The following is a 56,891-nucleotide window of genomic DNA, read 5'->3' as shown; positions in this document are numbered from 1 at the left end:
CCGAGGCCGGCGAAGGGGAACACAACCCGATCATCCCGCTCTGGCAGGAGATCGTGGTCGGCAGCATCGCGTTCGCGATCCTGTGCTTCGTGCTGATGAAGTTCGTCTTCCCGATGATGGAGAAGACCTTCGCGGCGCGGGTGGACGCGATCGAGGGCGGCATCAAGCGTGCCGAGGCCGCCCAGGCCGAGGCCAACCAGCTCCTCGAGCAGTACAAGGCTCAGCTCGCCGAGGCTCGCACGGAAGCCGCGCGCATCCGTGACGAGGCTCGCGCCGACGCCGAGGGTATCCGTCAGGACATCCTGGCCAAGGCTCGCGAGGAGTCGGACCGCATCATCGGCGCCGGCCAGGAGCAGCTCAACGCGCAGCGCGAAAGCATCGTGCGCGACCTGCGCTCCGAGATCGGCACGCTCGCGGTCGACCTGGCCAGCAAGATCGTCGGCGAGGCTCTCGCCGACGAGGCGCGCCGCCAGGGCACGGTCGAGCGCTTCATCGACGAGCTCGGCGCGGCCGGCTCGGCGGGCGGGCGGCGCTGATGGCGTCGAGCGTCAGCCGGCAGGCCTACGCGGCGGCGGAGGAGAAGTTCGCCTCCGCCACGACCACGGCTACGTCCGCGCAGGTCGCGACGGCCGCCGACGAGCTCCTGTCGGTGGCGGGCCTGCTGCGGACCCAGCCCCGGCTGCGCCGGGCGCTGACCGACCCGGCGCGCTCCGGCGCCGACCGGGCCGGGCTGGTTCGCACGCTGCTGGGCGGCAAGGTCTCCGAGGTCACCGTCGAGACGCTGGCGACCCTCGCGAACGGCCGGTTCTCCCGGCCGGCCGAGATCCTCGACGCCGTCGAGCGCCTCGGCGCCGACGCGCTGCTGGAATCGGCCGACAAGGACGGCAAGCTGGCCGAGATCGAGGACGAGCTGTTCCGCTTCGGGCAGATCGTCTCCGGCAACGCCGAGCTGGCCGTCACGCTGAGCGATCCAGGTGCGCCGATCGAGCGCCGGGCTAAGCTGGTGGAGGGCTTGCTCAAGGGCAAGGCCCAGCCGGCCACTGTTCGGCTCGTCGAGGTGGCGCTCGAGGGGTTCGGCGGCCGCAGTTTCGAGGGCTCGTTGACCCGGCTGGTCGAGCTGACCGCCGCGAAGCGTGACCGTCAGGTCGCGTACGTGACGGTGGCCACGCCGCTCACCGACGCCGACGAACAGGCGCTGGCTGCGAAGTTGTCCGACATCTACGGCCGGCAGGTCTCGTTGAAGGTCGACGTCGATCCCGCGATCATCGGTGGCGTCAGCGTGCAGGTCGGCTCCGACCTCTACGACGGCACTGTCCTGCGCCGGCTCAACGCCGCGAAGCAGGCATTCGCTAAATAGCAATTCTTCCCTCGGCTTGCGGCGACGCCGGCCGAGCAGCCCCCTCGGTGGCGGGAACGTCCCGAGCTAGACAGAGAAGGCAGAGGATGGCCGAGCTGACCATCTCCTCGGACGAGATCCGGGGGGCGCTAGAGCGCTACGTCTCGTCCTACACGCCCGAGGTCTCCCGCGAGGAGGTCGGCATCGTGTCCGACGCGGGCGACGGTATCGCGCACGTCGAGGGCCTGCCCTCGACGATGGCGAGCGAACTGCTCGAATTCGAGGACGGCACGCTGGGCCTCGCCCTGAACCTCGACGTCCGCGACATCGGCGTCGTCGTCCTGGGCGACTTCTCCGGCATCGAGGAGGGCCAGCAGGTCAAGCGGACCGGCCGCGTCCTCTCGGTTCCGGTTGGCGACGCCTTCCTCGGTCGCGTGGTCGACCCGCTGGGCAACCCGATCGACGACCGCGGCGAGATCGTGAGCGAGGGCTTCCGCGAGCTCGAGCTGCAGGCGCCGAACGTGATGAACCGCCAGCCGGTGAAGCAGCCGCTGCAGACGGGCATCAAGGCGATCGACGCCATGACGCCGATCGGCCGCGGCCAGCGCCAGCTGATCATCGGCGACCGCAAGACCGGTAAGACCACGGTCGCGATCGACACGATCATCAACCAGCGCGCGAACTGGGAGTCCGGCGACCCGGAGAAGCAGGTTCGCTGCATCTACGTCGCGATCGGCCAGAAGGCGACCACCATCGCCTCGATCCGCGGCACGCTGGAGGAGCAGGGCGCGCTCGAGTACACGACGATCGTCGCGGCTCCCGCGTCCGACCCGGCCGGCTTCAAGTACCTCGCGCCGTACACCGGCTCGGCCATCGGCCAGCACTGGATGTACAACGGCAAGCACGTCCTGATCGTCTTCGACGACCTGACCAAGCAGGCCGAGGCCTACCGCGCCGTGTCGCTGCTGCTGCGCCGTCCGCCGGGCCGCGAGGCCTACCCGGGCGACGTCTTCTACCTGCACTCCCGCCTGCTCGAGCGCTGCGCCAAGCTCTCGAACGAGCTGGGTGGCGGCTCGATGACCGGTCTGCCGATCATCGAGACGAAGGCCAACGACATCTCGGCCTACATCCCGACCAACGTCATCTCGATCACCGACGGCCAGATCTTCCTGGAGACCGACCTGTTCGCCTCGGGTGTCCGCCCGGCGATCAACGTCGGCACCTCGGTGTCCCGGGTGGGTGGCTCGGCGCAGGTCAAGGCGATGCGCTCGGTCTCCGGCCGTCTGCGTCTCGACCTGGCCCAGTTCCGTGAGCTGGAGGCGTTCTCCGCCTTCGCGTCCGACCTCGACCGGGCGTCCCGCGCCCAGCTCGAGAAGGGCGTACGCCTGGTCGAACTGCTCAAGCAGCCGCAGTACTCGCCGTACTCGGTGGTCGAAGAGGTCATCGTGATCTGGGCCGGCACCACCGGCCAGCTCGACGACATCGCGGTCGGCGACGTGCGCCGCTTCGAGCAGGACTTCCTGCAGTGGATGAAGCGGCACCGCAGCGACACCGTGACGGCGATCTCGACGACCGGTCTGCTGACCGACGCCGACGTCGAGAACCTCCAGAGCGGCGTGAACGAGTTCAAGGAGCTCTTCAAGCGCGGCGAGTCCGGTTCCTCGGTCAACGAGAACCCGGCCGAGCCCCTCGAAGAGGGCCGCCAGACGCGTGAGACGGTGACCCGCGAGGTTCCCCGTCCGGCCGAAGGCCAGTAGTCATGGCCGGTCAGGTACAGGCCCTCCGGCGGCGCATCCGCACCGTCCGGTCGACCAAGAAGATCGCGAAGGCGCAGGAGCTGGTCGCCACCAGCCGCATCGCCAAGGCCCAGGAGCGGGTTGCCGCCTCGAAGCCCTACGCGGAGGCGATCACCCAGGTCCTGACCGCCCTTGCGTCCAACGCGACGATCGACAACCCCCTGCTGGTCCCGCGCGAGCGGGTCCGGCGGGCGGGTGTCCTGCTCATCACGAGCGACCGCGGCCTGGCCGGCGCCTACAACGCCAACGCCATCCGCACCGCCGAGCAGCTGATCGAGCGTCTCAAGGCCGACGGCAAGGAGCCGGTGCTCTACGTCGTCGGCCGCAAGGGCATCGGCTACTACCGGTTCCGCAACCGTCCGATCGAGGCGAGCTGGTCGGGCTTCTCCGAGCGGCCGTCGTTCTCCGACGCCAAGACCATCGGTGACGCCCTGCTGGAAGCCTTCATCGCCGGCGCGGACGACACCGACGCGACCTACGGCCCCGACGGCATCCAGGGCGTCGACGAGCTGCACATCGTCAGCACGCAGTTCAAGTCGCTGATGACGCAGAGCTCCGAGGCGCACTTCCTGGCGCCGATGCAGGTCGAGACGCGCGAGGTCGAGCCCGGGTTGCGTCCCGCGTACGAGTTCGAGCCGGACGCCGACGAGCTGCTCGACGCGCTCCTGCCGAAGTACCTCAACACGCGGATCTACGCGGCGTTGCTGGACTCGGCGGCGAGCGAGTCGGCGTCGCGGCGGCGGGCGATGAAGAGCGCGTCTGACAACGCGGACGACCTGCTCAAGCGGTACACGCGCGAGATGAACTCCGCGCGGCAGGCCGCGATCACCCAGGAAATCAGTGAGATCGTCGGCGGCGTCGAGGCGCTGTCCTCGGCAGGAAGTGATATGTGATGACTGCTGTAGCTGAGCCCACCAAGGCGCAGACCGGTGTCGGCCGAGTCGTCCGGGTCATCGGCCCGGTCGTCGACGCCGAGTTCCCTCGCGACGCCATGCCCGACATCTTCAACGCGCTGCACGTCGACGTGACCCTCTCCGAGGGCACCAAGACGCTGACGCTTGAGGTCGCCCAGCACCTCGGCGACAACATCGTCCGCGCCATCTCGATGCAGCCGACCGACGGTCTGATCCGGGGCGCCGAGGTCACCGACACCGGCTCGCCGATCTCGGTGCCCGTCGGCGACGTGACCAAGGGCCACGTGTTCAACGCCCTCGGCCAGGTGCTCAACGCCGACCCGGCGACCCTGGACATCCAGGAGCGCTGGTCGATCCACCGCAAGCCGCCGGCGTTCGCCGACCTCGAGCCGAAGACCGAGATGCTGGAGACCGGCATCAAGGTGCTCGACCTGCTCGCGCCGTACGTGCGCGGTGGCAAGATCGGCCTGTTCGGTGGCGCGGGCGTGGGCAAGACGGTGCTCATCCAGGAGATGATCATCCGCGTTGCCCGTAACTTCGGTGGTACGTCGGTGTTCGCCGGCGTGGGTGAGCGCACCCGCGAGGGCAACGACCTCATCCTGGAGATGGAGGAGGGTGGCGTTCTCGACAAGACCGCCCTCGTCTTCGGCCAGATGGACGAGCCGCCGGGCACCCGCCTGCGCGTCGCGCTGTCCGCGCTGACGATGGCGGAGTACTTCCGGGACGTCCAGAACCAGGAGGTGCTGCTCTTCATCGACAACATCTTCCGGTTCACCCAGGCCGGTTCCGAGGTCTCGACGCTGCTCGGCCGCATGCCGTCGGCCGTGGGTTACCAGCCCACGCTGGCCGACGAGATGGGCGAGCTGCAGGAGCGGATCACCTCGGTCCGGGGCAAGGCGATCACCTCGCTGCAGGCGATCTACGTGCCCGCCGACGACTACACCGACCCGGCGCCGGCCACCACCTTCGCCCACCTGGACGCGACCACGAACCTCGAGCGGTCGATCTCCGACAAGGGCATCTACCCCGCCGTGGACCCGCTGGCCTCCAGCTCGCGGATCCTGGCGCCCGAGTTCGTCGGCGCCGAGCACTACGCGGTCGCCCGTGAGGTGCAGCGAATCCTGCAGAAGTACAAGGACCTGCAGGACATCATCGCCATCCTCGGTATGGACGAGCTCTCCGAGGAGGACAAGGTCACGGTGCAGCGGGCTCGCCGCATCGAGCGTTTCCTCTCGCAGAACACGTACGCCGCCGAGCAGTTCACCGGCGTCCCCGGCTCGACGGTCCCGCTGAAGGAGACCATCGAGGCGTTCAAGAAGATCAGCGAGGGGGAGTTCGACAACTACCCCGAGCAGGCCTTCTTCATGTGCGGTGGCCTCGAGGACCTCGAGAAGAACGCGCACGAGCTGATGAAGGGCTGATTTCGCCCTCCGGCGACTCAGTGTGAGTGAAGCCGCGCCGACCGTACGGTTGGCGCGGCTTTACCATGTCCCGCGAAAACCTGCGTCCGTTTTGTGACGTTTTACTCCAGCGGGAGTGGGCGGATCTGGCTAATGTTGTCGGACGTCGCACCGGATCGAGGAATGGGGAGCACGTGGCGAAGGCTTCGAGAAGGCGTACGCCGCTGTGGGCCCGTCTCTGTGCGATCTTCGGGTGCGTTCTCATGGTGGTCAGCGGCGGTGCCCTCGTGACCCAACAGGTGCTGGTGGCCCGTTACGCCGGCGCCGTCGAGACCAAGAACCTGTTCGGTGACACCCCGGCCGTGGCCAACCAGGAGAAGAAGTCGGACATCAAGGGTCCGCTCAACATCCTGCTCGTCGGCATCGACCCGCGCAGCGACGAGCAGACCCCGCTCTCCGACTCGATCATCGTGGCCCACATCCCGGCCGACATGAAGCAGGCCTACCTCTTCTCGATCCCGCGCGACCTGATCGTCGACATCCCGCCCTTCGCCAAGACCGGCTTCAAGGGCGGCCGCTCAAAGATCAACGCCGCGATGGGGTACGGCAGTGCGGTCGGCAACGGCAAGCACGACGTGGTGCAGGGCTTCGACCTGCTCGCCAAGACCGTCGGCCAGCTGACCGGCATCCGCAAGTTCGACGCCGGCGCGATCATCAACTTCAACGGCTTCAAGGCGATCGTCGAAGCGATGGGCGGCGTCACCATGACGATCGACCAGAACGTCAAGTCGGAACACCTGCAACCGAACGGCAAGCCCCGCCCGCGCCTGTCCCGCTGCGCCGACAACTCGTGTGCCCACCCCTATTACGGCCCCCAGGCCGAATACAAGAAGGGCACCCAACACCTGCAGGCCTGGCAGGCCCTCGACTACGTGCGCCAGCGCTACGGCCTGCCCAAGGGCGACTACGACCGTCAGCGTCACCAGCAGCAATTCGTCAAGGCGATGGCCAAGCAGGCGCTCAGCAAGGACGTGGTCACCAACCCGGCCAAGCTCGACAAGGTGCTCAAGGCGGCGGGCAAGGCGCTGATCTTCGACGGCGGCGGCCACGACGTGGTCGACTGGGCGTTCTCGATGAAGAACGTCCGTTCCGACGACATGACCCTGATCAAGCTGCCCGGTGACTCGGTCTTCGTCGGCGGCGACTACCGCGGCGAGGGTCTCGCCCCCAGCGCCAAAGACTTCTTCACCGCCGTCCGCCAGGACCAGGTGCAGAACTTCATCTTCCGCAACCCGGAATACATCAACACCAACTCGTGACTGTCTGTGGTGCTGACCACCCGCCACCGCGGCGCGTGGGCAGGCCGTCTAGACTGCACCCAATCGGCTGTGCCGAGTGAACATCCGATGCAAGGCCTGAACAGGGAGACAGCGTGGCCAACCAGCTTGCCGTCAAGGTCGTTGCCGTCGAGGAGCGCGTGTGGTCCGGCGAGGCCGAAATGCTCGTCGCGCGCACCACCGAGGGTGAGATCGGTGTGCTGCCGGGTCACTCCCCGCTTCTCGGTCTGCTCAAGGAGCCGTCGCAGGTGCGGGTCAAGCTCGCCGGCGGCGAGCAGCTCACCTACGACGTGACCGGCGGTTTCCTCTCGATCGACGCCGACGGCGTGACCGTCCTCGCCGAGAGCGCCACCCCGGCCGCTCCCGAGTCTCACTGACTCCGGCGATGCAGATTCTTGAAATCTTCGGAATCTGTATCGTCGCGCTGCTCGCGCTCCTGATCGCGATTTTTGTCCGCCGCCGCCTGCTGATGGGCGGCGGCGGTTCTATTCGGCTGCAGATCCGCGTCACCACGATGGTGCCGGGCCGCGGCTGGTCGACCGCGATCGGCCGCTTCGCGGGCAGCGAGCTGCGCATCCACCGCCTGTTCAGCTTCGCCTTCCGCCCCAAGCGGGTGCTCGACCGCGGCGCGACCGTGGTCAAGGACCAGCGCCGCCCCGAGGGTCCCGAGCGGCTCACCATGCCGGGCCACTGGGTGATCCTGCGCCTGGCCACCACGCTCGACGAGTTCGAGATCGCGATGGCCGAGTCCACCGTGACCGGCTTCCTCTCCTGGCTCGAGGCGGCCCCGCCCGGCCAGCCCGGCAGCGTCGCGCCCCGCCCGGCCATCCGCCCCCGCACGATCGAGCACTGACCGGCCGCCGGGCGCGGCCCCTGTTCGCGCTGTCACGCGCGGCCCCCGTTTGGCGCTGTCACGCGCGGCCCCCGTTTGGCGCTGTCACGCCTTGGCCCGTTCGTGGGCGGCTGCCATCAGGTCATCGTGAGTCCTTCCAGCAGCCGGTCGCGCAGAGCGTTGGCCCGCTGCTTCGGCAGGGCCTGGTGGAGGTCGCGCAGCACGACGCGGATCAGCACGTTCACTTCGTCGTCGCGCATCCGCAGCCGCTCGCGGGAGGCCGCGGGCAGGGCAGCGGCGGGAGTCGTCGACACGATGGACACCTCTTCGACCAGGTGGGCGTCCGGGCCGAGCAGCTCACGCACCCGGTCGCCGAGATCCTCGGCGGTCACGCCGGCCGGTAGCGCCACCGACAGGTCCCGCCGGGCGGCCGGTTGCGCCGACACCGGGCGATAGGGCGTCAGGTCGGTCATCTGCCGTACGACTCGCGGGTCGTCCGAGCGCAGCAGCCGGATGTCGTCGATGCCCTTGCGCAACATCAACAACCGGTCGAGCCCGAGCCCGACGGCCAGCCCGCTGCGTTCCTGCCCGATGCCGGGCCGGTGGGCCGGTCTGCTGCGTTCCGGCCCGGCGTCGAGCCCGGGAACCGGCCCGCCGCGCGCCGGCCCGACTACGTGGGCGGCCGCCAGCCCGCATTCGCCGATCTCCACCCACTCCTCGCCCGACCATGCCTCGAGCTCCAGCCCGTCGGTCGTGTAGGGGTGCGTCGCCGGGCGGGTGCGCCACGGCGTCCCGGGCAGAGCGGCGGTGATGGCTACCGCGACCAGCTCGATCAGGTCGGCCGGCGAGGCCCGTCCACGGGTGATCCGCCACAGGTCGAGCTGGTGCGGGGTGCCGGTGTGCAGACGGTCGATCGAGTCGCGGCGATAGACGATGCCCGGGCAGGCGATCAAGGCCTCCGTGGCGTGCAGCTCCCGCAGGGCTCCCGGGATCAGCGCGGAGGTCTGTGATCGCAGCATTCGGCGATCGACATACCGGGTGTAACGCGCGTCCCGGGCCGCAGCCGCGGCCGAGTAGCCCAGCCGGTCGTAGTTCTCGGCCACGTCGACGATCCGGTCGCCGCGATGCACGACAAGTTCGGCACCGGGCCGGAGTGCGGTGGCCGCGCCGAGCACGGCGTCGACGATGGCTTGAATCGCGTGGTGGCCCTCGGCCGGGTCGGTGAGGTCGCGGGCGGCGAGGTCCCGGGCGGTGCGGTCGCGGACGGCGAGGTCCCGGGCGGCGAGGTCCCGGGCGGTGTGGTCGGGGGTGGCGAGGTCGGTGGACATGGGCTTCTCCTCGAGAACAGCCCCCGGGACGCCGATCGGCCGCCCCGTGGGACGGCCGATGTGTCAGAACGCGCGGGTCAGCCGGCCGCCGGAGGCGACCGGAAAGAGACGGCGAGGCGCGTTGTCATGTCCTGAGGATGACGGCGATCGGCGAACCTGTCACCCGGGTTTCGGTCAGCCGGGCGGGCCGGACTGCAGCTCGACCTCGAAACCCCACGCGTCCTCCAGATAGGCGGCGTACGAGTCGGGCCCGCCCGCGCGGGGGTGGCGCTCCGGAAACAGCAGCGCCCAGCCGTGCGCGGCCGACTCCGCGGTCAGCCGGTCGACCTCGGCCCGGCTGCCGGCGTTGAAGGCCAGGTGGTTCAGCCCGGGTGCGCGCCGGTCGTGCACGTCGCCGGTGAGCGCCGGCGACTGTTCCAGCACCAGGTAGACCGGGCCGCACCGCCACGAACGGCCGCCCAGGAACTCCTGGTAGGGCGTCCAGCCGAGCGAACCCAACAGCCAGCCCCACGGGCCGGTGGCGCCTTCGAGGTCGGGCACCCACAGCTCGACGTGGTGGAGCATCAGCGGGCGCCGCCCGGGACCCACTTCACGTCGTTTCCCGCGTTGGCTGTGCGGGAGAGGATGAAGAGCAGGTCGGAGAGTCGGTTCAGGTATTTCGCGGGCAGGTCGCTCGTACGGTCCGGGTCGGCCTTCAGCAGCGTCCAGGTCGAGCGTTCGGCCCGCCGGGCCACCGTGCGGGCCACGTGCAGCAGGGCCGCGCCGGGGGTGCCACCGGGCAGCACGAAGCTGTCGAGGGCCGGCAGCGGCTCCAGGAAGCCGTCGCACCAGCCCTCCAGGCGTGTCACGTAGTCGTCGGTGACCCGCAGCGGGGGGTACGGCGGGTTCTCGGTCTCGGGGTTGCACAGGTCGGCGCCGACGTCGAACAGGTCGTTCTGGATGGTGGTGAGCACTTCGCGCACCTCGGCGGGCAGGTCGCCGAGGGCCAGCGCCACCCCGATCGCGGCGTTGCACTCGTCGGTGTCGGCGTACGCCACGATGCGCGGATCGGTCTTGTCGGCGACCTCGTTGTTGCCGAGTCGGGTCTGCCCCGCGTCGCCGGTGCGGGTGTAGATGCGAGTGAGGTGAACGGCCATACGGGAGACCCTACGGCGGTGACGCTGGGCGCAGGACCATACGATGGCCCGCGTGGATGTCATCAGGGTGAAGGGCGGCACCTCACTGACCGGTGAGGTCACTGTGGGTGGCGCGAAGAACTCGGCGCTCAAGCTGATGGCGGTGGCGTTGCTCGCCCCGGGCCGCAGCGTCGTCGAGAACGTTCCGCGGATCACCGACATCGCCATCATGGCCGAGGTGCTGCGCCGGCTGGGCTGCGAGGTCGCCCTCGAGGGTGGTCAGGCGACCATCGACGTGCCCGCCGATCCGGGCAGCGAGGCCGATTACGACCTGGTCCGCCGCCTGCGCGCGTCGATCTGCGTGCTCGGCCCGCTCCTCGCCCGTACGGGCTATGTGCGTGTCGCCCTGCCCGGCGGCGACATGATCGGGTCGCGGGGCCTGGACATGCACGTCTCCGGCCTGGCCCGCATGGGCGCTCAGATCTCCGGCGAGCACGGCTTCGTCATCGCGTCCGCGCCCGGCGGCCTGCGCGGCAGCAAGATCTGGCTCGACTTCCCTAGCGTCGGCGCCACCGAGAACCTGCTCATGGCGGCCGTGCTGGCCAAGGGCGTGACCGAGATCGACAACGCGGCCCGCGAGCCCGAGATCGTCGACATCTGCGAGATGCTCACCGGCATGGGCGCCCAGATCGACGGCGCCGGCACGTCCACGCTGACCATCGAGGGCGTCGACGAGCTGCACCCCGTGCGGCACACCACCATCGGCGACCGCATCGTCGGCGGCACCTGGGCGTTCGCCTCGGCGATGACCCGGGGCGACGTGACGGTTCAGGGCGTGCGGCCCGAGTTCCTCGACATCGCGCTCGACAAGCTGGTCGTGGCGGGCGCGACGGTCGAGCCGGGCGACAACCAGTTCCGCGTGCGCATGGCCGACCGCCCCAAAGCCGTCGACATCGTCACCCTCCCGTTCCCGGGCTTCGCGACCGACCTGCTGCCGATGGCGCTGGGGCTGGCCGCGGTGGCCGAGGGTTCGTCGCTGGTCACCGAGAACATCTTCGACGGCCGGTTCATGTTCGTGAACGAGATGGTGCGCCTCGGCGCCGACATCCGCACGGACGGCCACCACGCCGTCGTGAACGGGCGGGAACGGCTCTCGGGGGCGCCGGTGCGGGCGACCGACATCCGGGCCGGTGCCGGGCTGGTCATCGCGGGGCTGTGTGCCGAGGGCGTGACCGAGGTGGGCGAGGTGCACCACATCGACCGCGGCTACCCCGACTTCGTCAACGACCTGGCCAAGCTGGGCGTCGAGGTCGAGCGGGCCGACGTGCCCGAGCCGACGTTCGACTTCTAGACAGGCTAGAGCGCCGGGGAGTCGCCGACCAGCCGTCGGGCCTCGTCGAGCTCCTCGGCGAACACCAGCACGATCGTGCGGCCTTCGCGGTCGTACGTCTGGGTGGTTCTGATGCCGGCCTCGCGCAGCAGGCGGCGGATCTCGTCGGCGGCGTCGTCCTCGGTGGTGACGGCCGCCGGTCGCAGCAGGCCGTAGTCCTCCGGTTCGGGGCCGAAGATCGACAGACCGGCGGCTTCGGATTCGCGGGCCGCGGTCCACTCCAGGCCCATACGGCGGAAGATCGCGCCCAGGAAGCCGACCAGGCCGACGGCGATCAGCGGCCCGACGAGGTACCAGCCGTTGCCTGAGGCCATGCGCACAGTCTGGCACCGCGACCAACCCTTTTCCCCGGAATTGCCCCGATCGTGGTGCCCCCCTGCGCTTAGTGTCCGTTCAGTAACCCCGCTAATGTGAGCCTGTTGTTGACGGGGTCAGGCGAAGGAGAAGCAGAACATGGCGGGTCGACTGGCGGTCATCGGCTCCGGGCTGATGGGATCCGGCATCGCGCAGGTCTCGGCGCAGGCCGGGTGGCAGGTCACCATGCGCGACGTGGACGACGCGGCGACGAGCCGCGGCATGGCGGCGATCCGTGACTCGCTGAGCCGGTTCGCGGCCAAGGGCAAGATCACCGAGGAGGAGGCCGAGGCGACGATCGCGCGGATCACGCCCACCACCGACCTCGACGCGGCGGCCGACGCCGACGTGGTGGTCGAGGCCATCTACGAGAAGGTCGAGGCCAAGCACGAGGTCTTCCGGGCCCTCGACAAGATCTGCAAGGCCGACGCGGTCCTCGGCACCAACACCTCGGCCATCCCGATCACTCAGATCGCCACCGTCACCGCGCGCCCCGAGTCGGTCGTCGGCATCCACTTCTTCTCGCCGGTGCCGATGATGAAGCTGGTCGAGCTCGTGCGCGGCTACCAGACCTCCGACGAGACCCTGGCCAGTGCCCGGGCGTACGCCGAAGAGGTCGGCAAGACGTGCGTCGAGGTCAAGCGCGACGTCGCCGGGTTCGTCTCCAACCGGCTCTTCTCGGCGATCCTGGTCGAGGCGATCCAGCTGGTCGAGTCGGGCGTGGTCAGCGCGGCCGACCTCGACACCGTCATGAAGCTGGGCTTCGGGCACGCGATGGGCCCGCTGGCCACCGTCGACCTGACCGGGCTCGACGTCATGCTCAACGCGGCGAGCAACATCTATCGCGACACCGCCGACGAGAAGTTCTTCCCGCCGGAGCTGCTGCAGCGCATGGTGCAGGCCGGCGACCTCGGGCGGAAGAGCGGCAAGGGCTTCTACTCGTACTGAGCTGCTTTACCATGCCTGATGTGAGCAAAACGGGCATGACGGCGCCGGAGGCTACGCAGTGGGCGCTCGCCGAGGCGAGCAAGGAAGCCCTGGTCGTGGCTCCGGGCTGGTTCCGCACGTGGGCGACGACCGAGGACAAGTGGTCGGCCGTCAACCTGCGGGCGGCGACCCAGGTCATCGTCAACCACAGTCGTGAGGACGGCCGGCACCCCAACAGCTGGACGGTGCGAGCCGTCTACGGCACCCACGCGGTCGAGCTGCGCGTGGGGCCGTACGACTCGAAGGAGGACGCGATCCTGGTCGCGCACGCCGTCCTGTCCGTGGCCTACAACGGGCTCGGCTAGGAGGGCTGCTCCTCGCGGTCACGAGGCGCGACCCTCAGGCGTACGCGGGTGATGGCTCGGCCGGTGACCTCGACGACCTCGGCGGTGTGCCCGTCGACCAGCACGACCTCGCCCGGCTCGGTGGGGATGTGCCCGAGATGGGCCAGCACCAGGCCGGCCACCGTGGTGTAGTCGCCCTCGTCCAGGCGCTCGACGTCGACGCCGATGTCGGGCAGGTCGTGGATCGGGAAGGTGCCGGGCAGCAGCATCGAGCCGTCGGGTTCGCGCACCACCGACTGCACGTCACGGTCGGTCTCGTCGTAGATCTCGCCGACGACCTCCTCGACCAGGTCTTCCATCGTGATGATGCCGTCGATCGCGCCGCGCTCGTCGACGACCAGGGCGAGCTGCTGGCGCTGTACGCGCATCTGGCGCATCGCGTCGGACACCTTGAGCGTCTCGGGCAGGAACAACGGCGCGAACATGTGCTCGCGTACGGGGCCCTCGGCGTCGACGAGGTCGCGCAGGTGCACCACGCCCAGCACGTCGTCCAGCCCCATCGGCCCGGTGACGGGTGCCCGTGAGTGCCCGCCCGCGATCAGCTGTTCCAGGGCGGCGTGCGACGACTCCTCGGCCGAGACGACCAGCACGTCGCGGCGGGGGACCAGGATCTCGCGCAGGATGCGGTCGGCGATCTCGAACGCGCCGCTGATGATGGTGCGCTGCTCGGGCGTGAACTCCTGCTGCTGGGTGACCAGGTCGCGGATCTCCTCGGTGGTCACCTCTTCGCGGCCGGCGTTCGGGTCGTTGCCGGTGATGCGCACGACCACGTCGGTCGACTTGCCGAGCAGCCAGACCACCGGGCGCGACAGCGTCGAGATCATGTCGAGCGGGCGGGCCACCAGCAGCGCCCAGCCCTCGGCGCGCTGGATCGCGATGCGCTTGGGGGCGAGCTCGCCGACGACCAGGGTGAAGAACGTCAGCACGATGGTGACCAGCACGATCGCGACCGTGTTGGCGGCGCCGCCGAGGAAGCTCAGCGGCTCCTGCAGCGGCTTGGCCAGTGACACCGCGGCGGAGGCGGACGCCAGGAAGCCGGCCAGCGTGATGCCGATCTGAATCGTGGCCAGGAAGCGGTTGGGGTCGCGGGCCAGTTTGGCCAGGGTGCGGCCGGTGCGGGACTGCCGCTCGAGCCGCTGGAGCTGACTGTCGCGCAGCGTGATCAGGGCCATCTCGCTGCCCGAGAACGCGGCGTTGAGCAGCACCAGGACGACGACGAGGACGAGCTGCCAGCCATATCCGCCCATGGCGGCGACCAACTCCTTAACTCAGAGGTCCAGCCGGTTTACCCGCCGGAGGTTCCGATCAAGCCTCTCAAAACTCAGCCGTCGCGTTTCGTCGTCCACTTGAACGTCGTCAGGCAGAGGACGAGGGCGAGCACGCACCAGGCGCCGAGCACGAGCGCGACGGTCGGCAGGTTGAACGAGCCGCCCGGCTCCTGCGTGCCGAACGACGCGGGCAGGAAGACCGAGCGCAGGCCCTGGCAGATCCATTTGAGCGGGAACAGGGCGGCCACGTTCTGCATCCACCCCGGCAGGCTGGTGAAGACGAAGAAGACGCCCGAGATGAACTGGAGGATCAGCGCGACCGGAGTGACGACCGCGGGCGCGCTGCGGCCGGTGCGGGCGACCGAGGAAAACGCGATGCCGCAGAGCGTGCAGGCGGTGATGCCGAGCGCCGCCACCCAGAGCAGGGTCAGCCACTTGGTGCCGCTGTCGGGCAGGTCGAGGCCGAAGAACATGGTGGCCACGCCGAGCAGGATGACGGTCTCGAGCACGGCGATGAAGGCGACCATCAGCACCTTGCCCGCGAAATAGACCCACTTGGGCATCGGGGTGCCGAGGAACCGCTTGAGGACGCCACGGTCACGCTCGGTCGGAATCTGAATCGCCAGCGCCTGGAACGCCACGGTCATCAGGCCGGTGCCGATCATGCCGGTCACGAAGTACTGCGTGTAGCCGACGCCCGGAGCGATCTCCTGATCGAAGATCGAACCGAAGACCACGATCATGATGGCCGGGAAGGCGAGCGTGAAGACGACCTGTTCGCGGCTGCGCAGGAACTGCTTGACCTCGAGCCGGCCCTGACTGCGGGCGAGCAGCGTCATGCCGCGTCTCCGATCATGTCGAGGTAGACGTCCTCGAGCGTCGGCCGCGTGACCGTCAGCCCGGGCACCTCGCCGTACCTCTCCGCGAGATCGGCGACGACCTCGGTCGGTGTCGCGGTTCTCGTGCGTTCCAGAGCGCCTTCGGGCGTACGCCATGAGACCGTGGCCTCGGCCGTGTCGCGGTGCCCGAGCCGGGCCGGGGAGTCGACCGCGATCAGCCGTCCCCGAGTGATCACCCCGACGCGGTCGGCCAGCGCCTCGGCCTCTTCGAGATAGTGCGTGGTCAGCAGGATCGTGGTGCCGCCGGCCTGCAGATCGCGGATGAGCTGCCAGAACTCGCGGCGCGCCTCGGGGTCGAAACCGGTGGTCGGCTCGTCGAGGAAGAGCAGCTCGGGCCGCCCGACGATGCCCAGCGCGACGTCGAGGCGGCGCTTCTGGCCGCCGGAGAGCGTGTGGGTGCGCGCGTCCGCCTTCTCTTTGAGCCCGACCCGCTCGACGACGGCGACCGGGTCGTCGGGTCGCGGATAGAAGCGGGCGAAGTGGCGTACGACCTCGCCGACGGTCAGCTCGTCGAACTCGCCGGTGCCCTGCAGCACGATGCCGACCCGGTCGCGCCAGCCGCGGGCCCGCTTGTGGCCGCCGACCGCCACCGCCGGATCGACCCCGAGCACGCTGACCTCGCCCGCGTCACGCTTGCGGTAGCCCTCGAGGATCTCGACGGTCGTCGTCTTGCCCGCGCCGTTGGGCCCGAGCAGCGCGAATACCTCACCCTGACCCACGTCGAGATCGACCCCGTCGACGGCGACCGCCCCCGCGTAGGTCTTGCGCAGGCCACGCACCCGGATCGCCGGCTCCATGCCTCGACCGTAGTGGCAGTGGCCCGAGCGCGTCTTCCCCCGAGCGGCCGCCTGCTTGCCCGCCCGCCTGCTTGCCCGCCCGCCCGGGAGGCGTGGGTCAGATTACGGGCTGTCAAGCATTTGCGGTGGGTTGTCCACAGGCGCGGGCTCAATGGGTGGCGGCGAAGGCCAGAGACATCAGCGTCGCCGAGATCATGCCGCCGAGCAGGGTCAGGCCGATGCCGCCGATGTCCAATCTGGCCTGCAGCCGGCGATGGGCCAGGTAGGCGGCGACCGGCACCCCGGCCGACGGCGCCACGAGGAAGGCCAGCCACCCCGCGCCCCGGATGGCCGCGCCGGCCCACACCCCCGTACCCCCGAAGGTCACCAGGCCCGAGCCCACCAGGCCGGCCAGGGCGGCGACGGCCGCGCCCAGCAGGGGCAGCAACGGCAGCGACCAGCGGGGCAGGGAACGGCGTCCGGCCGGGCGGATCGTGTGGTCGATGCGTTCGGCGGCCCGCGCGAGCAGCGCGCGAGGCGTCTCCCGGCGGGTCGGCGGGGGCGGGTCGGACGGGTCGGACGGCGCCCGGGGCAGGGCGACCCGGGGCAGCGACTCGACTGGCGCCGGCTCGGGCAGTTCACCCAGTGACCGCACCCGCAACCCCCGGGCCCGTCGCAGCTGGTCCCACAGGTGGGCAGCTTCGCGGTCCACGTCGAGCACTTGGGCCGCCGCGGCCCCGGCCCAGCGGTCGGCCGACAGCGCGTCGCCCTCGGCCCGGGCCAGCTCGCCCGCGGCCTGCGCCGCGTTTTCCTGGTAGGCCTGGTCGGCGTTGCCCAGCTCGGCGTCGCGGCGGCGGGTCGCCTCGGCCAGGGCGCTGACCATCAACTGGTAGTCGCGCCCGATCGGCTGACGATCACGTGTGGTCATGCGTGGTCACTGTTCACCTCGTAGGGGACGATGACTTCCGGGGTGCGGTGCACCGAGCGGTCGAAGAACAGCGCCCGCCGCGTTCGCGGATACCAGGCCGGCCCACCCGGTTGCGGATAGAGCGGGGCCAGGTCGGCGCCCTGCACGTCGAGCGCCACCCACGCGCCGATCGGGTCGAGGCGCGCGCCGGGGCCGCCCAGCGAGTCCCGCAGCCGGGCCACCGAGCGCCACCAGCCCAGTACGTGCATGCGCTGCTCGGGGCCGTCGTCGAGCAGGGTCCGCATCATCGGGTCGGTCGCCGCGTCGAGCGCGTAGCCGATCACGTAGTGCGGGACTGAGCCGTCCGACAGCGGGGGCAGCGCCGTGCACCAGTCGGCCGAGGGCAGTTCGGCGATCAGGCGCGCGGCGGCGCGGGCCGCGTCGGTGTCGAGGCAGACGATGCTGAAGTGGGCCGGACCCTGGGCCGCCAGGGACAACGCCGCCGCCGCGAGTACGTCGCAGGCCTCGTCGGTGCGGGTGCCGAGCACCGCGAGGTTGCGGCCGGGCATGCGTCCCAGCCGCAGGCGGGCCGGGCGCGCGGCCACGTCGATCCGTTCGCCCAGCACCGCCCCGGGCGAGGAACCGACGGGGGTCTCGGCGGTCGGCACCGGGCCGGCCGGGCGGCACGTCTCGGGCAGCTTCGGAACGGCGTCGCCGTCGAACAGGCGTGGCTCCTCGCAGCCGTCGGGGCGGTCGCGCCACAGCCGTCGTTGCAGGCTGCGCCAGACCAGACGGTCGCCCGCGTCGGGGAGCCGTACGATCTGGTTGGCTCCTGACGTGCCCGACTGCGTGTTCACCACGGCGTGGTGGCGCGGAATGACGGCGGCGGCCAGGTTGTCGTCGGCCAGAATGCGCCGGGCCTTGGGCAGGGCGATGCGCAGCGTGAACTGTCCGATGAGGCCGGAGCGGCCCCACAGCGCCTCGATCCCGCTCACGTCCTGCGACGCGAGGATCAGGTGGATGCCCTGCGAGCGGCCGCGCCGAGCCAGGTCCTCGAGCAGCGTCACGGCCTCGTCGGCGACCGCGTCCCGGCCCGAGAGCAGCACCTGGAACTCGTCGATGACCGCGACGATGCGCGGCCAGTGCCCGGTCGGGTCCTCCGCCCGCAGTTCGGCGAGTTTGGACGCGTCGACGCGTTTGGCCGCCTGGGCCCGCGTACGAAGTTCCTCGCCCAGGTGGCGCAGCATGGCGAGCCCGAATTCGCGGTCCCCGTTGACGTTGATGCCGGCCAGCCGCACCTGGGGCAGCCAGCCGGGGTCGCGCGGCCCTGGTACGAAGCGCGCGAACGACACGCCCTCCTTGAAGTCGAGCAGGTAGAGCGCCAGTTCCTCGGGTCCGTAGCGGGTGGACAGCGCGGCCAGCCAGGCGTACAGGAGGTTGGTCTTGCCCGACCCGGACGGCCCGCCGATCAGCGCGTGCGGCGGGTCGTCGCCCAGCGGCACGTCGATCAGCGTCCCGTCGGTGCTGTCGCCGATCGGCGCGACGAGCCCGTGCGCCGACGACTCGGCCCAGAACTCGCGCGGCTCGAGGTCGGACAGGCGGGCCGGTGGCGGACCCGCCCGCAGCCGTTCCGCGGTGGCCCGGCAGAACGCGGTCACCCGGTCGGCGGGCGGCGGCGGGTCGAGCCGGATCTCCAGGTCGCCGGTGAGGTCGCAGGTGGCGGTCTGGTCGCTGACCCGCAGGCGCCGCACGCTCGCGTGCTCGGGCAGTTCGAGCCCGCGCACGACCAGGTGCACGCCGCACGAGACGCCGGTGCGCGCGATCCGGTCGAGCTGCGCGCGCTGGGCGCTGGTCAGTTCCTGGGCGCTGGCCGCGTCGGCGAGCAGCACGATCACCCGCCACGGCTCGGCACGCGGACCGGTGGTGGTGGCCGCGGTGAGGTCGGCCAGCGACTGGTGCTCGCCGGCCAGCACGGTCTCGTTTACCCGGCAGATGTGCTCGACCAGTTCGTCGAGCGCGGCGCCGAGCCCGCCCGGGCCGACGAACGAGATGCCGAGCGGCGCGAACGACGCCAGCGTGCCGCCCAGATGCTCGGGGTCGTAGACGGTGAGCTGCATGTCGCCCGGCCGGGTGGTGCCCAGCGCGCGCAGCAGCAGCCCGGTGATCACGGCGTCGGCGTCGTCGGCCGGGCCCGAGAAGACGAGATGAGCGGCGTCGAGGAAGGGCACGAGGGCGGGAACGGCGGCGGTGTCGTCGAGCGTCAGCGTGCCGATGCGCAGCAGGCCGGGGCGGGTGCCGGGCTCGGGCTCGCTGGGCGCCCACATGCGCCAGGGCAGGCCGGCCGCCCCGGTGGCGTTCAGGGCGGCGAGGTGGCGCACGTTGCCAGCGAGCCGCGACGATTCGAACTGGAATCGGCGCTCCACGTCGCGGCGGGCGGCGTCGCGCGCCTCAGCCAGTTGATGAAGACACATCGAGTACGCGTCCCGGACGAGTCGCCGTCTCTCCTGCGCCTCGCCGCGCGCCGTCTCGGCCTCGGCCAGCACGGCACGAGCCGCTCCCCGCGCCTCGGCGAGCTCCTGCCGGACCGCGGCGACCAGCGCGTTGCGGTGGCTACCCACCCGTCCCCCAGAATCGCACGATGGGGGATTTTACCCATTTTCGGCCTTGGTGACCGGTTATGTGTTGCGTGTCGGGGCGACGCCCCGCGCCCGGCTGACGGCCAATTCGTCCCACAGCCGGGCCGCCACCAGCACCGTGGCCTCCTCCTGCCAGCGCCGCAGGGTGCCCGGCGGCACCTGCCTGCGCAACCACTCGAGAGCCCGGCGATCGTCGGGGTCGAGCCCGTCCGAGGAAGGCTTTCGGGCGTACGGGTCCAGGCCGAGTTCGACCCGGAAACGCAGCGCGGTCCAGTGCCGCCACTCGTCGGTCGTCTCGAACGGCCCGGCCGGACGCAGCTCGCCGACCTTCCTCGCCAGCAACGCCCGCAGTTCGACGGCCCGGGCGGCGTGGCTGGTCCCTCGACGGTGGACGCTGGGCAGGTCGGTGAGCGGGCTGCGCATCAGCCGGCCCAGGTCGCCGTAGTTGTCGAGGGCCTGCCGCGCGAACCGCAGGAAGTCGTCCCGCCCGGTGACGAGCAGCCGCCGTCGCAGCCGATGCCGGGGCAGCGCCTCGCTCAGTGACCACAACACCGAACGTTCCTGGCGCAGCCGCTCGTCCCCGCGGAAGGCGAGCAGGTCGAGGCCCCGGCGCACCGGCCCGGCCAGCCCGGTCGCGGTCATCACCACGGCGAGCAGCGCGAACTGCAGGCCGACCAGCACCGGCTCGTCGTCGACCTCGAGCACGGTGACCGCGATGGGCCCGCCCACCAGCACGGTCGCGACCAGGGCGGCGGTCACCGCACGGATCAGATCGGGGCGCAGCCGCTCACCGACGTCGAGCGCCTCGGCGACCGCGATCAGGAAGCCGAGCATCACCAGATCGAGGCCGGCCGCGGCGACCAGCAGCCCGGACAGGCTCAGGTCGAGCGGCAGCAGCAGCCCCGCCAGCGCGGCCGCGTAGAGAGCGGCCGCGACAGCCAGCGCCGCGGTGAGCACGGGCGGGCGTACCTGGTCACGGAACCGCCAGAGCAGCACCAGGCCACCGGCGAGCGGGGCCACCACGACCAGCCGCCCGGCCGGCGGCAGCAGCACCAGCATCACCAGGAACGCGCCCGACAGCACGACCCAGCCACGATCGAGATAGCGCCGCTCGGGCACCGCGGACGGGAGCAGCGAGATCGCCGCACCCGCCCAGAACAGCGCCGGGACGCAGAGCAGCACCTGGGTCGCGGAGTGCTCAGGTGCGACGCTCCACAGTGCGACCCCGAGGGCGTACGCGATCAGCCCGCCGGCCGCCCGCAGAGCCGCCGGGCGCCTGGGGTCGCGGCCCACCAGATAGCAGGCGGCCCACCACGACAGGGCGAAGGCGAGTACGGCGATCGCGGGCACCCGGAGAGTCAACCAAACTGCGACCGCGCTCCGGAACCCGACAGCGCCTTCCGTCGCCGCCGCCGGCGCACCACCCAGATGCCGGCGAGAACCATCAGAACCAGCCCGACCAGCACCAACACCGGCAGCAGGATGGCGAACACGGACATGAGAACGCTGCCGATGTCTTCGGCGGTGCTGGCGATGGGCGCGCCGAATCCGGCCGTAGTGGTGTTCACCACTGGCCGGGACAGTGCTTTCACGCCGTGCACCCCGAGCGCGATCACCACCCCCGCCGCGATCGGCACCCACTGATGCGACCCGAAGAACGACCCCGGGTCGCTGACGGTGACCGTCTCGGACGACGAACCGGCACCGAAGGCAAGCCCGCCCGCGGTCGGCCGCACCACGGTCTGCACCACGTCGTTGACGTGATCGACCACCGGCACCTTGTCGGCGACGACCTCGATCGCCAGCAGGACGGCCAGGATCAGCAGCGTCCAGCCGTTCGACAGCCACGACCAGCCGGTCGGCAGGTCGATCGTGTCGGTGTAGCGGGCCAGCAGGCCCATCGTGAGCAGGGGGATGTAGGCATTGAGCCCGGCGGATGCGGCCAGGCCGGTGCCGGTGAGCGCTTCGAGCACGGCTCCAGGATGACAAACCCCCGCGAACGCCGCTTGGCTCGCCCGGCAACCGTGACGGTACTGTCGTGCGGTGCGCCTGGTCATCGCGAAGTGCTCCGTCGACTATGTCGGACGGTTGTCCGCCCATCTGCCTACCGCCACTCGCCTGGTGATGGTCAAGGCCGACGGGTCGGTCTCCATCCACGCCGACGATCGCGCCTACAAGCCGCTGAACTGGATGAGCCCCCCGTGCAAGCTGCAGGAGGCCCCCGGCGTCTGGAAGGTCGTGAACAAGGCCGGCGAGGAACTGCGGATCACCCTCGAGGAGATCTTCCAGGACACCTCGTACGAGTTGGGGGTCGATCCCGGCCTGGTCAAGGACGGCGTCGAGGCCCACCTGCAAGAGCTGCTGGCGGCCCACCCCGACACGTTCGGTGAGGGCTGGAGCCTGGTGCGCCGCGAGTTCATGACCGCGATCGGCCCGGTCGACCTGCTCTGCAAGGACGCCAACGGTGGCTCGGTGGCGGTCGAGATCAAGCGCCGGGGCGAGATCGACGGCGTCGAGCAGTTGACCCGCTATCTCGAACTGATGAACCGCGACCCGTTGCTCGCTCCGGTCCAGGGCGTCTTCGCGGCCCAAGAGATCAAGCCGCAGGCCCGCGTGCTCGCGACCGACCGCGGCATCCGCTGCGTCGTCGTCGACTACGACAAGCTGCGCGGCATGGAGCGCGACGAACTCACTCTGTTCTGAGGGCGGCTCAACCGGCGGAAAGCTCGGTCCGCTCCAGCGACGTGGTCCCGGCCAGATAGACCCGAGCCCCGGCCACCCCGATCACCCCTTGCAGCAGCACGGTCGTCCACGACAGCGAACCCTGCCCGATGGCGATCCAGGCGGGGACGCCGAGCAGCAACAGGTCGGGGCCCATGACGGCATTGACCAGCGGTCCGGTCGACAAGGTGCCCATCGGCGTGTCCAGCGGCAGCAGCTCGTTGCGGACGAAGCCGACGCGGGCCCGGTGCACCGCGGCGGCGGCGCCGACCGGGCCCAGGGTCAGGCCCAGCGCCCACCAGGGGCCGGAGGGCAGGTCGCCGAGAAGGTCGAGGGCGGTCAGAGCGAGAGCGGCCCACACCCCGGCCAGCACACCGGGCACCCACAGGCGCTGGAAGACGGCCTCGCGCGACGTCATGCCGAGCAGCCGCAGCATGACCGGGTTGCCGGCGTCGGTGCGGGCGTTGCCGGTGGCGGTCAGGCCGGCGAAGAGGCAACCGAGCAGCACGGCCGCGCCCAGCACCCAGCCCGGCGCCGAACCGAGCAGCACCGGAAGGACGGTGGCGAGGGCGAGCCACAGCAGGCGTCGCCTGCGTCGCACGGCCAGCAGAAGGTCCTGGGCGATCAGGATGGGCAGGCGTGAGCTCAGCCGGGTGGAGCGCAGCCGCCGCCGGGCCCAGTACCGGCGCTCGATCATGTCGGTGAGGAACGACGGCTCGACGCCGAACGCCGTGTCGAAGAGCGTGCCGGCCGTGCGCGAGGCGTCCAGGATGCGGTCGCTCGGGGTTCGGGCCAGGCCCCGGACGACCAGCGCGAGCACCACCACGACCACGACGAAGACGCCGGCCACGACCGGCACCAGGGTTCCGGCCGGGGGCCAGTCCGTCACGCCGACCGGCGAATCGAGCGTCGTGGCCGTGACCAGGCCGACGAGGCCCGCCGCGAAGGCCAGCCCGGCGATCGTGTCGACCGCGTCGCCCCAGCGTCCGCCCGCCTGCGCGGCCGCCGCGACCAGCAGCAGGGCCAGGCCGATCAGCGCCCCGCCGACGGTCAGCAGCGCCACCTCGTCGCCGACCCGGGCGCGCGGGGCGACGTGGCCGACGATCGCGACCGCGGCCAGGGCCCCGAGCAGGGCGGCGGTGAAGCCCGCGATGCGCAGCGACGGCAGCAGCAGGCGGCGACGGCTGACCGGGGCCGGGAGCAGCCACGACGCCGCGGGACGGCTCAGGGCGAGCGGGCCGAAGCGGCGCAGGGCCAGGTAGAGCAGGCCGTAGCAGACGGCCACGAGCGAGGCGCCGGCCAGGGCGGAGGCGTTGGGGGCGGACGGCCAGAAGACGGCGGCGAGCTGACGGTGCAGGATGCCGCCGATGATGGCGACCGACAGCAGACCCACGTACAGGCTGCTCAGGGTGGCTCCGCGCTCGCGGTGGGAGGACTGGGTGCGGCTGATCCAGCGGCGGACGGGGGCGAGGGGGACGGCCGTCATGGCGTGCCCGCGCTCAGCGACTCCATCGTGGTGATCGCCGCGCCCGAGGCGACCGCGAACGTCTCGTCGTGGCTGGCGATCAGCAACGAGCCGCCACCCTCGAGGTAGTCGGAGAGCAGGGAGGCCACGTCGGCGCGGCCCTCGCGGTCGAGGCGCTGCTCGGGCTCGTCGAGGATCAGCAGCGAGCTGGGGCGCAGCAGGGCGATGGCCAGGACCAGCCGCTGCTTCTGCCCGGACGACAGGGACGGCGGGATCGCGTCGGTGTGACCGGCCAGGCCGAACCGCTCCAGCGCCTCGTCGATGCCGGCCTCTTCGGGATCCTGACCGTGGGCGCGGCAGACCAGTTCGGCGTGCTCGCGGGCGGTCAGTCCGGGATACCAGGTCGGGGGCTCGACCGTGGTGACCACGGCCCGCCAGAACTCGGGGGTCGCGCCCGGATCGCCGCCGAAGACCCGGATCGTGCCCTGGTCGGGCTGTTGAAGGCCGCTGACGCAGCGCAGCAGCGTCGACTTGCCGATGCCGTTCTCGCCGACCACGCAGACACCCTCGCCGGCCGGGACGGTCAGCTTGACCCCCACCAGCACCGGCGTGGAACCGTAACCGACATGCAGGTCGTCGACCTCGACCGCGGGATGATCCACCACCTGTCGGACGCTAGCAGCCGCGCTCGGGCGGCTACTTCCGGCCGTACAGGATCCGCAAGGCCTTCACAATGTTGGCGACCTGCGCCGGGGTGCGTTCGAAGGTCATCGCCGGCAGAAGCGAAGGCCCACGGCGTACGGTGATCGCCTTGGCCCGGGCGAACTCGCGCAGACCGTCCTCGCCGTGGATGCGGCCGAAACCCGACTCGCCCACGCCCCCGAACGGCAGGTTGCCCATGCCGACGAACGTGAGGGTCGAGTTGACGGCGACCATCCCGGAGCGCAGCCGCCGGGCGATGCGCAGCGAGTTCTTCTTGCCGAAGACCGAGCCACCCAGCCCGTACGGTGTCGCGTTGGCCTTTTGCACGGCCTCGTCAGCGTCGGCGACCTTGGTGATCGTGAGCGTCGGCCCGAAGGTCTCGTCCCGCATCTCGCGCGAGTCGGCCGGCACGTCGACCAGCACGGTGGGGGAGACGTACGGGGGCCGCACGGCCTCGGACCCGCCGAGCACCGCCCGTCCGCCCTGGGCCAGCGCGTCGTCGATGTGATCACGGATGATGTCGAGCTGGCCGGGCATCGTGATCGGGCCGATCTCCTCGCCCGTGCGCAGCCTGCCGGCCTTTTCGACGACCGCCTCGACGAAGGCGTCGTAGACGGGCGCGACGGCGTAAGCCCGCTCGATGCCGATGCAGGTCTGCCCGGCGTTGGTCATCGCGCCCCACACCGCGGCCTCGGCGGCGGCGGCGATATCGGCGTCGGCGTCGACGATCAGCGCGTCCTTGCCGCCCGCCTCGATCACCGCGGGCACCAGATTCTCGGCGCAGGCGGCCAGCACCTTCTTGGCGGTGGCGGTCGACCCGGTGAACGCGATCTTGCCGACCCCCGAGCGGCACAGCGCGGCGCCCGTGTCGCCCAGCCCGTGCACCGCCTGCAGCACCGGCTGCTCGGGAACGACCTCGGCGAACGTGTCGACCAGCCACTGGCCGACGATCGGCGTGTATTCGCTCGGCTTGAGGACCACGGCGTTGCCGGCGGCCAGGGCCCCGCTGATCGGGCCGACCGGCGTGAGAATCGGGTAGTTCCACGGGCCGATCACGCCGACCACACCGAACGGCTGGTATTCGAGGTGACCGGAGTGTTCGGCCACCAGCAGCCGGGTGCGCACGCGGCGCGGGCCGAGCACCCGCTTGGCGTTGCGGGCCGCCCAGTCGAGGTGCTCGACGGCGGCGGTGGCCTCGACGATCGCGTCGGCGGCCGGCTTGCCGGTCTCGAGGCTGGTGACCCGGGCCAGTTCCTCGACGCGGCGCACGATCAGGGACCGCCACCGCAGCAACCGCTCGCGGCGGCCGTCGAAGCCGAGCGACTGCCACCAGACGGCGGCCTCCCGAGCGCGGCGGACGGTCTCGGCAACCGCCTCGGCGTCGGCGACGGGCACGCGGCCGGCCTCGGCGCCGGAAGCCGGATTGGTGGAGATCAGCACGCCGTCCTCGACGGCCGGAAGCCCGGGCACGCTCGTAGCGGTCATGAAGGCGAGCCTAGCCACTTGTTACCGGTGAGTCATCAACTGGTCGTGATCGGCGTTACCCGTACGCTTGTGAATGTGCCACGCCGCAACCAACCCCGCCGCCGCCCGGGCTCGGAGCCGCCCCGGGAACTGACCGACGAGCGCGTCCGCAAGGGCATCGAGGGCGTCCAGCAGTGGCGGGACGGCGAATGGATGGTGCGGTCGATCTTCGGCGGGGCGGCCGCGAAGACGTACCGCTGCCCGGGTTGCCTGCAGGAGATCCGGCCCGGCGTGGCGCACGTCGTGGCCTGGCCGATCGACGGCCGCGGCGACGAGACCGACCGCCGCCACTGGCACACCGGCTGCTGGAAGGCGCGTGACCGACGAGGCCCCGGCGTGGAGCGCTCACGCAACGCCCCGCGCTACGGGTGACCCTCCGACCCCCCACCCGCCACCCCGAAAACGACTGAAGGCATGCCTCGATGAGTTCTTCGATCCGCGCCAACTCGATCCTGCCCGCTCACCGCGAGGACATCGAGTTGCAGACCGCCGACGGCCTCACCCTGGTCGGCGAGCTGTCCAAGCCGCTCGACCGTGAGCCGCTGGCCACGCTGGTCTGTCTGCACCCGCTGCCCACCCACGGCGGCATGATGGACAGCCACGTCTTCCGCAAGGCGGCCTGGCGGCTGCCGGCGCTGGCCGGGGTCGCGGTGCTGCGGTTCAACACCCGGGGTACCTCGAGCGTGCGCGGGACCAGCCAGGGCACGTTCTCGGCCGGGGTCGACGAGCGGTTCGACGTGGCCGCGGCGATCGAGTTCGCCGAGTTCGCCGACCTGCCCAACATCTGGCTGCTCGGCTGGTCGTTCGGCACCGACCTCACGCTCATGCATGGCCTCGATCCGGCCGTGGCGGGGGCGATCCTGCTGTCACCGCCGCTGCGGTTCTCGCAGCCCGCCGACCTGGCCGCCTGGGCCGCGGAAGGCAAGCCGCTCACGGCGCTGATCCCGGAGTTCGACGACTACCTGCGTCCGGCCGAGGCGACCGAGCGGTTCGCCGCCGCGCCGCACGCCGAGATCGTGCCGGTCGCCGGGGCCAAGCACCTGTGGGTCGGCGACGCCGAGAAGGTGCTCGACGAGGTCGTCAGCCGGGTCGCGCCGTCGGTGCCGGTCCCGCTGCCCCGCACGTGGGACGGTCCGATGGAGACCGGCGACATGAACGCGTACGCCGACCGGACCGTGGCCGCCTTCTCCGACGTACCGGTGCCGAAGGCCGACTGAAAAGTCCTCGGCGGGCGGCAACCTGCCTACTGTGGACCGCGTGTACCCGGGTACAAGCATCACGACCACCGGGGGAACCATGCGCCGCCACCTGCTGTTGCTGTCCGCCGCCGTCCTTCTCGGGCTCGCCGCGTGTGATTCCACGCCGGCTCCCACCGCTGCCGCTCCCACCTCCACCGCTCCCACCTCCACTGCTCCGGCAACCGCTGCTCCCGTCCCTACCGCCCCCTCCACCACCGCTCCGGTCCCGACCGTCAAGACTTCGAGAACCGCGTCGGCCAAGGTGACACGCAAGCCGGTGCGCCACCCCGACTGCCCCTCGGCGAAGGCTTTGGAACGGTTGGTCGATCTGCCCGAGGACTGGTATTTCCCGGCGTCGAACGTCCACTGCTGGAAGGACTGGGCCACCGCCTGGCCGGCCGGACCGAACCTCGGCGACGGCGCCTACTTCTTCCACTACCGGCCCAGTGCGGGCTGGAAGTATCACAGCCAGGGCAGCGCCGTCGACTGTGCGAGTCTCGGGATCAAAGAGCCCTCGCCGATCTGCTACGAAGACTGATTTCGCCGGCCAGGCACACATGGGGGCTCGATCGGCACATGCCTGACACCATCGACGATCTTTTCAGCGATTTCGTCCGGGCCCGGACGCCGGCACTGCTGAGGACGGCGTTCCTGCTGACCGGTGATCGGCACCTGGCCGAGGACCTGGTGCAGGACGCGCTGGCCCGCACTCACCGGGGACGGCACCGGCTCGACGATCCCGGGCATTTCGAGGCCTATACCCGGACGGCGATGTACCACCTGCACGTGAGCCGGTGGCGTCGTCGCCGGGTGGTCGAGTCGCTGCCGGGCGAGCTGACCGACGTGGCTCACCCCGACAGCGATCATTCCCGGCGTACGGATCTCAAGCTCGCCCTGCACGAGGCGCTGGCCCAGCTCACCCGCAGGCAGCGCGCCGTGCTGGTTCTGCGCTACTTCGAGGATCGCAGCGAGGCCGAGGCGGCCGACCTGCTGCACTGCTCGGTCGGCACGATCAAGAGCCAGACCAGCAAGGCCCTCGCTCGTCTGCGCGCGCTGGCGCCCGACCTGCTCTCGGCCGTGATGGAGGAAGCCTGATGAGCGACAATCTCGGCCCGCTACGTCGGGCCATGTCCGACCTGGCCGAACACGGCGGGAACACCGATCTCCACGAACGTGTCCTGACCCGATCCCGCAAACTCCAACGGCGCACGACTGTGGCCGCCGGCGCCGCCGCCACGGTCGCGGTGCTCGCCGTCGGGGGCGTCGTCGCCGTCACCAGCGCCGGCGGCGGCCCCTCCACCCCGGTCGCGACCCAGGTGCCGACGCCCGCCGTGACCACGACGACCGCGGCCCCGACGACGACGACGCCGTCGACCACCACCACGCCGACGTCGAAGCCGCCATCATCCAGCCCGACGAGCAAGCGGCCCCGCTATCCCGACTGCCCCACGGCGAAGGCTTTGGAGCGGCTGTACGAGTTGCCGCAGGACTGGCGTTTCGTGAAGGTCCATTGCTGGCGAACCTGGGCGACCGCTCGGGTGGAGGGCCCGAACCTTGGCGACGGCGCCTTTCTCTTCCGCTACAAGGCCAGCACCGGCTGGCGCTATCACAGCCAGGGCAGCGCCTTCAACTGCAACGACCTGGGCATCACCAGCGGCAACCCGACGTTCTGCAGCTACCAGGACTAGGGGCTAGCGGGCTTCCTGGCTCGGCACGACCACCTCGCGCATGATGAGCTGGATGGCCGCCACCATCGGGATGGCCACCAGGGCGCCGACGACCCCGAACAGGGAGACGCCGAGCAGGGCCGCCACCACGGCCGCCACGTCGCTGACCTTGACCGAGCGCCGCATGACGTTCGGGTAGATCAGATAGTTCTCGAGCTGCTGGTAGACGATGAAGAAGGCCGCGCAGACGATGCCGTCGCTCAGCGACGAGGCGAAGCCGACCAGGCTCACGATGATGGCGCCCAGGGTGGCGCCGATCTGGGGGATCAGGTCGGTCACGGCCACGACCACGGCCAGCGCGAACGGGTAGGCCAGGCCGAGGATGACGGCGAGCAGCCAGGTGCTGGCGCCGGCGAGGACGGCGATCGAGATCGCGCCGACCATGTAGGCGCCGACCTTCGTGAGGATCTCGTCGGTCAGCAGGCGTACGCGCACCCGGCGGGAGGCGGGCACCAGGGTGTACGCCCGTTCGCGGATGCGGTCGAACGAGGCCATGAAGTAGATCGTCAGCACCAGGACCGTAAGCAGGTTGAAGATGGTGCCGGCGACCATGCGGCCGACACCGACGACCCCGCCCGCGACGTTGCCGACCGTGCCCGCGTTCAGGGCGCTGGTGACCTTGTTCAGGATGTCGTAGCGGGTGACCAGATCGTTGATGGTCTCGTTGCGCTGAAGACTCTGGATGTAGTCGGGCACGTTGTCGATGAGCTGGGTGGTCTGGCTGATCAGCGGCGGGATCAGCGCGACGATGCCGCCCGCGAGCAGGCAGACCACGGCCAGGGCGACGATCGTGACGGCCAGGCCCCGCGGGATGCCGAGCTTGCGCAGGCGTACGACGGCGGGGTTGAGGCCGATGGCCAGGAAGAGCGCGATGAAGATCAGGACGAGGATTGACGCCGCGTTGCGGACCCCTAGGAAGATCGCGTACGCCACGATGACGCCCAGACCGCCGAGCAGGCCGAGCATGAACGGGTTGCGGCGGTCGATCGGCGGGCCGGGGCGGCCGAAGCGGCCCTCGAGGTGTTCCTCGGCGGCCACGTCGAGCGACTCGTCGTCGTGCTGAGCCGGGTCGTTCACCGGCAGATCGTCGTCTTCCCTGGCCACCGGATCCTCCACACTGGCGGTAGCCGGAGTTGATCGCGCCGGCCGTACATTTCTCGGTGCGAAGCTATCGCCGCGGGGCCGGGGCCGCCAGTCCGGCGGCCCCGAGCGTGGTGGACGGCTCAGTTACTCTGCGTCGGCGCCGACGCGGGAGGACGGCGGAACGGTGACCTTGGCCGAGGCGGTGACCTTGGCCGGGTGCTTCTCGGCGGCGTGGGCGCCGACCTCGTCGGCCGGCTCGTCCTGCTCGTCGGAGCCGCCGGCGGCGGCCATCACGGCGGCCGCGGCCAGTTCGGCGACCCGCTTCGCTTCCTTCTGCACCTGGCGGCGCACGTCGGTCGCGTGGCGCTCGGCTGCCTCGCCCGCCTGCTTGGCCTCGATCAGGCGGGTCTGCTCGGCCTCGAGTTCCTGGCGGACGGCGGCGAGGGTCTTCTGCACCTTGGCCGCCTCGTCGGAGCCGGCACGGGCCCTTTCCTGGGCGGTGGCCAGATCGCGCTGGGCGTCGGCCGCCTTGGCCCGGGCCGCCTCGAGCTCGCGGCCCGCCTCGGCGATGCGTTCCTGCTGGGCGGCGATCTCGTTGCGGACGGCGGTGGCCTGGTCGTCGGAGCGGCGCAGGACCTCCTCCGCGTACTTGTCGGCCTCGCTGCGCAGGTCGGCGCACTGCTTCTCGACACCGGCGCGCATGTGGGCCAGCTCCTGGGCGGCGGTCTGACGTTTTTGGGTGAGCTCACGGTCGAGGCCGGCGCGCTGCTCGTTGTGGTCGCGCTCGGCCGCCGCGCGCTGGGCGTTGAGCTCTTGCTGGGCCTTGTCGCGCAGCGCCTTGATCTCTTGGTCGGCCTGCATGCGCGTGGACTTGGCGTAGCCGTCGGCCTCGACGCGGGTGCGGTGGGCCACCTGGGCGACCTGCTCGGTGTGCTGCTGGGCCTCGGCGCGGGCCCGGGTCAGGGTGTTCTCGGCCTCGGCCCGCATTTGCTCGGCCGACTGGCGGGCGGCGGCCAGGGCCTTGTCGGAGGCGGCGCGCTTGGCGGCGTCGGCCCGCTCCTCCTCGGCGCGGCGCGAGGCCAGGGCGATCTCGAAGTCGCGGACGCCGTTGTGGGCGTGGGCCTCGGCCTCGGCCCGCACCCGCTCGGCCTCGGCCAGGCGGGCGGCGATGTCGTCGGTGGCCGACGCCTTGATCGCCTCGGCCTGCTCCTCGGCCAGGGCCAGGATCTGCTCGACGCGCGGGCCGAGGTGGCGGAAGGACACCTCGGGGTTCAGGCCGTTCTGCTTGCGGGCCTGAACGATCTCCTGCTGCTGCCGCTCGATCTGGGCGTTCATCGCCTGGATCTGGGAGTAGGCCTGCTCGCGTTCCGTGGCCAGCGCGGCGATCTCGTTCTCGGCGCGGGCGACGTAGCGGTCGACCTGCTTCTTCTCGTAGCCCCGCAGAGCGAAGTCGAAGCTGGGCTCGGTGGCCGCGTCTCCGCCGAGACCTAGAATTTCTCCGCCGTGCGACATGCTGTCCATCCTCACATACGCAACGTCCAGCCTCGGGGGGATACACACCCTCCTGGGGGGAGTATGCGCCTGGTTGTGATTTGTCTGACCTGGGTTGCGCAAGCCAGGCTACAAGCCGAAACCAACGGGGCCGTATCGGAGAGACTCCGATACGGCCCGCGTCGATTGTCGGATTTTGATCGGGCGACAACTACGGTCGCGCACCCCGGGGATGCCCGCAACCGGAGAGCGCCTCAGGAGTTGGTCCTGGCTCCCACCGGCTTGCCGTCGCCCTCGGTCTGGGGCTTGGCGGCCTCGGGCTGAACAGCCTCGCCACGCGGGGCGGGAGCGGCCTCGACCGCCTTGGCCACCGCCTCGGCCGCCTTGGCCGGGCCGACGCCGGGCACCAGGCCGGACAGGCCCGAGAGCATCTGGCCGAGCTGGTTGGTGACCGCGTCCTTCTGACGGGTCAGGTCTTCCACCTCGCGCTTGGCGGCCTGGGTGGTGAGCTCGGCCTCGGTGCGGGCCTCGGTGAGCAGGCGCTGGGCCTCGGCCCGGGCCTCGCCGACCGTCTTCTCGGACAGGGCGCGGGCCTTGTCGGTGACCTCGGTGGCGTTGCGCTCGGACTCGATGCGGCGCTGCTCGGCGCGCTGCGAGATCTCCTTGGAACGGTCTTCGGCGGCGCGGGCGCGTTCCTCGGCCTCGGCCACCATCTTCTGGGTGGCGCTGACCTGGGCCGCGTGGCGCTGGGATTCCTCGCGCTCGGCCTTCTCGCGGCGCTCGGCGATCTCGATCTGGAGGGACTGCAGGTCTTTGTCGCGCTTGTCGCGGGCGTCGGTGAGCAGCTTGGTCGCCTCGGCGCGCTTCTCTTCCGCCTCGCGGGAGGCCTTGGCGCGCTGTTGGGTGATCTCGCGCTCGGCGGTGGCGCGCAGGGACGCCACTTCGCGCTCGACCGTCGACTTGAGCTCGGCGACCTCGTGCGCGGTGACCGTACGCAGCTGCTTGGTCTCGCGGTCGGCGTCGGAGCGCAGCGTGTCGGCCTCGCGGCGGGCCTGCACCCGGGCCTCGGCGGCCTCGCGCTCGGCGTGGGTGCGCACCTGGCCGGCCTCGCGCTCGGCGGTCGCCTTCATCGCGGCGGCCTCGGCGCGGGCCTTGTCGGTGATCTCACGAGCCTCGAGGCGGGCGGCGGAGAGGATGCCCTCGGACTCTCGCTTCGCCTCGCTCCGGTGGTCGTTCGCCTGTTCCTCGGCCAGCCGCAGGATCTGCTCGACCCGGGTGCCCAGCCCGGAGAGCGTCGGTCGGTTGTTCTCCTCGAGCAGCTTGTTGCTGTCGGCGAGTTTCTGCTCCACAGCGTTCAGTCGCTGCTCGGCCTGGCGCAGCCGACGCTGCGCGTCGTTCATGCGCTGCTCGGCCTCGCCACGAGCCTGCTCGGACTGATTGAGCGCGGCGACCAGGCGGCCGAGGTGGGCGTCGACCTGCCCACGGTCGTAACCGCGCAGCACAACGGTGAAGTCGTGCTGGGAGTTCGCGGTGTCGAAAAATGCCAAATTCTGATCCTGCTGCTGGGGCATTGGGCCATCCTGGCGAAGACGCACGAGCCACGCAAGACCGGGTCTGCATCAGAAAGAACACGTAGATCAGCTTTGAACAGGCCCGCAGCGACGCGGGCCCGTCGTCCGGCCGGTGGACGTCACCGGGGCGGGGCCCCGGCTCCGACACCGTCGTCACCTGGTGTATCCGTGCTCGGCGGGATGATCGGCTCGGCGGGGCCACGGGCGCGGCCCTTATGTCCCGAGATCCTGCCAGGCCGGGAATGCTTCGTCAGGATGATTCATCCTTAAGGCGTACGAACCGCGGCCGGTTCCACCAGCTCGACCAGAACCCCACCGGCGTCCTTGGGGTGCACGAAGTTGATTCGCGACCCGGCCGTGCCGCGGCGTGGAGTGTCATAGAGCAACCGCAGGCCACGGGCGCGCAGCGCGGCCGAGGCGGCCTCCACATCGGCCACTGTGTAGGCCAGTTGCTGCAGACCGGGCCCGCTGCGGCCGAGGAACTTCGCGATCGCCGAGTCGGGGCTTGCGGGCGCGAGCAACTGGATGCGGGGGCCGTTGCCGTCGCCGACCGCGAGCATGGCCTCCCGTACGCCTTGCTCCTCGTTCGTCTCTTCGTGCACGCACCGCATGCCGAAGGTGTCGGCATAGAAACGGATCGCCGCGTCGAGGTCGGGCACGGCGATGCCGACGTGGTCGACGCGTAGCAGGCCGACCTCGACGGATGTGAGATTCTCGGGGGCGGCGGCGTTAGGTGGAAGCTCATCCATCCTATTAGTCTTGCCTAAACGGCCGTTAAGGCCGGAAGGGGTCCCCCCAAATCGTCCCCTTCTTCCGCCCCGGCAGAACGGAAGCGAAGAGATCGTGACCACCTCGGTGATCGTGAGCGGCGCCCGGACCCCCATGGGCCGCCTGCTCGGCAACCTCAAGAACCTGCCGGCCACGGCCCTCGGCGGCTACGCGATCGAGGCCGCCCTCGAGCGCGGCGGCGTGCGCCCCGACCAGGTGCAATATGTGATCATGGGGCAGGTGCTGCAGGCCGGGGCCGGGCAGATCACCGCGCGGCAGGCCGCGGTCGCCGCCGGCATTCCGATGTCCACACCGGCGGTCACGGTCAACAAGGTGTGCCTGTCCGGCCTCGACGCGATCGCCCTGGCCGACCAGCTCATCCGGGCCGGCGAGTTCGACGTCGTCGTGGCCGGCGGCATGGAGTCGATGACCAACGCGCCCCACCTGCTGATGACCCAGCGTCAGGGCGTCAAGTTCGGCGACGTGCTCGCCCGCGACCACACCGCGTTCGACGGCCTGATCGACCCGTGGGACGGCATCTCGATGGGCGAGGCGACCGAGCGCAGCGGTGCGAAGCTCGGCATCACCCGCGAGGAGCAGGACGCGTTCGCCGCCCTCAGCCACCGGCGCGCGGCCGCCGCCCAGAGCGAGGGCCGTTTCGCCGACGAGATCGTCCCGGTCAAGTCGGGCCAGCGCGGCGCCGACACGGTCATCGACACCGACGAGGGCGTGCGGCCCGGCACGACGGCCGAGTCGCTGGCCAAGCTGCGCCCGGCGTTCGCCCCCGACGGCACGATCACCGCGGCCAGCGCCTCGCCGATCTCCGACGGTGCCGCGGCGGTCGTCGTGATGCGCAAAGAGAAGGCGGAAGAGCTCGGGCTGACCTGGCTGGCCGAGATCACCGCGCACGGCAACGTCGCGGGCCCCGACAACTCGCTGCAGTCGCAGCCGGCCAACGCCATCAAGCACGCGCTCGGCAAGGCCGGCCTGAGCGTGAACGACCTCGAACTGATCGAGATGAACGAGGCGTTCGCCCAGGTGGTCATCCAGTCGATGCGCGAGCTCAAGGTCGACGAGGAGATCGTGAACGTCAACGGCGGGGCGATCGCCCTCGGCCACCCGATCGGCATGTCCGGCGCCCGGCTGGTGCTGACGCTGGCGCTCGAACTGAAGCGCCGGGGTGGCGGTTACGGCGCGGCTTCGCTGTGTGGTGGCGGCGGCCAGGGCGATGCGCTGATCATCAAGGCATGAAGCACGACGTCTCGACCCTGGTAGAGAAGGCTCGAGCGGGGGACGCGCGATCGGTCGCCAGGCTGATCAGCCTGGTGGAGAACGGCGACCCCGCCTTGCCTGAGGTGGCCGCTGCGCTCGCTCCGTACTCGGGCCGGGCTCAGGTCGTGGGGCTGACCGGGTCGCCCGGCGTGGGCAAGTCGACGACCACGAACGAGCTGGTGCGGGCGCTGCGGGCGAACGGCAAGCGGGTCGGGGTGCTCGCGGTCGACCCGTCCAGCCCGTTCACCGGCGGGGCGATCCTCGGCGACCGCATCCGCATGCAGGACCACACCACCGATCCCGGCGTCTACATCCGGTCGATGTCCAGCCGGGGTCAGCTCGGTGGTCTCGCCGCGGCGACCCCCCAGGCCGTACGTGTCCTGGAAGGCGCCGGCTGCGAGGTGATCCTGGTCGAGACCGTCGGGGTGGGCCAGGCCGAGGTCGAGATCGCCTCGCTCGCCGACACCACGCTGGTGCTGCTCGCGCCGGGCATGGGCGACGCGATCCAGGCGGTCAAGGCGGGCGTGCTCGAGGTGGCCGACGTCTTCGTCATCAACAAGGCCGACCGGCCCGGCGCCGACGCGACCTACCGCGACATCCAGGGCATGCTCGGCCTGGGCGAGCGGGCCCCGGGCGACTGGCGGCCCCAGGTCGTGCGGGCGACCGCGATCAAGAGCGAGGGCATCGACGACGTCGTGGCCGCGATCGCGAAGCACCGCGAATGGCTCGAGAGCACCGGCGCGTTGCAGGCCAGCCGCGAGCGCCGGGCCGCCGTCGAGGTCGAGGCGATCGCGCTGGGCACCCTGCGGGCCCGCATCGGCGATCTGCGCCAGGGCACGGCCCTGACCACGCTTGCCGCTGCCGTGGCGAAGGGCGACCTGGACCCGTACGCGGCCGCTGAGGAACTCATCAAGGGTCTTTAACCGAACTGTTGGAGCGTCGTCTCCACGACGTGGGCGTCCCAGGTCAGCGTGCCGTCGGCCAGGTCGGAGGCGACGCCGCGCAGCCATGCGATCTCGGCCGTGAGCAGGGCCGCGCGGTATTCGTCCTCGATGAGGAAGATGCGTGGCAGGCCCGGGGGCGCCTGGTCGCGTACGGCGGTCAGTTTGGCGGTGAGCGCCTTGATGCGGCGTTCGAGCAGGTCGTGGGCCTCGGATGGGGTCAGGACGACCAGGAACGCCAGCGCGGCGGGGAACTCGGGGAACTCGCGGGCCGGCGTGGGCAGCGCGTCGATGAGCCAGCGCCGCATGGTCGCCGCGCCCTTGTCGGTGATTTCGTAGACGGTTCGTTCGGGCCGGCCCGCCTCGCGCGCGGTGCCCGCCTCGCGTGCCAGTCCGTCGCGCACCAGACGGTCGAGAGTCTGGTAGACGCTGTTGCGCGCGGCCACGTTGACCAGCTGGTCCTGGCCGCGCTCCTTGATCATCTGCTGCATCCGGTAGGGGTGCGTCGGCGCCTCCATGAGCAGCGCCAGCAGCAGCATGCCCAGCGTCGAGCGACGCGGTTCTCCGGAGGTGACCACGGATCACAGCCTAAGGGTTGACGATTGTTAGTCATGGTATGCATAGTCATGGAATGACTAAACCGATCGCACTCATCGCCGGCGGCGGCATCGCCGGTACGGTCGCCGCGCTCGCCCTCGACCGGGCCGGCTGGTCGCCACGCGTCTTCGAGGCCCGGCTGCCGGGCGCCGACGAGCAGGGGGCGTGGCTCACCGTGGCCGCCAACGGGCTGAACGCGCTGCGCGTACTCGGGCTCGACCCGGCCTTCGTGCTGGCCGCGGGCTTCGAGACCCCCTCGCTGACGATGTTCAACGGGGGCGGGCGCCGGCTCGCGGTGCTGCCGCTGGGCGGGACGACCACGACGATCAAACGGGCTGATCTGTACGCGGCCCTGCGACGGGCGGCGGTCAAGAGAGGCATTGCCATCGAGTACGGCAAAGGGCTGTGCGACTTCACCGAGGCGCCCGGCGGCGTGACCGTCACGTTTGCCGACGGGTCGACCGCCGCGGGGGAGCTGCTGGTGGGGGCCGACGGGCTGCGGTCGCGTACGCGGGAGGTCCTCGACCCGGGCGGGCCGGCGCCCAGCTACCTCGGGTTGCTGAACGCGGGCGGGTTCACCGACGGGCCCGTCGACGCGGTGGAGGACCGTACGCCTGGAATGGTGCACATGGCTTTCGGGAAGCGGGCGTTCTTCGGGTGGACGAGCGCGCCCGACGGTTCGGTGTGGTGGTTCGCCAATCCGCCGAGCAGGCAGCCCGTACGCCCGGGGGACTTCACGGCCGCATCGTGGCGGGAGCATCTGATCTCGCTCTTCGAGGGGGATGCTTTGCCGGCCGCGGAGATCATCCGGGCCACGGGGGAGGTGCTCGGGCCGTGGAACACCGATGACCTGCCTCGGGTGCCGGTGTGGCGCAGCAGGCGGACGGTGCTGATCGGGGACGCGGCGCACGCGGTCGCACCGTCGTCGGGGCAGGGTGCTTCGATGGCGTTCGAGGACGCGGTCACGCTCGGGCTGTGTCTTGACGGCGCTGATGATCCGGCGCAGGGGCTGGCCGCGTACGAGCAGCGGCGTCGGGGGCGGGTCGAGCGGATCGTGGCTGTCGGGCGGCGTAACGGCAGCGGGAAGACGGCGGGGCCGGTCGGGGCAGCGGTTCGGGACGCGATGTTCCCGCTGGTGATGAGGTTCCTGTATCGCAAGGGCGACCCGCAGGCTTGGATCCTCGAGCATCGCGTGGCTTGAGCGGGTTCGGCTTCTCGTTCACGGCGCCGCTTGAGAACTTTTCGGTTATTTCGCGTTGACGGTTGGTATGTCGGATACCTCCGTTTACCCGGTCGGCAACCCCCTCGCAACGCCCTAAGCTGGTCATATGTCACCGCTAGGAAGGGAGAGGGGTACGCCATGATCAACCCGGTCACGTTCCCCCGGGCGGCCGGCACCACGGCCACCTATCTTCACCCACTGTTGCAGTCAAGCGTGCTGCAATCCTCGACGGTCAAGGCCACCGACTCTGCGCCCGGCGCGGCCGAGGTGCGACCACCAACCATCCCCGCGGTGAGCGCCGTGACCGGGGTGCAGCCGACCGCCGCCTACGCCGACGCGCTGGCTCGCGACGCGGCGACGGCGATGCGGGCGGCCTCGCTGACGGCGAAGACCGCGCGGGGCAATGAGAAGGCGGCGTCCTCCGACCCGGTGGCCGTTCTGGCCCGCCAGACCGTTATCGATCACGCCTCGTCCCAGGTCGGCATGCTCCTGACCCGCGCCGCGGCCGAGCGCCGGGTCGCCGTGACCTCGGGCCTGCCCGCGTCCCGCCTGGCCGCCATCGACACGACGACGTCGCGGCTCTACCACGCCCTGGACGTCCTCGTCTGACGTTTCCTCCTTAGCGATCGTTCAGGGATGGCTCTAGGATGTCGGGCATGGACTCTGCCGACATCGCCGCCGGGCGGGAGCGCTGGCAGCGGCGCTACGACGCCGCGCGCAAGCGGGACGCCGACTTCACAACCCTGTCCGGCGCGACGGTCGATCCGGTCTACGGGCCGCCGGCCGGCGCCGCCTATCCCGGGTTCGACCGCATCGGGTGGCCGGGCGAGTTCCCGTACACCCGTGGTCTCTATCCGACCGGATACCGCGGGCGCACCTGGACGATCCGGCAGTTCGCGGGCTTCGGCAACGCGCGGCAGACCAACGAGCGCTACAAGATGATCCTGGCGGCGGGCGGGGGCGGGCTGAGCGTCGCGTTCGACATGCCGACGCTGATGGGCCGCGACTCCGACGATCCGCAATCTTCCGGCGAGGTCGGGCACTGCGGCGTCGCGATCGACTCGGCCGCCGACATGGACGTGCTCTTCGACGGCATCGACCTCGAGAAGACCACGACCAGCATGACCATCTCCGGTCCGGCCGTCCCGATCTTCGTGATGTACCTGGTGGCGGCTGAGCGGCAGGGCGCCGACCTGAGCCGGCTCGACGGCACGCTGCAGACCGACATCTTCAAGGAATACATCGCGCAGAAGGAATGGCTCTTCCAGCCCGAGCCGCACCTGCGCCTGATCGGCGACCTCATGGAGTACTGCGCCCGCGAGATCCCGAAGTACAAGCCGCTGTCGGTCAGTGGCTACCACATCCGCGAGGCCGGCTCGACCGCCGCGCAGGAGCTGGCGTACACGTTGGCCGACGGTTTCGGCTATGTCGAGCTGGGCCTGAGCCGGGGGCTGGACGTCAACCAGTTCGCGCCCGGCCTGAGCTTCTTCTTCGACGCGCACATCGACTTCTTCGAAGAGATCGCCAAGTTCCGCGCCGCCCGCCGCATCTGGGCCCGCCACCTGCGCGACGACTACGGCGCGACCAGCGAGAAGGCGTTGTGGCTGAAGTTCCACACCCAGACGGCCGGGGTTTCGCTCACGGCTCAGCAGCCGGTCAACAACGTCGTCCGTACGGCCGTCGAGGCGCTGGCCGCCATCCTCGGTGGCACCAATTCGCTGCACACCAACGCGCTCGACGAGACGCTGGCGCTGCCCACCGACGAGTCGGCCGAGATCGCGCTGCGCACCCAGCAGGTGCTGATGGAGGAGACCGGCGTGGTCAACGTGGCCGACCCGCTGGGTGGCTCCTGGTACCTGGAAGAACTCACCGACCGCATCGAGGCCGAGGCGGAAGAGATCTTCGCCCGCATCCGCGAGCTGGGCGAGGACGGCAGCATCACAGCCGGCATCCTGCGCGGCATCGAGGACGGCTGGTTCACCGCGCACATCGCCGAGGCCGCATTTCTGCACCAGCAGGCCCTCGAGAAGGGCGACAAGCGGATCGTCGGGGTCAACGCCCACACCGGCACGGTCGCTAAGGAACTCGAGATCCTGCGGGTGTCCCACGAGGTCGAGACCGAACAGAATCGGGTTCTCGGTGCTCGGCGGGCGGAGCGAGACGCCGTACGCGTGAAGGCCTCTCTCGACCGCATGGTCGAAGCCGCCCGCAGTGGCGCGAACATGATCCCCGCGATGCTCGACGCGGCGCGGGCCGAGGCGACGCTCGGCGAGATCTGCGGGGTGCTCAAGGACGAGTGGGGCATCTATCGGGAGCCTGCCCGGTTCTGATCTTCAAATGGGACGAAGGGGCACATCGCCGACCGGTTTGCGCTGGTCGGCGATGGGAGCTTGCGCATCGGGCCGCCGCCGTCGAGGATCAGCGGAACATGCTCCTGTGACGTCCGATATCAGCTGCCCCGCGGCGCGGCCCAGTGCCTTGTCAGCGTGCGAGACTAGGTAACCATGAGCGACCCACGGACCACTCCGTCGATCTTCACCCGCGGCGCGGTCGATCTCAGCGCGCTGCGCGCCCCGGCCCCGGCCCAGTCCCCGGCGAAAAGCCCCGCGCCCGAGGCCCACGACGGCCCGTCCGGCCCCATCCCCGGTGGACTGCCCGGCGGCGCCGGCCCCGAGACGATCATCGAGGTCACCGAGGCCAACTTCCAGACCACCGTGCTCGAGCGATCGCTGAGCACCCCGGTCATCCTCGACTTCTGGGCCGACTGGTGCGAGCCCTGCAAGCAGCTCTCGCCGATCCTCGAGCGGCTCGCCGCGACGGGTGGCGGCGCCTGGGTGCTCGGCAAGGTCGATGTGGACGCCAACCCGCGCCTCGCGCAGGCGCTGCGCGTGCAAGGCATCCCCATGGTGGTCGCCGTGGTCAACGGCCAGCTCGTCGAGGGCTTCACCGGCGTCCTGCCCGAGTCGCAGGTCAAGCAATACATCGACGCCGTGCTCAAGGCCGGCGGTGTGGCGGTCGAAGAGGCGGCCGACCCGCGGCTCGACGCCGCCGACGACGCGCTGATGATCGGCGACCTCGACGAGGCCGAGGCGGCCTACCGCAAGATCCTGGCCGAGCAGCCGACCGACGCGGCCGCCCAGTCCGGCCTGGCCCAGGTCGAGCTCTACCGTCGCATCGGCGGCGCCGACCCGACGACGGCCGTGGCCAAGGCCGACGCCTCCCCCGACGACATCGACGCCCAGCGGCTCGCCGCCGACGTCGAGGTGCTCAGCGGCCAGGCCGAGCAGGCCTACGCGCGTCTGGTCGCCCTGGTCAAGCGCACCTCGGGCGACGACCGTGACGCTGTCCGCAAGCACCTGCTCTCGCTGTTCAGCGTGGCCGGCCCCGACGACCCCGCGGTGGCCGGCGCCCGGCGGGCCCTGGCCAGCGCCCTCTTCTAGCCAGGGAGCTGCCCCGTGCGCCGCATAGCCGTTCTCGACGCACCGTCCAATCTCGGTCTGCGACCGCCGACCGAGACCTCGGTGCCGGGTTGCGCCAAGGCGCCCGGGGCACTGCGTGACAAGGGCCTGCTCACCAAGCTCGACGCCCGCGACGCCGGCTGCCTGACCCCGCCCCGCTACGACGCGGGCGACTGGCGGCCGGGCGACGGGGTGGCCCACGCCCCACAGATCGCGGCCTATTCGCGGGCGCTGGCCGACCGCATCGGGGCGATCCTCGACGCGGGCGAGTTCCCGGTCGTGCTCGGCGGCGACTGCTCGATCGTGCTGGGCTCGGGGCTGGCCATGCACCGGCTCGGCGAGGCGGTCGGCGGACGCATCGGGTTGGTCTTCGTCGACGGGCACTCCGACTTCCGGCATCCGGGCAACGCCTCGTACGTGGGTGCGGCCGCGGGTGAGGACCTGGCCCTGGTCACCGGCCGCGGGCAGGCCGACCTGGCCGCGATCGAGGGGCGCCGGCCCTACTTCCGCGACATCGACGTGGTCGTGATGGGCATCCGCGCCCAGGACGAATACCGCTTGGACCTGCAGGCGGCGGGCATCGTGACCCGGCCGGTGCCGGCGTTGCGGGCCGAGGGGGCCGCGCGCAGCGCGCAGTGGGCCCGCGACCAGCTCGTCGACTGCGCGGGCTACTGGGTGCACGTCGACGTGGACGTGCTCGACCCCGCGGTGATGCCGGCGGTCGACGCGCCGTCGCCCGGCGGGATCGCGTTTCCCGAGCTCGAGATCCTGCTGGCCGGGCTGGTCGAGTCGCCGCACTGCCTGGGTGTCGAGATCACCGTCTTCGACCCCGACTACGACGCCGACGGTTCCTACGCGGTCGAGATCGTCAACGCGGTCACGGCCGGGCTGGCGGCGGCCCACACGGTGACGCCGCGGCCCGACCTGATCGCCGCCCGCGCCGACCTCAACCGGCCCGAGGCGGCCCGTACGGCGGCGGTTCCGGCTGCGGCCGGCCTCAGCGCCGCCGATTCCGAAGACGCGGGGTTGAAGCGGGCCGGGGCGGACGACGACGACCGCCTGGGGCTGGCGGCCGGTCTGGGCCGGCCGAGTCGTCCGGGTGGGTTGAGGCGCACGGCGTCCGCCGACGCCGAGGACCGCTGGGGTCTGACGGGCGGCCTCAACCGGCCCGAGCGTCCCGTCGGCCTCAACCGGGCGTCGGCCTCTTTCGAGGAGGAGCGCGAACGGGAGAAGCGGCGGGCTGCCGCGGCCGACGAGAGCGTCTCCCTGGCGGCGGCCGGCATGTCCTCCGGTGTTCCCGCGGCCCCGGAGGAGGCGGCCGTTCCCGCCACGACGCTTCTCGGGGTCGAGGACGGCGACGAGCTGCCGGCCGAGGACGAGACGACCGAGAAGAACGCCGTCGAATACGCCGAGGGAGACGCGGACGACGCCGGCGAGGAGCCGACGGATCATTGGACGGATGAGCCCGCAGCGGGTGCGGACGACGACGAAGACGACGACGAGGACGAGGACGAGGACGAACCCGGCCCGATGCCGCCCCGGCCGCTCGGGCAGGCGCCGCTGCTCGACTCCGAACCGCTGCCCGCCACCCGCCCCGGCATGCTGCGCCCCCGTACGGCCGAGGACCGGGACGGTTTCTCGCTCCCGGCCCAGCGCCCCGCCTTCGAACTCGGCTCGGGCACGCCCGCCGACATCGCCTGAGCCGCAGGAGGCTACTTCGCCAGCGCCCCCAGGAAGCGCGAGACCACCGGCACCGCGGCTTCCGAGCCCGCGCCGCCCTTCTGCACCATCACCGCGAACGCCACATCGCCCTGGTAACCGATGAACCACGAGTGCGTGTCCTCGGTGCCCTCCTTGAACTCGGCCGTCCCCGTCTTGCCGAAGACCGCGCCGCCCGGCGCGTTGCGCAACGCCTTGCCCGTGCCGCTCGTGACCACCTCGCGCATCATCTTGCGCAGCGCCGTCACCGCGGGCTGATCGAGCGCCGCACCGTCGGCCGCGGGCGCCGCGGGGGCCGGTTCGACGACGAGTTTCGGCTGCTTGAACTGTCCCCGCGCGATGGACGCCGTCGCGCTCGCCATGGCCAGTGGGCTGACCGCCGTGGCGCCCTGGCCGAACGTCGCCGCCGCGAGCTCGGTCGGCGTGTCGGCCGGGGAGAGCTTGCCGCTGAACGCGTCGGCTCCGAGGTCCCACTTGCCGCCGATGCCGAGCGCCTCGGACGCCGAGCGCAGCCCGTCCGCGCCCAGTTTGGGGGCCAGCCCGACGAACGCGGTGTTGCACGACTGGGCGAAGTCGACGTGGAACGGCACCGAGCCGAGCACCTCGTCGTGCGCGTTCTTGAACGAGCGCCCGGCCACGACCGCGTTCTTGGGGCAGGGCACGGTCGTGTCGGCCGTCGCGACCTTCTTCTGCAGAATTCCGTACGCCGACACGGCCTTGAACGTCGATCCGGGCGGGACCTGCCCGGTCAGCGCGGTGTTGACGGTGCCGCCGTCGGGACCGTTGGCCACGGCCAGCACCGATCCGTCGCTGACCTTCACGGCGACCAGCGAGCTGGGCTGCTTCTCGGCGGCGAGCGCCTGGTCGGCCGCGAGCTGGGTCTTGACGTCCAGGGTGGTCTTCACCGGCTGGCCGGCCACGGGCGCGGCCTTGAACAGTTCGGTGCCCTTCGCGTCCTGCTCCTCGGTGCCGCGGGCGAGCAGCACCGACACCCCGGCCGTGCCGCGCAGCGTGGCGTCGTACTTCTGCTGCAGGCCACCGTGCCCGACCATGTCGCCCTGCGTGAGCGTCTGCGGGTTCTTCTCGAGGTCTTCGGCGGTGGCCTCGTCGACCGTGCCGAGCAGAGCGCGGGCGAACGCGCGGGTGGGTGCGAGCGGACGTTGCTGTTTGATGAAGACCGTGCCGTTCAGCGCACGCAGCCCGGGGCGAATCTTGGTGTAGTCGGGTTCGCGCAGCGTGATCAGGTCGACGAAGGCGCCCGGGTCGGCGTTCTGCACCCGGTCGGCCAGGTTGGACGTGTCGACGGTGACGCCGATCTTCTTGAACTCGGCGGCCAGCCCGGCACGCAGCTTGGCCAGGTCGGTGACCTTCTGCGGTTCCACCCCGATCGAGATCACCGTACGAGGGACGACGATGGGCTTCCCCGCCGCGTCGAGAACACCCGCCCGACTGGCGGCGAGACGGCGTACCTGAAGCTTGTCGCCGCTGGTCAGCTCGCTCTGGACGATCGCGGGCTCCCAGACGATCCGCCACCCGTCGCTGCCGCGCTTGCTGAGCCGCACGGTGCTCTCGTACGACCATTTGACGTCGCCGGGCAGCGTCCAGTCGAGTTTGACCTTGCTGGTCGCGTCGTCGCCGGTGGTCTTCGGGTCACCCGTGGCGGTGACAGTCAGCGGCTGCTTGGCCAAGTCGCCCGAGGCCGCCTTGATGCCCGCGAGCACGTCGGGGGCGGCCACCTTGCCGCCGTCGGCCCCGACGAAGCCGACCTTGCTCAGGTCGCCGCCGCGCCAGCCGGCCAGGAACGCGTCGAGCGTGCCGTCGGGACCGTCCTTGCTGCACCCGGCCAGGGCGCCCGCCACCAGCGCCAGAGTGGCGGCCGTGGCGGTCGCGCGTCGCACATAACGGTACGGACCGCGGTGCATGAGAACCCCTTTCACCGGGTATCGAACGAGCCGTGGGGAACGGTAGTGAACGAATGCACGTTCCGCAGACCCGGTCTCGTCCCTCGGATCGTGCACACCGCGCCTCGCCTAGTCGTGGGGTGGGGGTTCTAGGCTGTCCTCGACACGTTCTAACCCACAGAGTCGTGGGTGAGGGGAGCGCCTGAGCCATGGCTGTCGCCGACGAGGCAGCGACCGATTCCGAAGCCGAACACGACCTCATCGCCGGACCGGGCCTCGCCCTGACCGGGCGACTCGGCGCCAGCGCCGAGGAGGGCGAGCTCGACGAGACGCTCCCGAACGGGGAGCGGCTGATCGCCCAGGCCGTGGAGGTGGCGGGCGACGACCATCGCACGGCCTCCCTGGTCGGGCGCTACTGGCGATTCGCGCCCGACGAAGAGCTGGTGGGCCTCACCCCCCAGGAGATGTACGACGCCGCGATCAGCCATCGCGAGCTGGCCACCACGCGGCTCGCGGGTGAGCTGAAGCTCGCGATCACGCCGCCGACCGGGTCGCAGCTCCACTCGGTGCTCCAGATCGTCACCGACGACATGCCGTTCCTGGTCGACTCGGTGATCGCCCTGCTCTCCGCGCACCAGCAGCAGGTTCACCTGCTCGTCCACCCGCTGATCGTGGTGCGCCGCGAGCCGCTGGGCGCGCTGCAGGAACTGGCCGCCGAGGTCGAGCCCGACGACGCGATCGACGGCGACCTGGTCGAGAGCTGGATCCGCATCGAGATCGACCCGATCCGTGGCGAGGAGGCCCGCGAGCAGCTGCTCAACGAGGTCAGCCGGGTGCTGACCGACGTACGCGACGCGGTGGAGGACTGGCCGCGCATGCGTCAGCGGGCCCTGGTGATCGCCGACGAGTTGTCGGCCGCCCGCGGTTCCGAGCGCAAGCTCCCGGTCCCCGACAAAGACGTCACCGACTCGATCGAGCTGCTCAAGTGGCTGGCCCACGACCACTTCACGTTCCTGGGCTACCGGGAATACCGGCTCGACGGTGACGTGCTCAAGGGCGTGCACGGCACCGGGCTGGGCATCCTGCGCGGCGACAGCCAGCCGCGCAAGCTCTCCACGATGACCGACGAGGCGTTCCAGCGCGCCCTCGAGAAGCGCCTGCTGGTGATCACGAAGGCCAACTCGCGGGCCACCGTGCACCGCTCGGCCTACCTCGACTACATCGGCGTGAAGCTCTTCGACGACACCGGCGAGGTGATCGGCGAGCGTCGCTTCCTGGGCCTGTTCAGCTCCTCGGCCTATCGCACCAGCGTCCGCGAGCTGCCGGTCGTCAAGCGCAAGGTGCGCGAGGTGCTCGACCGCTCGGGCCTGTCGCCGCGCGGCCACTCCGGCAAAGACCTGTTGCAGATCCTCGAGACCTACCCGCGCGACGAGCTCTTCCAGATCAAGACCGATGACCTGTACGAGGCCGTGATCGGTGTGCTGCGCATGGCGGGGCGCCGGCAACTGCGGCTGTTCCTGCGCCGCGACGGTTACGGTCGGTTCATCTCGTGCCTGATCTACCTGCCGCGCGACCGCTTCACCACCGGCAACCGGCTTCGCATGCAAGAGATCCTGCTGCGCGAGCTCAACGGCGTCGGCGTCGACTACACGACCCGGGTGACCGAGCGCATGCTGGCGCGGGTGCACTTCATCGTGCGCACCGACCCGGCCGACCCGCCGGGCCAGGTCGACCCGAACGAGCTGGCCGAGATGCTGGCCGACGCGACCCGCATGTGGGACGACGACTTCTCCCTGGTGCTCGAGCGCAAGCTGGGCGAGGAGGCGGCGCGCGACCTGTTCGCCCGCTACTCGACGGCCTACCCCGAGAGCTACAAGGACGGCCACACGCCGTACGAGGGAATGCAGGACCTCGCGAAGCTCGAGCTGCTCGAGGAGGCGGGGCAGCTCGAGATGCACCTCTACCGCAAGCGGCGCGTCCTGCACGGCGGCACCCGCGAGCCCGACGAGCACGACATCAGGTTCAAGGTCTACCGCTACGGCGAGCCGATGCTGCTCTCGGCCGTGCTGCCGGTGCTGCATTCGCTGGGCGTGCAGGTCGTCGACGAGCGGCCGTACGAGATCCGGCGCAGCGACGGCACGATCTACCTGTACGACTTCGGGCTGACCCCGCCGGAATCGCACCGTGAGCTGGCTGAGGTGCGTCCTCAGGTCGAGAACGCGTTCGCGGCGGCCTGGCGTGGCGAGGCCGAGGTCGACGGGTTCAACGAGCTCGTGCTGCGGGCCGGGCTCACCTGGCGCCAGGTCGTCGTGCTGAGGGCGTACGCGAAATATCAGCGCCAAGCGGGAACGATCTTCTCGCAGCGCTACATCGAGTCGACCTTCATCGCCTACCCCGAGATCGCGCGCCTGCTGGTGCGGCTCTTCGAGACCCGGTTCTCGCCGCGGCTCGAAGCGGGCGAGGCCCAGCGCGGGCAGCTCGCCGCCGAGCTGCTCGAACGCATCACGACGCTGCTCGACGACGTGGACAGTCTCGACCAGGACCGCATCCTGCGCTCCTACCTGACCCTGATCCAGGCCACCCTGCGCACCAGCTTCTTCCAGCGTGGGGCCGACGGGCGCCCCAAGTCCTACGTGGCCTTCAAGATCGACCCGCAGGCCGTGCCCGACCTGCCGCAGCCCCGCCCGAAGTTCGAGATCTTCGTCTATTCGCCGCGCTTCGAGGGCGTACACCTGCGGTTCGGTGCCGTGGCTCGTGGTGGTCTGCGCTGGTCCGACCGGCGCGAGGACTTCCGCACCGAAGTCTTGGGCCTAGTCAAGGCGCAGATGGTCAAGAACGCGGTGATCGTGCCGGTGGGGGCCAAGGGCGGCTTCGTGCTCAAGCAGAAGCCGGGCGACCGCGACGAGGCGGTGGAGTGCTACAAGCGCTTCATCACCGCGATGCTCGACGTCACCGACAACATCCTCAGCGGCAAGATCGTGCCGCCGCGCGACGTGGTGCGCCATGACGGAGATGACCCCTACCTGGTGGTCGCGGCCGACAAGGGCACGGCGACGTTCAGCGACATCGCCAACGAGATCTCGGTGTCCAAGGACTTCTGGATGGGCGACGCGTTCGCCAGCGGCGGCTCGGCCGGCTACGACCACAAGAAGATGGGCATCACCGCCCGTGGCGCCTGGGAATCAGTCAAGAAGCACTTCCGCGACCTGGGTCTCGACACCCAGCGGGAGGCCTTCACCGTGGTCGGCGTGGGCGACATGTCGGGCGACGTGTTCGGCAACGGCATGCTGCTCAGCGAACACATCCAGCTCGTCGCCGCGTTCGACCACCGGCACATCTTCCTCGACCCGAACCCCGTCGCCGCGACCTCGTACGCCGAGCGGCAGCGGCTGTTCGACCTGCCGCGCTCGTCGTGGGCCGACTACGACCGGTCCCTCATCAGCTCGGGCGGCGGGGTCTATCCGCGGACGGCGAAGTCGATCCCGGTCTCGGCCGAGGTGCGCGCCGCGCTCGACCTGGGCGACGCGAAGTCCATCAGCCCGGTCGAGCTGATGCGGGCGATCCTGCTCGCGCCGGTCGACCTGCTGTTCAACGGCGGCATCGGCACCTACGTGAAGGCGGCGACCGAGACCCACGCCGACGTCGGCGACAAGACCAACGACGCGATCCGCATCAACGGGTCCCAGCTCCGCGTACGGGTCGTCGGCGAGGGCGGCAACCTCGGGCTGACCCAGCGCGGGCGCATCGAGTTCGCGCGGGCCGGCGGGCGGGTCTTCACCGACTTCATCGACAATTCGGCCGGGGTCGACTGCTCCGACCACGAGGTCAACATCAAGATCCTGCTGGGCGGCGCGGTCGCCGACGGCGAGATGACCCTGCCCGAGCGCGACGACCTGCTCGCCGCGATGACCGACGAGGTGGCCGCACTCGTCCTGCGTGACAACTACGAGCAGGCCACCGCGCTGGGCAGTGCGCGGGCGCAGGCCCACTCGTTGCTGCCGGTGCACCGCCGCATGCTCAACGAGCTCGAGGCGAGCGGCCAGCTCAACCGCGAGCTTGAGGCGTTGCCGACCGACGCCGAGCTGGCCCAGCGCCACGAGGCGGGTCAGGGGCTCTCGGCGCCGGAGTTCGCGGTCCTGCTGGCGTACGTCAAGATCAGTCTGGAACGCGAGGTGCTGGCCGACGAGATCGTCGACGAGGCCTGGACCAACCAGGTGCTGACCAACTACTTCCCGACCCCGCTGCGCGAGCGCTGCGCGGGTCGCATGGCCGGTCACCGCCTGCGTCGCGAGATCATCACGACGGTGCTGGTCAACGAGGTGGTCAACCGCGGCGGTACGTCGTTCGTCTTCCGCGCGATGGAGGAGAGCGGCGCCTCCGCGGCCGACGTGATCCGGGCCTTCGCGGTCATCCGGGACGCGTACGGTCTCAGCGAGATCTGGGCCGACGCCGAAGCGCTCGACAACCGGGTGCCGACCGAGGCCCAGACCCTGGTGTTCCTCGAGTCGCGGCGGCTGCTCGACCGGGCGGTGCGCTGGCTGGTCAGTACCCGCCGCTCGCCGATCGACGTGGCCGGCGAGATCGCCAAACTGCGCTCCGGCGTCCAGTCGTTGCTGCCCGAGCTGCCGTCGGTGCTGCTCGGCATCGAACGGCGCTCGATGGACGAACACATCGCCACCCTGGTCGACAAGGGCGTGCCGATGGAACTGGCCGAGCGGGTCACGTGGTGCAACTACGGCTTCGGCCTGCTCGACATCCTCGAGACGGGCGCGGCCACGTCACGCCCGGCGGTCGAGGTGGCCCAGGTCTACTTCACCCTGTCGGAGCGCTTCCACATCGACCAGTTGCTGTCCCACATCTCCCGCCTCCCGCGCGGCGACCGGTGGCAGACGCTGGCCCGTATGGCGCTGCGCTACGACCTGTACGCGGCGCTGGCCGCCCTCACCGGCGAGGTGCTGCAGACCACCCCGCCGGACGGCCCGGCCGACGAACGCATCTCGGAGTGGGAACGCGTCAACGCGGCCTCGATCGCCCGGGCCGCCAACGCGATGGGCAACGTCGCCGACACCCCGGCCGAGCTGGCCGCGCTGTCAGTCCTCCTGCGCCAGATCCGCACCCTGGTCAAGACCTCAGCCGCCTGATGACAGAGGCCGTCCCCCGCTCAGCGCGGGGGACGGCCTTTTCGCTGGTGGATCAGGCGATCTGACGGAGGTCGTCGCCGTAGTCGAAAATGACGCGCTCCACGGTTGGGTACCCCCAAGGGGTATAGGGTAGGAGGATGGAACGGGTTATCGAGCTGGAGATCGGTGGGATGACGTGCGCGGCCTGCGCGAATCGCATCGAGAAGAAGCTGAACCGGATGGACGGGGTCGTCGCGACGGTGAACTACGCGACGGAGAAAGCCCGCGCCACCGTGCCGGCCACCTACAGCGCGGCCGATCTGATCGCCGTGGTCGAGAAGACCGGTTACACGGCGGCCGAGCCCACCCCTGAGCCCGTGGTGGCCACCAGCACGAGAGACACGCTGCGCGACCGCCTGCTGATCTCCGCTGTGCTGAGTGTGCCGGTCATCGTGCTCGCGATGGTGCCGGCCTGGCAGTTCGACTACTGGCAGTGGCTCTCGTTGACCTTCGCCGCGCCGGTCGTCGTCTACGGCGGGTGGCCGTTCCACCGGTCCGCCCTCGTCAACCTGCGGCACGGCGCGGCCTCGATGGACACGCTCGTCTCGATGGGCACGCTCGCGGCGTTCCTGTGGTCGCTGTGGGCGCTCTTCCTCGGCGACGCCGGTATGCCCGGGATGAGCCATCCGTTCTCGTTGACCGCCCGCGAAGGCGACTCGATCTATCTCGAGGCGGCCGCCGGCGTCACCACGTTCCTGCTGGCCGGCCGCTATCTGGAGGCCCGCGCCAAGCGCCACGCCGGGGACGCCCTGCGCTCCCTGCTCTCGCTGGGCGCCAAGCACGTCACGATCCTCGAGAACGGCGCCGAACGCGTCATCCCGGCGGCCGACCTCACTCCGGGAGTGCTTTTTCTCGTACGCCCGGGGGAGAAGGTCGCCACCGACGGCGTGGTCGAGGAGGGGTCGTCGGCTCTCGACGTCAGCCTCCTGACCGGCGAGTCGGTTCCCGTCGAGGTGCGGCCGGGCGACCCCGTGACCGGCGCGACGATCAACGCGGGCGGCCGGCTCATCGTGCGGGCCACCCGGGTCGGCGCCGACACCCAGCTCGCCCAGATGGCGCGGCTGGTCGAGGAGGCGCAGAACGGCAAGGCGGCCGTCCAGCGCCTGGCCGACCGCATCTCGGGCGTCTTCGTTCCGGTGGTGATCGCCCTCGCGATCGGGACGCTCGGCTATTGGATCGGCACGGGCGAGGGTACGGCCACCGCCTTCACCGCCGCCGTCGCAGTGCTGATCATCGCGTGTCCGTGCGCGCTGGGGCTGGCTACGCCCACCGCCCTGCTGGTCGGCACGGGCCGCGGCGCCCAGCTCGGCATCCTCATCCGTGGCGTCGAGGCGCTGGAGTCGACCCGCCGCGTCGACACGGTAGTGCTCGACAAGACGGGCACGGTGACCACCGGCCGCATGACCGTGGCCTCGGTCGTGCCGGGCGCTTCGTCGGCCGACGAGCTGCTGCGTCTGGCCGGGGCGGTCGAGGTCGCTTCCGAGCACCCCATCGGACGGGCCATCGCCGAGGCGGCCGGCCGCGATCTTCCGGCGGTCTCGGGTTTCCGGGCCACGGCGGGTGTCGGCGTGCGGGGCACGGTCGAGGGCCGCAAGATCGTGGTGGCCGCGGGCGCCCCGGCCGACGCGGACGACGCGAGCACGTGGGTCTCGGTCACCGCGGACGGGACCGTGCTGGGCTGGATCGCGCTGGCCGACTCGGTGCGGCCGACCAGCGCGGCGGCGGTAACGGCCCTGCGCAGGCTCGGGCTCACGCCGATGCTGGTCACCGGCGACTCGCCGGCCGTCGCGGCGCGGGTCGCGGCCGCGGTGGGCATCGCCGAGGTCGAGGCCGGGGTGCTGCCCGCGGGCAAGGTCGACGTGGTCAAGCAGTTGCAGGCGCGCGGGCGGTCGGTGGCGATGGTCGGCGACGGGGTCAATGACGCGGCCGCGCTGGCCCAGTCCGACCTCGGGCTGGCGATGGGGGCGGGCACCGACGTGGCAATCCAGGCCTCGGACCTGACGCTGGTGCGTGGCGATCTCACGGCCGCGGTCGACGCCGTACGGCTGTCGCGGAGGACGCTCGGGATCATCCGGGGCAATCTGTTCTGGGCCTTCGCGTACAACGTCGCGGGTCTGCCCCTGGCGGCCGCCGGCCTGCTCAACCCGATGATCGCGGGAGCGGCGATGGCGTTCAGCTCGGTCTTCGTGGTGCTGAACAGTCTGCGGCTGCGGGGCTTCCGCAGCGCCTTCTGAGACACAGGCAGCGTGAGCCGGTCGCGGCGGATCGCTCCCGAAATCCATAGTGCCGCGGCCGGCTCACCGTCTGCGTCGCGACGACTCGAACTGGTCCCGAAGGCCGAGTCGGCTCGCGACGTCCCCAGACCCACCTGCGAATATCACGCTACGTGCCGGTAGGTAGACGCTGGAAGATTGCCGTACGCGAAATGGCCGTTCGGGCAACGCGGATCGGGCGACAGATCTGGTTATTCGCCCACGACGGGAGCTAAAACCCCTTAGTCAATCACTCGACGTAGTCGAGTCGAAGCATTACGTACAGTTATCAGTCGTCTCGGCGAACCGACTCGATCAGGGCGAGCGCCTGGCGCAGCGCCGGTCGCAGCACGCGCAGCCGGGAGAGTGACACCAGCCGGTCGATCAGCGGCACCGACCCGTCGATCAGGCGCCGGGTGCGCCGACGGCCGGGCGACTTGTCATAGACCCAGAAGAGGACCACGCCCATCCAGGCCAGCCACAGCAGCTCGGGCAGTTCCTTACGCAGCTCGGGGTCGAGCTTCGCGGTCGAGCCGTCCACCACGTCGCGGAATAACGCGATGGCCGCCTCGCGCGCCGGCGAAGACTCGCGGGAGAACGGGCTCAACGGCGAGGTCGGCTCGGCGGCCGTCTTGAACAGCGTCGCGGCGAACGAGTGGTAGGGCTCGTTCACGTCGATTCCCGCGTGCAGCACCCCGCGCAGCCGGGGCGCCAGCTCGGTCTCGGACGCCAGGATCTGCTCGGCGGCCTCGCGGTGCGCGGCCTGGTTACGGTCGTAGAACCCCTGGATCAGGTGTTCCTTGGAGTCGAAGTAGTAGTAGGCGTTGCCGACCGCGACCCCCGCCTCCTTGGCGATGACCCGCATGGTCGTCTCGGCGTAGCCCCGCTCGCGGAACAGTCGCAGCGCCGTCTCGAGAATGAGCTGCCGGGTCTGCTCACCCCGCGCCCGGCGCGGCTTCTCCGGTTTCGGCTCGACGGGGTCGGCGGCAGCGGTCGTCACACCCGTCACCGTAATACCTCGCCTTCGCCTGACCCGGACGATCGCATCCGTTGCCGGGGGCGAGCCCGGCCGTCCCCTCGTCCGGCCGGGATCCTCCTCCGTCGTGTGGCGCGCTCAGCATACGGCTCCTGCTTGAACGCGTTCAAGTAGTCAGCGGTCGGCGATTCCCAGGGCCTCGGCGGCGGCCCGGGCGTTGGCGCGGCTGGCGCCGAAGGTGGTGAGGAAGGCCTTGGCGGCACGTGGCCGCCACGAGGAGGGCCAGCCCATCTCGACGACGCCGACGGGGTGGGTGGCGGCCAGGGCCTCGATCAGGTCGCGGCTCGCGGAACGGCGGTGGGCGTGGCGGCCGACGACGATGATCGGGCGGGTACCCGCGTAGGCGGTCAGCTCGGCGGCGTCAGCAGAGCCGGGGACGACTTCGACCTGCTCGGCGCCTTCGAGGTGCGGGCCGAGGCCCCACGGCACCGGTCCCTCGGCGATCGAGTGGCCCGACCCGAGCTGCACGACGAGCGGCGACACCAATTCGTCGAGGGAGCCTTCGATGTGGACGGCGCGGCGGGCGGCGGCCAGGCCGAGGCTCTCGTCGTAGGGGCGGAGGCTTCGATGCTGAGCGGTCCACGATGTCATCGCCGCGACGCGGGCCACCGCCTCCTCCAGGCGGGCAGCCGGGACCGACGTCGCGATCTCGGCCGCCACGGCCTCGACCAGGGCGGCGTCGACCTTCGCGCCGATGCAGAGCAGGTCGGCGCCGGCGGTCAGGGCGCGGACGGCGGCCCGCGGGATGCTTCCGGCCGAGGCGGCCGCGCCGGCCATCTCCAGCGCGTCGGTGACGATCACGCCCCGGAAGCCGTACTCGCCGCGCAGCAGATCGTTGAGCACCGCCGAGCTGAACGTGGCGGGGTCGTCGCCGGTCAGGGCGGGCACGCGGATGTGGGCCGACATCACAGCCCGCGCCGAACCAGCCACGGCGGCGAAGGGCGGCAGGTCGCGGTTCCGCAGCAGCTCGGGCGTGACGTCGACGGTCGGCAGGGACAGATGCGAGTCGGCGACCGTCGCGCCGTGGCCGGGGAAGTGCTTGGCGCACGCGGCCACGCCGGTCGACTGCAGGCCGTCGACGGCCGCGCGGGCGTGCCGGGCGACCAGCAGCGGGTCGGCGCCGAACGAGCGGGTACCGATGATCGGGTTGTCGTCGGCCGTGTTGACGTCGACGGTGGGGGCGAGGTCGAGGTTCACGCCGGCCGCGACCAGGTCGGCGCCGATCGCGGCGTACACCTCGTGGGTGAGTTTCTCGTCGTCGACGGCGCCCAGGGCGGCATTCCCGGGGTACGGGCTGCCGGTGCGATGGGCCAGGCGGGTGACGTCGCCGCCCTCCTCGTCGATCGCGATCACGGCGTCCGGCCGGCCCTCGCGCAGGCGAGCGGTGAGGCGGCTGAGCTGCGCCGGGTCGGCCACGTTGGTGCCGAAGAGCGTGTGACCGGCCAGTCCCTCGGTCAGCAGGGCGACCGCCCAGTCCGGTGCGGTCCCGCCGGGAAAGGCCGCCAGCAGGGTGCCGAGCGCGAGCCTTCGGAGTCCGGGGTCGATGGCCATGATGTCCTTCCGGTGACGCAAGTCTGTGCGCGGGCGGTCCGAGCTGCGATGATCGTGCGCCTACCCGTTCGCGGGTCCGCTAATCTAATAGGAAACTATCCTAAATAGTAGGGGAACCAGTCATGGCCTCGACCCGCCTTCCGGGCACTCCCCGGCTGCTGCGCGCGCTCAACGACCGTGCGGCGCTGGAGCTCTTGCTCGACCGCGGCCCGCTCACCCGTGCCCAGCTCGGCGAGATGACCGGTCTGAGCAAGGTCACCGCCTCCCAGTTGGTCGAGCGGCTCGAACAGCGCGGTCTGGTGCGCCGGGTCGGCGAGCAGGCCGGCGGCCGTGGACCGAACGCCCAGCTCTACGCGGTGACCCCCGGCAGCGCCCACGTGATCGGCGTCGACGTCGGACCCGACCGGGTGGTCGCGGCCTGCGCCGACATCACCGGCACCATCATCGGGCGGGTCGAGCAGTCCACCAAGGACAACGACGACCCGGTCGGCGTGGTGCACAACGCCGTGGTCCAGGCCGCGACCGACGCCGGCACCGACATGTCCTCCGTACGCCGTGTCGTGCTCGGCACGCCGGGCCTGGTCGACCCGACGAGCGGCGAGATCTCGTTCGCCTGGGACCTGCCCCGCTGGCACCGCGGCCTGCTCGACGATCTGCGCCGCGACCTGCACACGCCGGTCGTGTTCGGCAACGACGTGAACATGGCCGCCGTGGCCGAGTCGACCACGGGCGCCGCGGCCGGCGTGCGCGACTTCTCGCTGATCTGGATCGGCCGCGGTGTCGGCCTGGCCAGCGTCATCGACGGCCGCCTCCACCAGGGCAGCACCGGTGCGGCCGGCGAGATCGGCTACATGCCGGTGGCCGGGGCCGACGTGCCGCGGCACACGGGCCGCAAGGCGACCAAGGGCGGCGTACGAGGTGCGTTCCAGAGCATCGCCGGTGCCGACGCGGTCAAGGCGATCGGCAAGAAGTACGGCTTCCGCGGCACCGAGGCGGCCGACGTGGTGCGCGACGCCGTCGAGGCGGGCCCGGCCGGTGAACCGGTGCTCGACGAGCTGGCCGCCCGGCTGGCCCTCGGCGTGGCCGCGACCTGCGTGGTCCTCGACCCGCCCCTGGTCGTGCTGGCCGGCGAGGTGTCCCAGGCCGGCGGCCCGGCGCTGGCCGCGCGGGTCGAGCAGGAGGTCGCGGCGATCACCCTGGTCAACCCCCAGGTCGTCATCACCGGCGTGGAATCGGAGCCGGTTCTGCACGGCGCGCTGCACACCGCGCTGGGCGCCGTGCGCGACGAGGTGTTCGGGTCGACCACCGGCTGAACGGCCGGCCGTCCCCGTGATTGGATTAGCGGGTGCTCGAGACTGCTGTGACCCAGCCTGACGACGACACCGTAATCGCCTTCGACCGGGTCAGCGTGATCCGCAATGGAAATTTCCTGGTCCGAGGCCTGTCCTGGCAGGTCGAGCTGGACGAGCGCTGGGTGATCCTGGGGCCGAACGGCGCGGGCAAGACCACGCTGCTCAACCTGGCCTCGGGCCGGCTGCATCCCTCGCGGGGCACGGCGTGGGTGCTGGGCGAGCGCCTCGGCCGCACCGACATCAACGAGCTGCGCACCCGCATCGGCCTGGCCACCGGCCAGTTCGCCGAGCGGGTGCCGCCGACCGAGCGCGTGCTCGACGTCGTGGTCACGGCGGCGTGGTCGGTGGTCGGCCGCTGGCGCGAGGCGTACGACCCGGCCGACGAGGGCCGGGCCCGTCAGTTGCTCGGCCAGCTCGGCATGGGCTCGCTGGTCGACCGCGAGTTCGGCACCCTGAGCGAGGGTGAGCGCAAGCGCACCCTGATCGCCCGGGCGCTGATGA

The 56,891-nt window shown here is 70.9% G+C and carries 49 protein-coding genes and 1 pseudogene (2 of these 50 cut by a window edge); 28 read left to right on the top strand and 22 right to left on the bottom strand.

All coding sequences use genetic code 11. The annotated features are described in order from the left end of the window. The 8 genes from EER30_RS01830 to EER30_RS01795 form a co-directional block, all read left to right on the top strand. Positions 1 to 536, top strand: partial view of a F0F1 ATP synthase subunit B gene (locus EER30_RS01830; RefSeq protein WP_127497603.1) — the 3' portion only. 28 nt of this gene lie to the left of the window's left edge; 536 of the gene's 564 nt are visible here — the last part of the coding sequence; its start codon lies off the left edge, out of view; the stop codon is at positions 534 to 536. Continuing rightward, on the top strand, positions 536 to 1,357 hold the full coding sequence (locus EER30_RS01825; RefSeq protein ID WP_127497602.1) for a F0F1 ATP synthase subunit delta: 822 nt from the start codon (positions 536 to 538) through the stop codon (positions 1,355 to 1,357). The genes EER30_RS01830 and EER30_RS01825 overlap by 1 nt, the downstream gene beginning before the upstream one ends. An 86-nt stretch (positions 1,358 to 1,443) precedes the next feature. Continuing rightward, complete coding sequence (atpA, locus tag EER30_RS01820; RefSeq protein ID WP_127497600.1) at positions 1,444 to 3,093, top strand: F0F1 ATP synthase subunit alpha; 1,650 nt, start codon at positions 1,444 to 1,446, stop codon at positions 3,091 to 3,093. A gap of 2 nt (positions 3,094 to 3,095) precedes the next feature. Continuing rightward, positions 3,096 to 4,025, top strand: a complete 930-nt coding sequence (locus EER30_RS01815; protein ID WP_127497598.1) for a F0F1 ATP synthase subunit gamma — start codon at positions 3,096 to 3,098, stop codon at positions 4,023 to 4,025. Further along, complete coding sequence (gene atpD, locus EER30_RS01810) at positions 4,025 to 5,467, top strand: F0F1 ATP synthase subunit beta (RefSeq protein WP_127497596.1); 1,443 nt, start codon at positions 4,025 to 4,027, stop codon at positions 5,465 to 5,467. The genes EER30_RS01815 and atpD overlap by 1 nt, the downstream gene beginning before the upstream one ends. A gap of 173 nt (positions 5,468 to 5,640) precedes the next feature. After that, complete coding sequence (locus tag EER30_RS01805) at positions 5,641 to 6,765, top strand: LCP family protein (RefSeq protein WP_489884455.1); 1,125 nt, start codon at positions 5,641 to 5,643, stop codon at positions 6,763 to 6,765. Between the two features lie 113 nt (positions 6,766 to 6,878). Next, positions 6,879 to 7,160: a F0F1 ATP synthase subunit epsilon gene (locus EER30_RS01800; RefSeq protein WP_127497593.1), complete on the top strand. Its 282-nt coding sequence runs from the start codon at positions 6,879 to 6,881 to the stop codon at positions 7,158 to 7,160. Positions 7,161 to 7,168: 8 nt separating this feature from the next. Beyond that, complete coding sequence (locus EER30_RS01795) at positions 7,169 to 7,636, top strand: DUF2550 domain-containing protein (RefSeq protein ID WP_127497591.1); 468 nt, start codon at positions 7,169 to 7,171, stop codon at positions 7,634 to 7,636. A gap of 116 nt (positions 7,637 to 7,752) precedes the next feature. On the opposite strand, the gene srmL is transcribed toward EER30_RS01795, so the two are convergent. The 3 genes from srmL to EER30_RS01780 all read right to left on the bottom strand — a co-directional run bounded on the left by srmL (position 7,753) and on the right by EER30_RS01780 (position 10,079). After that, positions 7,753 to 8,943 carry a PheS-related mystery ligase SrmL gene (gene srmL, locus EER30_RS01790; RefSeq protein WP_127497589.1) on the bottom strand — a complete coding sequence of 397 codons (1,191 nt, stop codon included), beginning with the start codon at positions 8,941 to 8,943 and terminating at the stop codon, positions 7,753 to 7,755. Between the two features lie 174 nt (positions 8,944 to 9,117). Further along, positions 9,118 to 9,507: a VOC family protein gene (locus EER30_RS01785; protein WP_127497587.1), complete on the bottom strand. Its 390-nt coding sequence runs from the start codon at positions 9,505 to 9,507 to the stop codon at positions 9,118 to 9,120. Continuing rightward, the gene (locus tag EER30_RS01780) at positions 9,507 to 10,079 is read right to left on the bottom strand and encodes a cob(I)yrinic acid a,c-diamide adenosyltransferase (protein WP_127497585.1); all 573 of its coding nucleotides are present in this window, start codon (positions 10,077 to 10,079) and stop codon (positions 9,507 to 9,509) included. The genes EER30_RS01785 and EER30_RS01780 overlap by 1 nt, the downstream gene beginning before the upstream one ends. A gap of 43 nt (positions 10,080 to 10,122) precedes the next feature. Between EER30_RS01780 and murA the strand changes: the two genes are divergently transcribed. Further along, entirely contained in the window at positions 10,123 to 11,409 is a 1,287-nt protein-coding gene (gene murA, locus EER30_RS01775; protein ID WP_127497583.1) for a UDP-N-acetylglucosamine 1-carboxyvinyltransferase, read from the top strand. A gap of 5 nt (positions 11,410 to 11,414) precedes the next feature. Here the strand turns inward: murA and EER30_RS01770 are convergent, their stop codons facing one another. Beyond that, positions 11,415 to 11,762, bottom strand: coding sequence for a hypothetical protein (locus EER30_RS01770; protein WP_127497581.1), 348 nt, complete (start codon positions 11,760 to 11,762; stop codon positions 11,415 to 11,417). A 139-nt stretch (positions 11,763 to 11,901) separates the two neighbouring features. Here EER30_RS01770 and EER30_RS01765 point away from each other — a divergent pair, with 139 nt between their 5' ends. Together EER30_RS01765 and EER30_RS01760 are read left to right on the top strand one after the other, a co-directional pair. Beyond that, entirely contained in the window at positions 11,902 to 12,750 is an 849-nt protein-coding gene (locus EER30_RS01765; RefSeq protein ID WP_127497579.1) for a 3-hydroxyacyl-CoA dehydrogenase family protein, read from the top strand. A 20-nt stretch (positions 12,751 to 12,770) separates the two neighbouring features. Continuing rightward, entirely contained in the window at positions 12,771 to 13,094 is a 324-nt protein-coding gene (locus EER30_RS01760; protein WP_240669704.1) for a hypothetical protein, read from the top strand. Here EER30_RS01760 and EER30_RS01755 read toward each other — a convergent pair. From EER30_RS01755 to EER30_RS01725, 7 genes are all read right to left on the bottom strand, one after another. Then, entirely contained in the window at positions 13,091 to 14,380 is a 1,290-nt protein-coding gene (locus EER30_RS01755) for a hemolysin family protein (protein ID WP_127497577.1), read from the bottom strand. The genes EER30_RS01760 and EER30_RS01755 overlap by 4 nt on opposite strands. A 74-nt stretch (positions 14,381 to 14,454) precedes the next feature. Beyond that, a complete protein-coding gene (locus EER30_RS01750; protein ID WP_127497575.1) occupies positions 14,455 to 15,240 on the bottom strand; it encodes an ABC transporter permease in 786 nt (261 codons plus the stop codon). After that, positions 15,237 to 16,097 (bottom strand): ABC transporter ATP-binding protein, encoded by an 861-nt coding sequence (locus EER30_RS01745; RefSeq protein WP_127497573.1) that lies wholly within the window; start codon positions 16,095 to 16,097, stop codon positions 15,237 to 15,239. Before EER30_RS01745 ends, EER30_RS01750 begins: the two co-directional genes overlap by 4 nt. Before the next feature lie 148 nt (positions 16,098 to 16,245). Continuing rightward, positions 16,246 to 17,004: a hypothetical protein gene (locus tag EER30_RS01740; RefSeq protein ID WP_127497571.1), complete on the bottom strand. Its 759-nt coding sequence runs from the start codon at positions 17,002 to 17,004 to the stop codon at positions 16,246 to 16,248. Continuing rightward, the gene (locus EER30_RS01735; RefSeq protein WP_127497569.1) at positions 17,001 to 19,601 is read right to left on the bottom strand and encodes an FtsK/SpoIIIE domain-containing protein; all 2,601 of its coding nucleotides are present in this window, start codon (positions 19,599 to 19,601) and stop codon (positions 17,001 to 17,003) included. The genes EER30_RS01740 and EER30_RS01735 overlap by 4 nt, the downstream gene beginning before the upstream one ends. A 57-nt stretch (positions 19,602 to 19,658) precedes the next feature. Next, complete coding sequence (locus EER30_RS01730) at positions 19,659 to 20,969, bottom strand: hypothetical protein (protein ID WP_127497567.1); 1,311 nt, start codon at positions 20,967 to 20,969, stop codon at positions 19,659 to 19,661. Between the two features lie 8 nt (positions 20,970 to 20,977). Beyond that, on the bottom strand, positions 20,978 to 21,592 hold the full coding sequence (locus tag EER30_RS01725) for a DUF4126 domain-containing protein (RefSeq protein WP_127497565.1): 615 nt from the start codon (positions 21,590 to 21,592) through the stop codon (positions 20,978 to 20,980). Between the two features lie 70 nt (positions 21,593 to 21,662). On the opposite strand from EER30_RS01725, the gene nucS reads away from it, so the two are divergent. After that, positions 21,663 to 22,322: an endonuclease NucS gene (nucS, locus tag EER30_RS01720; protein WP_127497563.1), complete on the top strand. Its 660-nt coding sequence runs from the start codon at positions 21,663 to 21,665 to the stop codon at positions 22,320 to 22,322. A 7-nt stretch (positions 22,323 to 22,329) separates the two neighbouring features. On the opposite strand, the gene EER30_RS01715 is transcribed toward nucS, so the two are convergent. Genes EER30_RS01715 through EER30_RS01705 form a run of 3 tightly spaced genes read right to left on the bottom strand, consistent with a single transcriptional unit; the run spans position 22,330 to position 25,992 of the window. After that, a complete protein-coding gene (locus EER30_RS01715) occupies positions 22,330 to 23,826 on the bottom strand; it encodes a DUF6297 family protein (RefSeq protein ID WP_127497561.1) in 1,497 nt (498 codons plus the stop codon). After that, entirely contained in the window at positions 23,823 to 24,470 is a 648-nt protein-coding gene (locus EER30_RS01710) for an ABC transporter ATP-binding protein (protein ID WP_127497560.1), read from the bottom strand. The genes EER30_RS01715 and EER30_RS01710 overlap by 4 nt, the downstream gene beginning before the upstream one ends. Positions 24,471 to 24,501: 31 nt before the next feature. Continuing rightward, positions 24,502 to 25,992, bottom strand: a complete 1,491-nt coding sequence (locus tag EER30_RS01705) for an aldehyde dehydrogenase family protein (RefSeq protein WP_127497558.1) — start codon at positions 25,990 to 25,992, stop codon at positions 24,502 to 24,504. Positions 25,993 to 26,067: 75 nt separating this feature from the next. Here EER30_RS01705 and EER30_RS01700 point away from each other — a divergent pair, with 75 nt between their 5' ends. From EER30_RS01700 to EER30_RS46865, 5 genes are read left to right on the top strand one after another with little or no spacing between them, the layout of a single operon-like run. Continuing rightward, a complete protein-coding gene (locus tag EER30_RS01700) occupies positions 26,068 to 26,403 on the top strand; it encodes an Rv1322 family protein (RefSeq protein WP_489884454.1) in 336 nt (111 codons plus the stop codon). A 50-nt stretch (positions 26,404 to 26,453) separates the two neighbouring features. Beyond that, a complete protein-coding gene (locus tag EER30_RS01695; protein WP_127497556.1) occupies positions 26,454 to 27,248 on the top strand; it encodes an alpha/beta hydrolase in 795 nt (264 codons plus the stop codon). Between the two features lie 40 nt (positions 27,249 to 27,288). After that, positions 27,289 to 27,807, top strand: a complete 519-nt coding sequence (locus tag EER30_RS01690) for a hypothetical protein (protein ID WP_127497554.1) — start codon at positions 27,289 to 27,291, stop codon at positions 27,805 to 27,807. Positions 27,808 to 27,845: 38 nt separating this feature from the next. Continuing rightward, positions 27,846 to 28,364 carry a SigE family RNA polymerase sigma factor gene (locus EER30_RS01685; RefSeq protein WP_127497552.1) on the top strand — a complete coding sequence of 173 codons (519 nt, stop codon included), beginning with the start codon at positions 27,846 to 27,848 and terminating at the stop codon, positions 28,362 to 28,364. Then, positions 28,364 to 28,957, top strand: coding sequence for a hypothetical protein (locus tag EER30_RS46865; protein WP_164842200.1), 594 nt, complete (start codon positions 28,364 to 28,366; stop codon positions 28,955 to 28,957). The genes EER30_RS01685 and EER30_RS46865 overlap by 1 nt, the downstream gene beginning before the upstream one ends. A gap of 3 nt (positions 28,958 to 28,960) precedes the next feature. Here EER30_RS46865 and EER30_RS01675 read toward each other — a convergent pair whose 3' ends face one another. From EER30_RS01675 to mce, 4 genes are all read right to left on the bottom strand, one after another. After that, a complete protein-coding gene (locus tag EER30_RS01675) occupies positions 28,961 to 30,223 on the bottom strand; it encodes an AI-2E family transporter (RefSeq protein ID WP_432417513.1) in 1,263 nt (420 codons plus the stop codon). After that, positions 30,224 to 31,591, bottom strand: coding sequence for a coiled-coil domain-containing protein (locus EER30_RS01670; protein ID WP_127497550.1), 1,368 nt, complete (start codon positions 31,589 to 31,591; stop codon positions 30,224 to 30,226). Positions 31,592 to 31,824: 233 nt separating this feature from the next. Then, positions 31,825 to 33,141, bottom strand: coding sequence for a DivIVA domain-containing protein (locus EER30_RS01665; RefSeq protein ID WP_127497548.1), 1,317 nt, complete (start codon positions 33,139 to 33,141; stop codon positions 31,825 to 31,827). A gap of 266 nt (positions 33,142 to 33,407) precedes the next feature. Continuing rightward, positions 33,408 to 33,890 (bottom strand): methylmalonyl-CoA epimerase, encoded by a 483-nt coding sequence (gene mce, locus EER30_RS01660; RefSeq protein WP_127497546.1) that lies wholly within the window; start codon positions 33,888 to 33,890, stop codon positions 33,408 to 33,410. 94 nt (positions 33,891 to 33,984) lie between these two features. On the opposite strand from mce, the gene EER30_RS01655 reads away from it, so the two are divergent. Then, complete coding sequence (locus EER30_RS01655; RefSeq protein WP_127497544.1) at positions 33,985 to 35,160, top strand: acetyl-CoA C-acetyltransferase; 1,176 nt, start codon at positions 33,985 to 33,987, stop codon at positions 35,158 to 35,160. Continuing rightward, positions 35,157 to 36,104 carry a methylmalonyl Co-A mutase-associated GTPase MeaB gene (gene meaB / locus EER30_RS01650; RefSeq protein WP_127497542.1) on the top strand — a complete coding sequence of 316 codons (948 nt, stop codon included), beginning with the start codon at positions 35,157 to 35,159 and terminating at the stop codon, positions 36,102 to 36,104. Before EER30_RS01655 ends, meaB begins: the two co-directional genes overlap by 4 nt. On the opposite strand, the gene EER30_RS01645 is transcribed toward meaB, so the two are convergent. After that, on the bottom strand, positions 36,101 to 36,700 hold the full coding sequence (locus EER30_RS01645) for a PadR family transcriptional regulator (protein WP_240669703.1): 600 nt from the start codon (positions 36,698 to 36,700) through the stop codon (positions 36,101 to 36,103). The two genes, meaB and EER30_RS01645, sit on opposite strands and share 4 nt — an antisense overlap. 53 nt (positions 36,701 to 36,753) lie before the next feature. Here EER30_RS01645 and EER30_RS01640 point away from each other — a divergent pair, with 53 nt between their 5' ends. The 5 genes and pseudogenes from EER30_RS01640 to EER30_RS49645 all read left to right on the top strand — a co-directional run. Beyond that, on the top strand, positions 36,754 to 37,920 hold the full coding sequence (locus tag EER30_RS01640) for an FAD-dependent oxidoreductase (protein ID WP_127497540.1): 1,167 nt from the start codon (positions 36,754 to 36,756) through the stop codon (positions 37,918 to 37,920). A 159-nt stretch (positions 37,921 to 38,079) separates the two neighbouring features. After that, positions 38,080 to 38,550 carry a hypothetical protein gene (locus EER30_RS01635; RefSeq protein WP_127497538.1) on the top strand — a complete coding sequence of 157 codons (471 nt, stop codon included), beginning with the start codon at positions 38,080 to 38,082 and terminating at the stop codon, positions 38,548 to 38,550. Positions 38,551 to 38,597: 47 nt separating this feature from the next. Further along, positions 38,598 to 40,271: a coenzyme B12-dependent isobutyryl-CoA mutase large subunit gene (gene icmA / locus EER30_RS01630; protein WP_127497536.1), complete on the top strand. Its 1,674-nt coding sequence runs from the start codon at positions 38,598 to 38,600 to the stop codon at positions 40,269 to 40,271. A 174-nt stretch (positions 40,272 to 40,445) separates the two neighbouring features. Continuing rightward, on the top strand, positions 40,446 to 41,381 hold the full coding sequence (locus tag EER30_RS01625) for a tetratricopeptide repeat protein (RefSeq protein ID WP_127497534.1): 936 nt from the start codon (positions 40,446 to 40,448) through the stop codon (positions 41,379 to 41,381). 15 nt (positions 41,382 to 41,396) lie between these two features. Further along, positions 41,397 to 42,515, top strand: a pseudogene (locus tag EER30_RS49645) (arginase family protein); the annotation flags it as partial. Between the two features lie 596 nt (positions 42,516 to 43,111). Here EER30_RS49645 and EER30_RS01615 read toward each other — a convergent pair. Beyond that, positions 43,112 to 45,040, bottom strand: coding sequence for a penicillin-binding transpeptidase domain-containing protein (locus tag EER30_RS01615; RefSeq protein WP_127497530.1), 1,929 nt, complete (start codon positions 45,038 to 45,040; stop codon positions 43,112 to 43,114). 188 nt (positions 45,041 to 45,228) lie between these two features. Between EER30_RS01615 and EER30_RS01610 the strand changes: the two genes are divergently transcribed. Further along, a complete protein-coding gene (locus tag EER30_RS01610) occupies positions 45,229 to 50,160 on the top strand; it encodes an NAD-glutamate dehydrogenase (protein ID WP_127497528.1) in 4,932 nt (1,643 codons plus the stop codon). A 137-nt stretch (positions 50,161 to 50,297) separates the two neighbouring features. After that, positions 50,298 to 52,433, top strand: coding sequence for a heavy metal translocating P-type ATPase (locus EER30_RS01605; RefSeq protein WP_127497526.1), 2,136 nt, complete (start codon positions 50,298 to 50,300; stop codon positions 52,431 to 52,433). Between the two features lie 307 nt (positions 52,434 to 52,740). Here EER30_RS01605 and EER30_RS01600 read toward each other — a convergent pair whose 3' ends face one another. Beyond that, positions 52,741 to 53,451: a TetR family transcriptional regulator gene (locus EER30_RS01600; protein ID WP_127497524.1), complete on the bottom strand. Its 711-nt coding sequence runs from the start codon at positions 53,449 to 53,451 to the stop codon at positions 52,741 to 52,743. A gap of 150 nt (positions 53,452 to 53,601) precedes the next feature. After that, positions 53,602 to 55,038 (bottom strand): glycoside hydrolase family 3 protein, encoded by a 1,437-nt coding sequence (locus EER30_RS01595; RefSeq protein ID WP_127497522.1) that lies wholly within the window; start codon positions 55,036 to 55,038, stop codon positions 53,602 to 53,604. Positions 55,039 to 55,160: 122 nt separating this feature from the next. On the opposite strand from EER30_RS01595, the gene EER30_RS01590 reads away from it, so the two are divergent. Next, the gene (locus EER30_RS01590) at positions 55,161 to 56,351 is read left to right on the top strand and encodes an ROK family transcriptional regulator (protein ID WP_127497521.1); all 1,191 of its coding nucleotides are present in this window, start codon (positions 55,161 to 55,163) and stop codon (positions 56,349 to 56,351) included. A gap of 32 nt (positions 56,352 to 56,383) precedes the next feature. Then, a protein-coding gene (locus EER30_RS01585; RefSeq protein WP_127497519.1) for an ABC transporter ATP-binding protein crosses the window boundary here: on the top strand, positions 56,384 to 56,891 show its 5' portion. It continues 305 nt past the right edge of the window; 508 of the gene's 813 nt are visible here — the first part of the coding sequence; it begins with the start codon at positions 56,384 to 56,386; its stop codon lies beyond the right edge, outside the window.

It is taken from the genome of Actinoplanes solisilvae, assembly GCF_003999975.1.
GTDB lineage: Bacteria > Actinomycetota > Actinomycetes > Mycobacteriales > Micromonosporaceae > Actinoplanes > Actinoplanes solisilvae.
The sequence above is the reverse complement of the archived record's forward strand: the minus strand, read 5'-3'. Positions and strand labels throughout refer to the sequence as shown.

What these genes read in the sequence shown, in the direction of transcription:
- EER30_RS01825 (WP_127497602.1), top strand. Translation starts at nt 536, where the DNA reads ATGGCGTCGAGCGTCAGCCGGCAGGCCTACGCGGCGGCGGAGGAGAAG.
- atpA (WP_127497600.1), top strand. Translation starts at nt 1,444, where the DNA reads ATGGCCGAGCTGACCATCTCCTCGGACGAGATCCGGGGGGCGCTAGAG.
- EER30_RS01815 (WP_127497598.1), top strand. Translation starts at nt 3,096, where the DNA reads ATGGCCGGTCAGGTACAGGCCCTCCGGCGGCGCATCCGCACCGTCCGG.
- atpD (WP_127497596.1), top strand. Translation starts at nt 4,025, where the DNA reads ATGACTGCTGTAGCTGAGCCCACCAAGGCGCAGACCGGTGTCGGCCGA.
- EER30_RS01795 (WP_127497591.1), top strand. Translation starts at nt 7,169, where the DNA reads ATGCAGATTCTTGAAATCTTCGGAATCTGTATCGTCGCGCTGCTCGCG.
- srmL (WP_127497589.1), bottom strand. Translation starts at nt 8,943, where the DNA reads ATGTCCACCGACCTCGCCACCCCCGACCACACCGCCCGGGACCTCGCC.
- EER30_RS01785 (WP_127497587.1), bottom strand. Translation starts at nt 9,507, where the DNA reads ATGCTCCACCACGTCGAGCTGTGGGTGCCCGACCTCGAAGGCGCCACC.
- EER30_RS01780 (WP_127497585.1), bottom strand. Translation starts at nt 10,079, where the DNA reads ATGGCCGTTCACCTCACTCGCATCTACACCCGCACCGGCGACGCGGGG.
- murA (WP_127497583.1), top strand. Translation starts at nt 10,123, where the DNA reads ATGGCCCGCGTGGATGTCATCAGGGTGAAGGGCGGCACCTCACTGACC.
- EER30_RS01770 (WP_127497581.1), bottom strand. Translation starts at nt 11,762, where the DNA reads ATGGCCTCAGGCAACGGCTGGTACCTCGTCGGGCCGCTGATCGCCGTC.
- EER30_RS01765 (WP_127497579.1), top strand. Translation starts at nt 11,902, where the DNA reads ATGGCGGGTCGACTGGCGGTCATCGGCTCCGGGCTGATGGGATCCGGC.
- EER30_RS01755 (WP_127497577.1), bottom strand. Translation starts at nt 14,380, where the DNA reads ATGGGCGGATATGGCTGGCAGCTCGTCCTCGTCGTCGTCCTGGTGCTG.
- EER30_RS01750 (WP_127497575.1), bottom strand. Translation starts at nt 15,240, where the DNA reads ATGACGCTGCTCGCCCGCAGTCAGGGCCGGCTCGAGGTCAAGCAGTTC.
- EER30_RS01745 (WP_127497573.1), bottom strand. Translation starts at nt 16,097, where the DNA reads ATGGAGCCGGCGATCCGGGTGCGTGGCCTGCGCAAGACCTACGCGGGG.
- EER30_RS01740 (WP_127497571.1), bottom strand. Translation starts at nt 17,004, where the DNA reads ATGACCACACGTGATCGTCAGCCGATCGGGCGCGACTACCAGTTGATG.
- EER30_RS01715 (WP_127497561.1), bottom strand. Translation starts at nt 23,826, where the DNA reads ATGACGGCCGTCCCCCTCGCCCCCGTCCGCCGCTGGATCAGCCGCACC.
- EER30_RS01705 (WP_127497558.1), bottom strand. Translation starts at nt 25,992, where the DNA reads ATGACCGCTACGAGCGTGCCCGGGCTTCCGGCCGTCGAGGACGGCGTG.
- EER30_RS01695 (WP_127497556.1), top strand. Translation starts at nt 26,454, where the DNA reads ATGAGTTCTTCGATCCGCGCCAACTCGATCCTGCCCGCTCACCGCGAG.
- EER30_RS01685 (WP_127497552.1), top strand. Translation starts at nt 27,846, where the DNA reads ATGCCTGACACCATCGACGATCTTTTCAGCGATTTCGTCCGGGCCCGG.
- EER30_RS46865 (WP_164842200.1), top strand. Translation starts at nt 28,364, where the DNA reads ATGAGCGACAATCTCGGCCCGCTACGTCGGGCCATGTCCGACCTGGCC.
- EER30_RS01670 (WP_127497550.1), bottom strand. Translation starts at nt 31,591, where the DNA reads ATGTCGCACGGCGGAGAAATTCTAGGTCTCGGCGGAGACGCGGCCACC.
- EER30_RS01665 (WP_127497548.1), bottom strand. Translation starts at nt 33,141, where the DNA reads ATGCCCCAGCAGCAGGATCAGAATTTGGCATTTTTCGACACCGCGAAC.
- mce (WP_127497546.1), bottom strand. Translation starts at nt 33,890, where the DNA reads ATGGATGAGCTTCCACCTAACGCCGCCGCCCCCGAGAATCTCACATCC.
- meaB (WP_127497542.1), top strand. Translation starts at nt 35,157, where the DNA reads ATGAAGCACGACGTCTCGACCCTGGTAGAGAAGGCTCGAGCGGGGGAC.
- EER30_RS01640 (WP_127497540.1), top strand. Translation starts at nt 36,754, where the DNA reads ATGACTAAACCGATCGCACTCATCGCCGGCGGCGGCATCGCCGGTACG.
- EER30_RS01635 (WP_127497538.1), top strand. Translation starts at nt 38,080, where the DNA reads ATGATCAACCCGGTCACGTTCCCCCGGGCGGCCGGCACCACGGCCACC.
- icmA (WP_127497536.1), top strand. Translation starts at nt 38,598, where the DNA reads ATGGACTCTGCCGACATCGCCGCCGGGCGGGAGCGCTGGCAGCGGCGC.
- EER30_RS01625 (WP_127497534.1), top strand. Translation starts at nt 40,446, where the DNA reads ATGAGCGACCCACGGACCACTCCGTCGATCTTCACCCGCGGCGCGGTC.
- EER30_RS01615 (WP_127497530.1), bottom strand. Translation starts at nt 45,040, where the DNA reads ATGCACCGCGGTCCGTACCGTTATGTGCGACGCGCGACCGCCACGGCC.
- EER30_RS01610 (WP_127497528.1), top strand. Translation starts at nt 45,229, where the DNA reads ATGGCTGTCGCCGACGAGGCAGCGACCGATTCCGAAGCCGAACACGAC.
- EER30_RS01605 (WP_127497526.1), top strand. Translation starts at nt 50,298, where the DNA reads ATGGAACGGGTTATCGAGCTGGAGATCGGTGGGATGACGTGCGCGGCC.
- EER30_RS01595 (WP_127497522.1), bottom strand. Translation starts at nt 55,038, where the DNA reads ATGGCCATCGACCCCGGACTCCGAAGGCTCGCGCTCGGCACCCTGCTG.
- EER30_RS01590 (WP_127497521.1), top strand. Translation starts at nt 55,161, where the DNA reads ATGGCCTCGACCCGCCTTCCGGGCACTCCCCGGCTGCTGCGCGCGCTC.